This window comes from Bradyrhizobium sp. MI1.10 (assembly GCF_055811035.1).
In genome coordinates, this window is the sequence record NZ_JBVVPN010000005.1 from 177,789 (window position 1) to 226,898 (window position 49,110).

At 63.5% G+C, this 49,110-nt stretch carries 46 protein-coding genes and 2 pseudogenes; 24 read left to right on the forward strand and 24 right to left on the reverse strand.

Going from position 1 to position 49,110, the window contains the following annotated elements; genetic code table 11:
• Positions 1–136: 136 nt before the first annotated feature.
• A complete protein-coding gene (ytfQ, locus tag AC0L3K_RS07830; RefSeq protein WP_007593249.1) occupies positions 137–1,102 on the reverse strand; it encodes a galactofuranose ABC transporter, galactofuranose-binding protein YtfQ in 966 nt (321 codons plus the stop codon).
• Positions 1,103–1,263: 161 nt separating this feature from the next.
• On the opposite strand from ytfQ, the gene AC0L3K_RS07835 reads away from it, so the two are divergent.
• Positions 1,264–1,431 carry a hypothetical protein gene (locus AC0L3K_RS07835; RefSeq protein ID WP_157158567.1) on the forward strand — a complete coding sequence of 56 codons (168 nt, stop codon included), beginning with the start codon at positions 1,264–1,266 and terminating at the stop codon, positions 1,429–1,431.
• 59 nt (positions 1,432–1,490) lie between these two features.
• Here AC0L3K_RS07835 and AC0L3K_RS07840 read toward each other — a convergent pair whose 3' ends face one another.
• The 5 genes from AC0L3K_RS07840 to AC0L3K_RS07860 form a co-directional block, all read right to left on the reverse strand.
• Positions 1,491–2,663 carry a fumarylacetoacetate hydrolase family protein gene (locus AC0L3K_RS07840; RefSeq protein ID WP_473365735.1) on the reverse strand — a complete coding sequence of 391 codons (1,173 nt, stop codon included), beginning with the start codon at positions 2,661–2,663 and terminating at the stop codon, positions 1,491–1,493.
• A gap of 111 nt (positions 2,664–2,774) precedes the next feature.
• Positions 2,775–3,752, reverse strand: a complete 978-nt coding sequence (locus AC0L3K_RS07845) for a HEAT repeat domain-containing protein (RefSeq protein WP_007593251.1) — start codon at positions 3,750–3,752, stop codon at positions 2,775–2,777.
• A 2-nt stretch (positions 3,753–3,754) separates the two neighbouring features.
• A complete protein-coding gene (locus AC0L3K_RS07850) occupies positions 3,755–3,988 on the reverse strand; it encodes a 4Fe-4S dicluster domain-containing protein (protein ID WP_007593252.1) in 234 nt (77 codons plus the stop codon).
• Positions 3,989–4,014: 26 nt separating this feature from the next.
• On the reverse strand, positions 4,015–5,757 hold the full coding sequence (locus AC0L3K_RS07855) for a fumarate reductase/succinate dehydrogenase flavoprotein subunit (protein ID WP_007593253.1): 1,743 nt from the start codon (positions 5,755–5,757) through the stop codon (positions 4,015–4,017).
• A gap of 104 nt (positions 5,758–5,861) precedes the next feature.
• Positions 5,862–6,635: a ferredoxin--NADP reductase gene (locus AC0L3K_RS07860; protein WP_007593254.1), complete on the reverse strand. Its 774-nt coding sequence runs from the start codon at positions 6,633–6,635 to the stop codon at positions 5,862–5,864.
• Between the two features lie 208 nt (positions 6,636–6,843).
• On the opposite strand from AC0L3K_RS07860, the gene AC0L3K_RS07865 reads away from it, so the two are divergent.
• The 5 genes from AC0L3K_RS07865 to AC0L3K_RS07885 all read left to right on the forward strand — a co-directional run bounded on the left by AC0L3K_RS07865 (position 6,844) and on the right by AC0L3K_RS07885 (position 11,474).
• Positions 6,844–7,140 carry a gamma-butyrobetaine hydroxylase-like domain-containing protein gene (locus AC0L3K_RS07865; RefSeq protein ID WP_007593255.1) on the forward strand — a complete coding sequence of 99 codons (297 nt, stop codon included), beginning with the start codon at positions 6,844–6,846 and terminating at the stop codon, positions 7,138–7,140.
• A gap of 196 nt (positions 7,141–7,336) precedes the next feature.
• Positions 7,337–8,113 (forward strand): Crp/Fnr family transcriptional regulator, encoded by a 777-nt coding sequence (locus AC0L3K_RS07870; protein ID WP_007593261.1) that lies wholly within the window; start codon positions 7,337–7,339, stop codon positions 8,111–8,113.
• A gap of 165 nt (positions 8,114–8,278) precedes the next feature.
• Entirely contained in the window at positions 8,279–9,700 is a 1,422-nt protein-coding gene (locus AC0L3K_RS07875; protein WP_219680943.1) for an ABC transporter substrate-binding protein, read from the forward strand.
• The gene (locus AC0L3K_RS07880; RefSeq protein ID WP_088940900.1) at positions 9,697–10,605 is read left to right on the forward strand and encodes an ABC transporter permease; all 909 of its coding nucleotides are present in this window, start codon (positions 9,697–9,699) and stop codon (positions 10,603–10,605) included. Before AC0L3K_RS07875 ends, AC0L3K_RS07880 begins: the two co-directional genes overlap by 4 nt.
• Positions 10,602–11,474 (forward strand): ABC transporter ATP-binding protein, encoded by an 873-nt coding sequence (locus AC0L3K_RS07885; protein WP_007593264.1) that lies wholly within the window; start codon positions 10,602–10,604, stop codon positions 11,472–11,474. Before AC0L3K_RS07880 ends, AC0L3K_RS07885 begins: the two co-directional genes overlap by 4 nt.
• A 138-nt stretch (positions 11,475–11,612) precedes the next feature.
• Here the strand turns inward: AC0L3K_RS07885 and AC0L3K_RS07890 are convergent, their stop codons facing one another.
• The 3 genes from AC0L3K_RS07890 to ald form a co-directional block, all read right to left on the reverse strand.
• Complete coding sequence (locus AC0L3K_RS07890; RefSeq protein WP_473365736.1) at positions 11,613–12,671, reverse strand: YeiH family protein; 1,059 nt, start codon at positions 12,669–12,671, stop codon at positions 11,613–11,615.
• 148 nt (positions 12,672–12,819) lie between these two features.
• The gene (locus AC0L3K_RS07895) at positions 12,820–13,038 is read right to left on the reverse strand and encodes a hypothetical protein (protein ID WP_007593267.1); all 219 of its coding nucleotides are present in this window, start codon (positions 13,036–13,038) and stop codon (positions 12,820–12,822) included.
• Between the two features lie 175 nt (positions 13,039–13,213).
• Positions 13,214–14,329, reverse strand: a complete 1,116-nt coding sequence (gene ald / locus AC0L3K_RS07900) for an alanine dehydrogenase (protein WP_473365737.1) — start codon at positions 14,327–14,329, stop codon at positions 13,214–13,216.
• A gap of 134 nt (positions 14,330–14,463) precedes the next feature.
• Between ald and AC0L3K_RS07905 the strand changes: the two genes are divergently transcribed.
• The 6 genes from AC0L3K_RS07905 to AC0L3K_RS07930 all read left to right on the forward strand — a co-directional run bounded on the left by AC0L3K_RS07905 (position 14,464) and on the right by AC0L3K_RS07930 (position 21,856).
• A complete protein-coding gene (locus AC0L3K_RS07905) occupies positions 14,464–14,943 on the forward strand; it encodes an Lrp/AsnC family transcriptional regulator (protein WP_473365738.1) in 480 nt (159 codons plus the stop codon).
• A gap of 150 nt (positions 14,944–15,093) precedes the next feature.
• Entirely contained in the window at positions 15,094–15,585 is a 492-nt protein-coding gene (locus AC0L3K_RS07910; RefSeq protein ID WP_007593272.1) for a (2Fe-2S)-binding protein, read from the forward strand.
• On the forward strand, positions 15,582–16,598 hold the full coding sequence (locus tag AC0L3K_RS07915) for an FAD binding domain-containing protein (RefSeq protein ID WP_007593279.1): 1,017 nt from the start codon (positions 15,582–15,584) through the stop codon (positions 16,596–16,598). Before AC0L3K_RS07910 ends, AC0L3K_RS07915 begins: the two co-directional genes overlap by 4 nt.
• 7 nt (positions 16,599–16,605) lie before the next feature.
• Positions 16,606–18,810 (forward strand): xanthine dehydrogenase family protein molybdopterin-binding subunit, encoded by a 2,205-nt coding sequence (locus AC0L3K_RS07920; RefSeq protein ID WP_473365739.1) that lies wholly within the window; start codon positions 16,606–16,608, stop codon positions 18,808–18,810.
• 103 nt (positions 18,811–18,913) lie between these two features.
• Positions 18,914–21,271, forward strand: a complete 2,358-nt coding sequence (locus tag AC0L3K_RS07925) for an Orn/Lys/Arg family decarboxylase (RefSeq protein WP_354164461.1) — start codon at positions 18,914–18,916, stop codon at positions 21,269–21,271.
• A gap of 6 nt (positions 21,272–21,277) precedes the next feature.
• Complete coding sequence (locus AC0L3K_RS07930; RefSeq protein ID WP_007593282.1) at positions 21,278–21,856, forward strand: GNAT family N-acetyltransferase; 579 nt, start codon at positions 21,278–21,280, stop codon at positions 21,854–21,856.
• A 4-nt stretch (positions 21,857–21,860) separates the two neighbouring features.
• On the opposite strand, the gene AC0L3K_RS07935 is transcribed toward AC0L3K_RS07930, so the two are convergent.
• The 3 genes from AC0L3K_RS07935 to AC0L3K_RS07945 all read right to left on the reverse strand — a co-directional run bounded on the left by AC0L3K_RS07935 (position 21,861) and on the right by AC0L3K_RS07945 (position 23,882).
• Positions 21,861–22,073, reverse strand: a complete 213-nt coding sequence (locus AC0L3K_RS07935) for a hypothetical protein (protein WP_007593289.1) — start codon at positions 22,071–22,073, stop codon at positions 21,861–21,863.
• A gap of 193 nt (positions 22,074–22,266) precedes the next feature.
• Positions 22,267–22,716, reverse strand: coding sequence for a flagellar basal body rod protein FlgC (locus AC0L3K_RS07940; RefSeq protein WP_473365749.1), 450 nt, complete (start codon positions 22,714–22,716; stop codon positions 22,267–22,269).
• A 116-nt stretch (positions 22,717–22,832) separates the two neighbouring features.
• Complete coding sequence (locus tag AC0L3K_RS07945) at positions 22,833–23,882, reverse strand: hydroxyacid dehydrogenase (protein ID WP_007593292.1); 1,050 nt, start codon at positions 23,880–23,882, stop codon at positions 22,833–22,835.
• 267 nt (positions 23,883–24,149) lie between these two features.
• Here AC0L3K_RS07945 and AC0L3K_RS07950 point away from each other — a divergent pair.
• From AC0L3K_RS07950 to AC0L3K_RS07960, 3 genes and pseudogenes are all read left to right on the forward strand, one after another.
• Positions 24,150–24,715 (forward strand): annotated as a pseudogene (locus AC0L3K_RS07950) (thiamine pyrophosphate-binding protein).
• A gap of 10 nt (positions 24,716–24,725) precedes the next feature.
• Positions 24,726–25,328: a thiamine pyrophosphate-dependent enzyme gene (locus AC0L3K_RS07955; RefSeq protein ID WP_473365740.1), complete on the forward strand. Its 603-nt coding sequence runs from the start codon at positions 24,726–24,728 to the stop codon at positions 25,326–25,328.
• Between the two features lie 76 nt (positions 25,329–25,404).
• Positions 25,405–25,782 (forward strand): VanZ family protein, encoded by a 378-nt coding sequence (locus AC0L3K_RS07960; protein WP_219680921.1) that lies wholly within the window; start codon positions 25,405–25,407, stop codon positions 25,780–25,782.
• Positions 25,783–25,825: 43 nt separating this feature from the next.
• Here the strand turns inward: AC0L3K_RS07960 and AC0L3K_RS07965 are convergent, their stop codons facing one another.
• The 8 genes and pseudogenes from AC0L3K_RS07965 to AC0L3K_RS08000 all read right to left on the reverse strand — a co-directional run bounded on the left by AC0L3K_RS07965 (position 25,826) and on the right by AC0L3K_RS08000 (position 35,937).
• Complete coding sequence (locus tag AC0L3K_RS07965; RefSeq protein WP_007593296.1) at positions 25,826–26,209, reverse strand: DUF1236 domain-containing protein; 384 nt, start codon at positions 26,207–26,209, stop codon at positions 25,826–25,828.
• 115 nt (positions 26,210–26,324) lie between these two features.
• Positions 26,325–27,211, reverse strand: a pseudogene (locus AC0L3K_RS07970) (2-hydroxy-3-oxopropionate reductase).
• A 13-nt stretch (positions 27,212–27,224) separates the two neighbouring features.
• A complete protein-coding gene (gene hyi, locus AC0L3K_RS07975; protein ID WP_473365741.1) occupies positions 27,225–28,010 on the reverse strand; it encodes a hydroxypyruvate isomerase in 786 nt (261 codons plus the stop codon).
• 11 nt (positions 28,011–28,021) lie between these two features.
• Complete coding sequence (gcl, locus tag AC0L3K_RS07980; protein WP_007593300.1) at positions 28,022–29,812, reverse strand: glyoxylate carboligase; 1,791 nt, start codon at positions 29,810–29,812, stop codon at positions 28,022–28,024.
• 153 nt (positions 29,813–29,965) lie between these two features.
• Complete coding sequence (locus tag AC0L3K_RS07985) at positions 29,966–31,768, reverse strand: adenine deaminase (RefSeq protein WP_473254630.1); 1,803 nt, start codon at positions 31,766–31,768, stop codon at positions 29,966–29,968.
• An 85-nt stretch (positions 31,769–31,853) separates the two neighbouring features.
• Positions 31,854–32,654, reverse strand: a complete 801-nt coding sequence (locus AC0L3K_RS07990) for an NYN domain-containing protein (protein ID WP_007593304.1) — start codon at positions 32,652–32,654, stop codon at positions 31,854–31,856.
• A gap of 108 nt (positions 32,655–32,762) precedes the next feature.
• Entirely contained in the window at positions 32,763–33,611 is an 849-nt protein-coding gene (locus tag AC0L3K_RS07995) for an IclR family transcriptional regulator (RefSeq protein WP_473365742.1), read from the reverse strand.
• A 196-nt stretch (positions 33,612–33,807) separates the two neighbouring features.
• Positions 33,808–35,937 (reverse strand): acetate--CoA ligase family protein, encoded by a 2,130-nt coding sequence (locus tag AC0L3K_RS08000; protein ID WP_473365743.1) that lies wholly within the window; start codon positions 35,935–35,937, stop codon positions 33,808–33,810.
• Between the two features lie 348 nt (positions 35,938–36,285).
• Here AC0L3K_RS08000 and AC0L3K_RS08005 point away from each other — a divergent pair, with 348 nt between their 5' ends.
• From AC0L3K_RS08005 to AC0L3K_RS08020, 4 genes are all read left to right on the forward strand, one after another.
• Positions 36,286–36,978, forward strand: a complete 693-nt coding sequence (locus tag AC0L3K_RS08005) for a GntR family transcriptional regulator (protein WP_197031202.1) — start codon at positions 36,286–36,288, stop codon at positions 36,976–36,978.
• Positions 36,979–37,056: 78 nt separating this feature from the next.
• Positions 37,057–38,790: an oxalyl-CoA decarboxylase gene (gene oxc / locus AC0L3K_RS08010; RefSeq protein WP_219680904.1), complete on the forward strand. Its 1,734-nt coding sequence runs from the start codon at positions 37,057–37,059 to the stop codon at positions 38,788–38,790.
• Positions 38,791–38,944: 154 nt separating this feature from the next.
• Positions 38,945–40,222 (forward strand): formyl-CoA transferase, encoded by a 1,278-nt coding sequence (gene frc / locus AC0L3K_RS08015; protein WP_007593311.1) that lies wholly within the window; start codon positions 38,945–38,947, stop codon positions 40,220–40,222.
• 375 nt (positions 40,223–40,597) lie between these two features.
• Positions 40,598–40,780 (forward strand): hypothetical protein, encoded by a 183-nt coding sequence (locus AC0L3K_RS08020; protein ID WP_007593314.1) that lies wholly within the window; start codon positions 40,598–40,600, stop codon positions 40,778–40,780.
• Between the two features lie 65 nt (positions 40,781–40,845).
• Here AC0L3K_RS08020 and AC0L3K_RS08025 read toward each other — a convergent pair whose 3' ends face one another.
• From AC0L3K_RS08025 to AC0L3K_RS08035, 3 genes are all read right to left on the reverse strand, one after another.
• Positions 40,846–41,070, reverse strand: a complete 225-nt coding sequence (locus AC0L3K_RS08025; protein ID WP_007593316.1) for a hypothetical protein — start codon at positions 41,068–41,070, stop codon at positions 40,846–40,848.
• 54 nt (positions 41,071–41,124) lie between these two features.
• Positions 41,125–41,367 (reverse strand): hypothetical protein, encoded by a 243-nt coding sequence (locus AC0L3K_RS08030; protein ID WP_007593322.1) that lies wholly within the window; start codon positions 41,365–41,367, stop codon positions 41,125–41,127.
• A 98-nt stretch (positions 41,368–41,465) separates the two neighbouring features.
• On the reverse strand, positions 41,466–41,675 hold the full coding sequence (locus AC0L3K_RS08035; RefSeq protein WP_007593324.1) for a cold-shock protein: 210 nt from the start codon (positions 41,673–41,675) through the stop codon (positions 41,466–41,468).
• Between the two features lie 674 nt (positions 41,676–42,349).
• Between AC0L3K_RS08035 and pcaB the strand changes: the two genes are divergently transcribed.
• The 3 genes from pcaB to AC0L3K_RS08050 all read left to right on the forward strand — a co-directional run bounded on the left by pcaB (position 42,350) and on the right by AC0L3K_RS08050 (position 45,455).
• Positions 42,350–43,753 (forward strand): 3-carboxy-cis,cis-muconate cycloisomerase, encoded by a 1,404-nt coding sequence (gene pcaB, locus AC0L3K_RS08040; RefSeq protein ID WP_473365744.1) that lies wholly within the window; start codon positions 42,350–42,352, stop codon positions 43,751–43,753.
• Between the two features lie 6 nt (positions 43,754–43,759).
• Positions 43,760–44,749, forward strand: a complete 990-nt coding sequence (locus tag AC0L3K_RS08045; protein WP_007593328.1) for a Bug family tripartite tricarboxylate transporter substrate binding protein — start codon at positions 43,760–43,762, stop codon at positions 44,747–44,749.
• 262 nt (positions 44,750–45,011) lie between these two features.
• Entirely contained in the window at positions 45,012–45,455 is a 444-nt protein-coding gene (locus AC0L3K_RS08050; protein ID WP_007593330.1) for an SRPBCC family protein, read from the forward strand.
• A gap of 227 nt (positions 45,456–45,682) precedes the next feature.
• Here AC0L3K_RS08050 and AC0L3K_RS08055 read toward each other — a convergent pair whose 3' ends face one another.
• A complete protein-coding gene (locus AC0L3K_RS08055) occupies positions 45,683–47,014 on the reverse strand; it encodes an Hsp70 family protein (protein WP_473365745.1) in 1,332 nt (443 codons plus the stop codon).
• Positions 47,015–47,294: 280 nt separating this feature from the next.
• Between AC0L3K_RS08055 and AC0L3K_RS08060 the strand changes: the two genes are divergently transcribed.
• Both AC0L3K_RS08060 and oxlT read left to right on the forward strand, forming a co-directional pair.
• On the forward strand, positions 47,295–47,432 hold the full coding sequence (locus AC0L3K_RS08060) for a hypothetical protein (RefSeq protein ID WP_007593333.1): 138 nt from the start codon (positions 47,295–47,297) through the stop codon (positions 47,430–47,432).
• Positions 47,433–47,679: 247 nt separating this feature from the next.
• A complete protein-coding gene (gene oxlT / locus AC0L3K_RS08065; protein WP_007593335.1) occupies positions 47,680–48,966 on the forward strand; it encodes an oxalate/formate MFS antiporter in 1,287 nt (428 codons plus the stop codon).
• Positions 48,967–49,110 lie beyond the last annotated feature (144 nt).

Genomic DNA, 49,110 nt, shown 5'->3' on the forward strand with positions numbered 1-49,110 from the left:
CCCCCCCCCCCCCCCCCCCACCCCCCCCCCCGCGCCCCCCCCCGCCCGGCCGCCCCCCCCGCCGGCGGGAGCCCGCCGGGGGGCCGCGGGGCCCCCCGCCCCCCCCCCCCCCCGGCGGCCCGCCCACGTCCTCGCCTCAGTAACCGAGGCCCTTCTTGCTGTCGTAGATCTTCTGCGGATCATCGGCGGCCGTATAAAGCTTCGACTCCGTCTGGATCCATTTCGGCGGCACCGTGCCCTTGCCCTTGAAGGCCGCGATGGCATCGAGCGCGGGGCCCGCCATGTTCGGCGTCAGCTCGACCGTGGCATTGGCTTCGCCGGCGGCCATGGCCTTGAAGATGTCGGGGACCGCATCGATCGAGACAGTGAGGATCTCCTTGCCCGGCTTGAGGCCAGCTTCCTTCATCGCCTGGATCGCGCCGACCATCATGTCGTCATTATGCGCGTAGACCGCGCAGATCGACTTGCCGCCGCCTTCGGCCTTGATGAAGCTTTCCATCACTTCCTTGCCCTTGGCGCGGGTGAAGTCGCCGGTCTGGCTGCGCACCACCTTCAGGTTCGCGTGTTTGGCGATGGCGGTGTCAAAACCCTTCTTGCGGTTGGCGGCGACGCTCGCGCCGACCGTTCCCTGCAATTCGACGATGTTGCAGGCTTTGGCCCCGACGGTCTTGGCCAGCCAGTCGCCGGCGACCTCGCCTTCATGCACGCTGTCTGAGGTCACGGCGGTGAGATAGAGCTCCTTGCCGGAGGGATCGATGTCGCGGTCGAGCAGCACGACCGGGATCTTGGCCTCCTTGGCTTCCTTCAGCACCGAGTCCCAGCCGGTCGAGACGACGGGCGCGAGGAAGATCGCATCGACATTCTGCGCGATGAAGGAGCGGATCGCCTTGATCTGGTTCTCCTGCTTCTGCTGCGCGTCGGCGATCTTGAGATTGACCTTGCGCTTGGTGGCTTCCTGCTTGGAGACCGAGGTCTCGGCCGCGCGCCAGCCGGATTCCGATCCGATCTGCGAGAAGCCGATGGTGAGCTCGGCGGCATTCGCCGGCAGCGCGAGCAGCAACGCGGCAGTGGCGCTGGCCGCAAAGAGGGCTTTGAGGATCATCAGGCGTATCTCCCAAAATGTTATCCGGGGCGCCGATTGGTAGCATCGCACCCACAGGCCGACCTTTGAGGCGGCGGGAGGGACTATTTCACGGAAGCTTGGTTCCGACTAGTCATATTATCTGACTATTTGGTCGGGGGTGACATTCGGCAGGAGAGTCATTGTACGACACGCCCAGCGCGATTTTGTTCCGCAGATGCAACGGGAAGATGAAAGAAATGATGCAGCTTGGCCAGCGCCACATCGTCATGGGCGGGCTTGTCGCGGCTATCCACGTTCTTGCCATGCGGGACAAAGAACGTGGATGCCCGGAACAAGCCCGGGCATGACGACCTTCTCTGATTTCGATGTGCAATCGCCCGCTGTCGGCCGGGCAACATGCCGACCGCTAGATCAGCTTCCGCTGCGCCAGATTCTTCATCAGCGCGCCGATGCCGAAGGTCCAGGGCTCGCACTCGTCGCTGGTCCGCATGCGGTTGACGAGTTTGCCGAGCTGGGGCGCCGAGATCGTGACGATGTCGTCGCGCTTGTGGGTGAACCCCTGCCCCGGCGCGTCGCGATCCTTAACCGGTGCGAACATGGTCCCGAGGAATAGCACGAAGCCATCAGGATATTGATGCACCTTGCCGATGGTCTGCTCGACCAGATCGGTCGGATCGCGGCTGATCATGTTGATCGAGGAATGGCCGTCGAGGACGAAACCGTCCTGCCCCTTCACGTTCAGGCTGATGTCGAGCTTGCGGGCGTCATCGAGGGTAAAGCTGTCGTCGAACAGGCGCAGCAGCGGACCGATCGAACACGACGCGTTGTTGTCTTTGGCTTTCGACAACAACAGCGCCGAACGGCCCTCAAAGTCGCGCAGATTGACGTCGTTGCCGAGCGCGCCGCCGACGATCTTGCCGCGGCTCGAGACGAACAGCACCAGCTCCGGCTCGGGGTTGTTCCAGGTCGATTTCGGATGCAGCCCCGCATCCATGCCGGTGCCGACCGACGACAAGGTCGGCGCCTTGGTGAAGACCTCGGCATCGGGGCCAATGCCGACCTCGAGATACTGGCTCCAGGCGTTCTGGTCGATCAGCACCTGCTTCAGGTGCATCGCCTGGTCCGAACCCGGCTTGAGCTTCGACAGATCGTCGCCGATCAGCCGCGTCACCTCTTGCCGGATCGCTTCGGCCGAGGCCGGATTGCCTTTCGCCCGCTCCTCGATCACGCGCTCCAGCATCGAGATGGCGAAGGTCACACCGGCCGCCTTCAGCGTCTGGAGATCGACCGGCGCGAGCAGCCACGGCTTTTTCGGATCGCGCTGATCGGGCGGCGTGTTGCGGACGATGGCCTCGATATCGCCGATGCGCTCACCCTTGGTCGTGGCAAGCGCCTTCGCCGGATCGTCCTCCTCGCAGAGCGTGCTGACGGTCGGGAACGTTGCGGTGACGTCGAACACACCATCGCCGCGCACGGCGACCACGGCCGGGCCATTCGCCTGCGGCAGCCAGACGCGGCCGACAAGCGTTCCCCGCGTGCCGTCCTCGGGAAGAAGGTCCTTTACCGTCAATGTCGTCATGGGCGTATCCTCGCTCTTTTCGGATCGGCCGCGCTCGCGGAGGCCGATCACATTGGCGAAGACCAATAAACGTCTGGGACGGGAAGTCCAGCGCGGCAGCCCGCCGCGCTCCTATGCCCCCGCGCGCGCTTTTCGGGCCGCGATCTGCTGAAGCGCCCAGCGCGCGTTCTTGCGCACCTCGGGATCTGGATCGTTGGCGATGACGGCAAGGAACGCCTCGCCGTCGTGGTGGGCGATTTCGCCGAGCGCAGCAGCGGCTTCCTTCCGCAAATTCGCCTGCTCATGGTTGACGCAATTGCCGATCGGGCGAACCGCGTGCTCGATCTTCATCCGGCCAAGGCTGCGGATTGCCTTCAGCCGCACCTGCCAGAACTCGTCACTGAGCGAAGCGATGAGCTGGTCGGCGGCGATCGAGCCGTTGACGTTGAGGCCCAGCGTTTCTGCGGCCATCTCCCGCACCATCCAGTCCGAATCCTTCAACGCGCGCGTGATCATCTCAGCCGCGGGCTTCATCTGCGAGAAGGCGAGCGCGCTGACGGCGGCACGGCGCACATGCGCGTCGGGATCGTTGATCAGCGCGGTCAGCGCCGGGATTGATTCCTCCAGCTTGAGGAACCCGATCACGCCGATCGCTTGCACCCGCACGGCGGCGTCGGAATCCTGGAGCGCTTCCAGCGCCGGCTTCAGCGTATCCTTGCAGCGCAGCTCCTTCAGCGCGCGCAACGCGCCCATGCGGACGAAGGCGTGGGCGTGCTTGACCAGCGGCAGGATGATTTCGGCGCAGGCAGGATCCTTGAACTCGGCCATGCTGTCGGCCGCGGCGGACGCAACGATTCTCTCAGGATCGACCAGCAGCTTCACCAGCGCGCTGGCAGCCTCCGGCCCGTCGAACTCGCCAAGCGCCATCGCGACCTGCTGGCGGACGCCGGCATCGGGATCGGCGACCATTTTGGCGAGATGGCCGACTGCTGCGGGATCGCCGGAATGGCCGAGCGCGATGATGGCGACGCGGCGCTCCCCTGGATCGGCGGCCTGGAGCCGCTCGTCGGCATCTTCGAGATCGTCGTAGGATTCGAACGGGCTCGACATGACTACCTCAGCAGATAGGGAATGTTGACGGTGACAGCGCCGGTCGGGCAATCCGCCTCGCAGGGCATGCAGTACCAGCATTCGTCATAGGCCATATAGGCCTTGTTGGTCATATCGCTGATACGCAGCACGTCCAGCGGACAGACGTCGACGCACACCGTGCAGCCCTTGTCCGCGATGCATTTGGCGTCGTCGACGACCACCGGAACCGATGTCTGATAGGAAGCGAGAGGCATCGTATGTCTCCTGTTACTTTGGCGGGTCAGGCTGTCGCGCGGATGCGCTGTTTGTCGTAGAGATCCTTCTCATCGTCGGCGATCGGCACGATATAGGGCTCCACGGCACGCTTCTCGCTGGTCATCTTGCCGTCCTGCTTGCTCAGCAGCGTGTGGCAGAACCAGTTCTCGTTGTCCTTCTCCGGGAAATCCGTCCGCCAGTGATAGAGACCCCAGCGGCTTTCCTCGCGGTAGAGCGAGGCATGCACAGCCATGTCCGCGCAGTCCATGATCGACTGTACTTCGAGCGCGCGGAGCAGTTCGTGCGCATTGCGCGCGATCATGCGCTCCTGCATGTCTTCCCTCGCTTCGGCGAGCCGGCGCATGCCGAGTTCGTATTTGCGCGTAACTTTCGGCGGCTGGAGATAGTCATTGACGAGACGCCGGGTCTTGTACTCGATCTGGTTCGGCGGAATGCCGTCCTCGCGTTTGGTCGGCGCCATGACGCGGTCACGTTCGCTGGCGACATCGGCCGCGTCGAATTCCGCGAAGTCGTGATTGTCAGCGAATTCCATCGCGTCGAGGCCGGCGACCGAACCGTTGGTGAAGGCGCCGAGCATGTAATTGTGCGGCACGCTGGCCATGTCGCCGGCGGCATAGAGGCCCGGGACGGTGGTGCGCGCGTTGTCGTCGACGAACACGCCCGACGCACTGTGACCGGAGCAGAAGCCGATCTCGGAGATATGCATCTCGATCGACTCGCTGCGGTAGTCGACCCCGCGCCCCTGCTGGAACAGGCCGCGTGTGGGACGCTCGACCTTGTGCAGCGTCGATTCGATCTCCGAGATGGTGTCGGGGTGAAGATGCTTGAGCTGGAGAAACACCGGGCCTTTGCCGGACAGCAGCTCGTTGTAGAATTCCAGCATCATCTGACCCGACCAGTAATCGCATTCGATGAAGCGCGATCCCTCGTTGTTGGCGGTGAAGGCGCCGAAGGGACCGGCGACGTAGGCGCAGGCCGGGCCGTTATAGTCCTTGATCAGCGGATTGATCTGATAGCATTCGAGGTTCGCCAGAGCCGCACCGGCATGATAGGCCATGGAATAGCCGTCGCCGGAATTGGCTGCGTTCTCGTAGGTACCAAACATGTAGCCGGAGGTCGGCAGACCGAGCCGGCCGGCGGCGCCCATGCACAGGATGACGGCCTTGGCCTTGATCACCAGCATCTCGGCGGTACGAGTATTAACGCTGATCGCGCCGGCAATGCGCCCGTCGGCGGATTTGAGCAGCCGCGTCGCCATGTAGCGGTTGGAGATCAGGATGCGGGCGCGACGGAGCTGGCGATACAGCGCCTTCTTCACGGTCTCGCCGTTCGGCATCGGCAGCACGTAGGTGCCGATGTGGTGCACCTTCTTGACGGCGTAGTCGCCGTTCTCGTTCTTCAGAAAGCGGATGCCGAAACTGTCGAGTTCCTCGATGATCGAGTAGCAGTTCTGCGCGTATTTGTAGACCGCCTTCTGATCGACGATGCCGTCATTGGCGATGGTGATTTCCTTGGTGTACTGCTCCGGCGTTGCGTATCCGGGAATGACGGCGTTGTTCAAGCCGTCCATGCCCATCGAGATCGCTCCGGAGCGCTTGACGTTGGCCTTTTCGAGCAGGACGACATTGGCCTTCGGATTCTTCAGCTTCGCCTTCAGTGCCGCCATCGGGCCGGCCGTGCCGCCGCCGATCACCAGCACGTCGCAGGAAACCTCCGAAAGTCCATCGACGATCTGATCTAGTGACATCGCTTGCTCCTGGTTCGCCGGCAGGTCCGGCGCCTTTGCATCAGATTTGTTCAGCAGGCGTCCCGGCGATAGCAATTAGTTGTCGCCGGGCTGCGATTTGCGCCTCAGCGCTCGACAAAGGCCTTTTCGATCACGAAATGACCGGGCCGGCTGTGATTGCCCTCGACAAAGTCGCGTGCGGACAACATCGCGGGAAGTTCCTCCAGCATCGCCGGGCTGCCGCACAGCATGATGCGGTCGGTCTCGATATCGAGGCCTGATAGACCGATGTCGTCGAAGAGCTGGTTCGACGCGATCAGGTCGGAGATGCGGCCGCGATTCCTGAACGGCTCGCGGGTAACGGTCGGGTAGTAGACGAGCTTGTCCCGGATCAGCGGCCCGAAGAACTCGTGATCGCGCAGGCCTTCTACCAGGTGCTCGCCATAGGAGAGCTCGGAGACCTGGCGGCAGCCATGGGCGAGCACGATGGTCTCGTAATTCTCGTAGACGTCGGGGTCCTTGATCAGGCTGGCGAACGGCGCGAGCCCCGTGCCGGTCGAGAGCAGCAACAGGCGCTTGCCGGGAAGGAGGTTGCCGGTGATCAGCGTGCCCGTGGCCTTGCGGCCGACCAGGATGACGTCTCCCTCCCTGATCTTCTGAAGGCGCGAGGTCAGCGGACCGTCCTGCACCTTGATCGAGAAGAACTCGAGCGCCTCCTCGTGATTGGCGCTCGCCATGCTGTAGGCCCGCAGCAACGGCTTGCCCTCGACTTCCAGCCCGATCATCGCGAACTGGCCGTTCTGGAAGCGGAAGCCCGGATCGCGCGTCGCGGTGAAGCTGAACAGGCTATCGGTCCAGTGCCTGACCGACAGGACCGTTTCCTTCTGAAATGCGCTCATTGTCTCTCCTGACCTCGATTGCGCACAAGGTTTCGGAGAGACGGGAATCCGGCAACGCTGAACTGAAATTCCCGGTCGATTAGTTTCACATTTCGTGGGCGATGATCGAACAGCAGGCAGCGAAGATCAGCGCCTCGCACCTGAGCCTGGCAATTAGTTGCTATCGCAGCAGCGCTGCGGCAACGTAGAGAAGGGTCGGAGACACGTCATGACCTTGGTGGCACCGATCGTGGCAGATTACGAAGCAAGCGCCGACCTCGCGACGCTCCGCGTTCGCACCGCTCAGGACGACACGCTGGACTTGCCGGCGGAAACGCTCCGCCTCTCCTGCAAATGCGCCCACTGCACCCGCGCCCGCTTCGACGGCCGCTTCCCCGAGCGTTTTCCGGGCATCGCGATCACCGAAATCGGCGATCTCGGTTACGGGCTGAACATCTCGTTTTCGGATGGGCATAATCGGGGGATTTACCCGAAGCCGTATTTGCTGAGCCTGGCGGGACGGTAGACGCAACAGGTCGTCCTCCAAACTCCGCTGTCATTCCCCGCGAAGGCGGGGAATCCAGTACGCCGCGGCTTCTCGATAACCCATTGACGTCTCTGGAATACTGGATCGCCCGGTCAAGCCGGGCGATGACAGCGGAGTGAATCTGGCACGGACATTGCTCCTCTTTAGAACGGTTTGAACGTTCCGGAGGCAGATAATGTTGCAGGCGGCGGCGAATGCGGTTCGGGGGGCCGGTCCCCCGGCAGTCCGGCCTGCCGGCGGTTCCTCGCTGCTGCTCACCGAGAACCAGCAATGGATCGGCGGACCGCCGCCGTTGATGGACAAGCTCAGCCAGCGCGAGCGGGAGCTGGTGCTGAAGCAGGGCCGCCGAAAAGTGCTCAACCGTGGCCAGACGCTGTTCAGCCAGGGTGGCAAGCATGACGGTATCTGGCTGATCGAAAGCGGCCGTATCCGGGTCTTCTACACCTCGCCGCTCGGCCGCGAGATCACGCTGGCCTATTGGCATGTCGGCAATTTCGTCGGCGGGCCGGAAGTGTTCGAAGGCACCGTGCATCAATGGTCCGGCGTTGCATCCAGCAATTGCAGCGTGGTGCATCTGCCCGGAAAGGAGTTGCGATCGCTTGCGGTCGAGATTCCGAACCTCGCGATCGGCCTGATCGAAGGCCTGACCTTCAAGGGCAAGTGCTATTCGGCGCTGGCCCAGATGCTGGGAACGCGCTCGATCACACAGCGCCTTGCGCATCTGTTGCTGCATCTCGTCGACCTCTATGGCGTCGATGACGCCGACGGCCGGGTGATCGCGGCCGCCTTCACCCATGCCGATATCGCCCACATGGTCGGCGCCACCAGGCAATGGGTCACGATCAGCCTGAAGCGCATGCAGGAGAAGGGAATCGTGCTGACCAAGCGCTCCCAGATCGTGGTCTGCCGGCCCGACGTGCTGGAAGAGATGCGAGGGCAAGCGTCGGACTAGGGCCGGTGCCCACCCAAGCGGCTTTATAGTGCAGGACTGCCCAAGGACTATGCAATCAACTTTTCCCGGCAACTAATCGACTGTGGCGCTCATTCCGGATTTGCCCTGCCCACGCCCTCACCCAATCATGGCAACCACAGCACATCCAACCGAATGAGGATGAGAATGGTCCGCCATCTTCCCACGCTCTCGATCGCGATGTCGGTGACGTCGCTGGCGCTTCTCCTCGCGCAGCCGGCCGCGGCGGAAACCGTTACGCTCGGCATCGGAACGCAGGACACCACGACCAACACGGTGACCGCCGGCGTCGTCATCCGCCAGCTCCATCTCCTCGAAAAATATCTGCCGAAGGACGGCAAATACGCCAACATCAAGTTCGAGCTGGAGTGGCAGAACTTCACGTCCGGTCCGCCCGTCACCAATGCGATGATGGCGAACAAGCTGCAGATCGGCATGATGGGCGACTATCCGCTGATCGTGAACGGCTTCACTTTCGACAGCAATCCGGAGAGCAAGAGCCGACTGATCGGCATCGCCGCCTACAGCCTGTCGGGCTCCGGCAACGGCATCGTCGTTCACAAGGATTCGCCCTACTACGATCTCGCAGACCTCAAGGGGAAGCTCGTGAGCGTGCCGTTCGGCTCCGCCGCGCACGGCATGGTGCTGAAGGCGATGCAGGACCGCGGCTACGCGTCGGATTTCTTCCAGCTGGTCAGCCAAAGCCCGGAGGTCGGCTCGACCAATCTCCAGGAGAAGAAGATCGACGCGCATGCCGACTTCGTTCCGTTCGCCGAGTTGCTGCCGTTCCGCGGTTTCGCGCGAAAGATCTTTGACGGCGTCGAGACTAATCTGCCGACCTTCCACGGCATCGTGGTCCGCACCGATTTCGCCGAGAAATATCCCGAGGTCGTCGTCGCATATTTCAAGGCGCTGATCGCCGCCAATCAGTGGCTGCGCGACGATCCCAAGCTCGCCGCCGAGAAAATCCAGGAATGGACCGGCATCAACAAGGAGGTCGTCTACATCTTCCTCGGCCCCAGCGGCAACATGACCACTGATCCCTCGATCAAGCCGGCGCTGATCGACGCCGCGACGGCCGACGTCAAGGTGCTGCAGAACCTCGGCCGGATGAAGGAGTTCGACCCGAAGAAATGGGTCGACGACAGCTACATCCGCAAAGCCTATTCCGAGATGAAGCTCGACTACGACGCGCGGCTCGCCAGCACCAGCAATTACGAGATCTCCGGCGAAGATTCCTTCTGCAAGAAACCGATCTCCGATCCGCGCAAAGCCGGCGAGGTCTGGGTCGACGAAGCCGGCATCATGCCTTTCTCGTCAACCGGCTGCACGCTCGCCGCCTATGCCGACTACAAGGCAAAGGGCAAGAAGATCAACGTCGCTTACGTCTTCGATACCACCCGCGGCATCAAGCTGTTCGCCGACCAGGCTTTCTTCGCGGTCGGCAATGGCGAGGTTGTGCCGTTCCTGTTGAAGAAGGACGCCGAAGCCTATGCCGCCAAGATCAGCGGCAAGGTGCTCGGCTTCGACGAGGCCGTGAAGGCGGCGGTCGGCGGGGGCAAGACGTGAGCAGTCCCGCCCTCCTCAGACATCCCGAGGACAGCATGCCGGCAAGTGCCATCGCGGAGGCAAGCGCCATGCCCGCCTCCACTCCACCCGCATCACCGCCTTCCTTCGGCACGCTCGCGTTGCGCTGGTACCGGCTCAACCGGGGCGGGCTGCGCGCGACCGCGATCGGCATCATCTCGCTGCTCGCCTTCCTGCTGGTCTGGCACCTGCTGACGACCTACCGCGTCGTGTTCTTCGTGCGCTTCACCAACGTGCCCTCGCCACTCGCGGTCTATGCGAGCTTCACCAAGGCGATCCACGATCCGAAATTCCTGCTGCACGTTCTCTTGAGCTGCCGGCGCATCTTCTTCGGCTTCTCGCTCGCGGCCATCGTCGCGGTGCCGCTCGGCCTGATCATGGGCCGCTTCAAGCTGGTCCACGAGATTATCTTCCCCGTGGCGGAGGTGCTGCGGCCGATCCCGGCGATCGCCTGGGTGCCGATGGCGATCATGCTGTGGCCTACCAACGAGCAGAGCATCGTCTACATCACCTTCCTCGGCTCGTTCTTCCCGATCCTGGTCAACACGCTGCACGGCATGTCGCTGGTCGACCCCGTGCTGGTGCGCGCCGCGCAATGTCTCGGCGCGCGGGAACGCTCGATCTTCCGCGACGTGTATTTCCCGGCCTCGCTCCCGCACATCTTCACCGGCCTCACCGTCGGCATGGGGGTGGCCTGGGTGTCGCTGATCGCCGCCGAGATGATCTCGGGGCAGTACGGCATCGGCTATTTCACCTGGGAGGCCTATTCGCTGGTCCAGTATGCCGACATCGCGCTCGGCATGATCGCGATCGGCGTGCTCGGCCTCGGATCGAGCATGCTGATCCGGGGGGCCGGACAATTGGTGATGCCGTGGAGGTCAAGATGAGTGAGATCGTCGTCAAGGCACCGCAGGGGCATATCGAGGTCAGGAATTTCTCCCTCAGCTACGACAGCATCGAAGGACCGGTACAGGCCGTCACCGATACGCAGATTCATGTGAAGCCTGGCGAGTTCGTCTCGATCGTCGGGCCCTCCGGCTGCGGAAAGTCGACGCTGCTTAACGCGGTCGCCGGCTTCCTCAAGCCGACCACGGGCATCGTCACCGTCGACGGCGAGAGGGTGAACGGTCCGAGCGCCGAGCGTGGCATGGTGTTCCAGCAATATTCGCTGTTTCCCTGGAAGACGGTGCGAGAGAATGTCGAGTTCGGCCTGAAGATGCGCGGCATGCCGCGCTCGCAGCGCGAGCGCGCCGCGCGCACGCTGCTGGGCCTCGCGGGCCTCGAAGCCTTCGAAAAGCATTACCCCGAGAAACTCTCAGGTGGCATGAAACAGCGCGTCGGCATCGTCCGCGCGCTCGCGACAGGACCCAAAGTGCTGCTGCTGGACGAGCCCTTCGGCGCGCTCGATGCGCAGACCCGCGTCATCATGCAGCAGATCCTCACCAACATGTGGCAGCGGCTGAAGATCTCGGTGCTGTTCGTCACCCACGACATCGACGAGGCGATCTTCCTGTCCGACCGCGTCTACTGCATGACCGCGCGCCCCGGCTCGATCAAGGCGGAGATTCCGATCCCGCTGGAGCGGCCGCGGCAGCAGTCGATGATGATGTCGTCGGAATTCCTGGCATTGCGCCGCGGACTGATGTCGCTGATCCGCGAGGAGAGCATCAAAGCGATGGGCGGCGAGCTCAACGACATGGGCATGCAGGGGCTGAACATCGAGCTGCACGGGCATTCGCTCGCGGACGTGATTTGATCTTACCTCGCCCCGCTTGCGGGAAGCCAGTTTCGTAGGGTGGGCAAAGCGAAGCGTGCCCACCATCGTTCTCCATGAGAGAAATGGTGGGCACGGCGCTTTCGCGCCTTTGCCCACCCTACGGCAGTGTCGCGCCGCTCACTTGAACCAGTGCACCAGCGCGATGCTGATGCCGAGCAGCAGCATCAGCGACAGCGTCACAGCGGCCGTCACCCTGCCCCCGACATTCGCAAGCACCTTCACGTCGACGCCCAGGCCAAGTGCAGCCATCGACACCACCGTGAGAAAACCCGTGATCCGCGTGATCGGGGCAACCACCGTGGACGGCACGATCTCCAGGGATCGCAGGGTCGCCAGCGCAAGGAAGCCGAGGATGAACCACGGGACCAGGCGGAAAAAGCCGACATTGCTCTTCTTGGCGTCGCTCTGCCAGCGCGAGGCGGTCAGCGAGAGGCCGACGACCACCGGCCCGAGCATCAGCACGCGCATCAGCTTGACGAGCGTGCCGATCTGCGTCGAGACGAGTCCCGCCGGCATCGTCGCGGCCAGCACCTGCGGCACGGCATAGACGGTGAGGCCTGCGAGGATACCGTATTGCGTGGCCGATAGCTGCAGCAGCGGAATCAGCAGCGGCAGGCCGAGCACCATCATCACGCCGAGAATCGCGGTGAAGGAGATCGAGGATGCGATCTCGTCATTGTTGGCGCCGATGATCGGCGCCACCGCGGCGATCGCCGAATTGCCGCAGATCGAGTTGCCGCAGGCGATCAGGATCGAGAGCCGCGTCGAGAGACCAAGCAGGCGGCTGATGCCGAAGGAGACGCAGAGCGCGATCACGACGACCGCTGCGATCGAGGCCAACAGCGCGACCCCGGACGCCGCGATAGCAGCAAAGCTGATCGAGGCCCCCAGCAGCATGACGGCGACTTCGAGCAGTTGCTTGGCGCTGAAGGCGATGCCGGACTGCCAGCGCGGCGCGGGCTTCCAGAAGCTGCGCACGGCCATGCCGAGCAAGATCGCCATCACCAGCGCCTCGACATAGGGATGTTCGAAGACGCCCAATTCCGCCCGTTCGAGCAGGGCCGAAACGCCGGCCACGGCGATGCAGAGGAGGATCCCGGGAATCAGCGCGACGATGCGGCCAGTGGCCGTGGTCGGCTTGGCGTCGGCCGGGCTGGATGCTTGATTCTGCGACACAAATCTCTCCCAAGGAGAAGGATTTATACGCAGCGCCATCCGATTGGGAAATAAGTTTTCGACATATCAGGGCTCAGGGAAGTTCTATCCTCAGCCCGGAATAATCTGGCTCTGAAGGTCAGGCGCCCTTTAGAAGATCAGGCGCGCCTTAGAAGATCAGGCTCTTGGCCAGCGAGGCGACGCGGCTGAAGCCATCGTAGACGCCGGGCTCGAAGAAGGCCGCACGCGCCAGCACGATGCCGGCAACCAGCGACCAGAACAGGCCGGTGCCAACCCGCAGCAGCAGCTTCGACCCGCGCGAGCGCGGTTGGGTGTCCGTTGCGGACACCAATTGCTCGCCGAAAGGCTCAAACCTGGTGCGTTCCATAGCAGTCAATCCATCAATTTCTGATGGAAATGTCGTCGTTTCGGCCCCAAACAGCAATGGAAGCGATTGGCTTTTTTGCCTCCCGGCGGGGAAACTCCTTCCGCAGGACGGGCACGGGACAATAGTTTTCTTCTTCCGGCCTGGAAAACCGCTGCGCACTTTTCCGGATCATGCTCTATGCCGCCAGCCCGCTCCCCACCGGAGCAAATTCCAGCCCGAGGCTCTCCGCCACCGCCTTGTTGGTGATGCGGCCGCGATGCACATTCAGCCCGCTGCGCAGATGTGGATTTTCCAGCACCGCGGCAAAACCCTTGTTCGCGAGCATCAAGCCGAACGGTAGCGTCGCGTTGTTCAGCGCCTGGCTCGACGTCACCGGCACTGCGCCGGGCATGTTGGCGACGCAATAATGCACGATGCCGTCGACCACATAAGTTGGTTCTGCATGCGTGGTCGGGTGCGAGGTCTCGAAGCAGCCGCCCTGATCGATCGCGACGTCGACCAGCACGGCGCCCGGTCGCATCGATGCCAGCATCGCACGCGTGACGAGCTTGGGCGCACTCGCGCCCGGCACCAGCACCGCGCCGATCACGACGTCGGCAGCGAACACCTCCTCCTCGACTGACTCGATGGTGGAGAAGCGGGTGCGCACGCGCCCTGCAAAGAGGTCATCAAGCTCCCGCAACCTTGGAATGGAGCGGTCGATCACGGTGACCTCGGCGCCAAGGCCCGCGGCCATGCGCGCTGCTTGCGTTCCCACCACGCCGCCGCCGAGCACGACGACCCGCGCCGGCTGCACGCCGGGAACGCCGCCCAGCAGCAGCCCGCGGCCGCCGGCCGAACGCTTGAGCGCGGCGCCGGCGGCCTCGATGGCGAGGCGGCCGGCGACTTCGCTCATCGGCGCAAGCAGGGGGAGGTGACCGGCCGCGTCGGTGACGGTTTCATAGGCTATCGCAGTACAGCCGGAGGCGAGCAAACCCCTGGCCTGTTCGGGATCCGGCGCAAGATGAAGGTAAGTAAACAGGATCTGGCCTTCGCGGAGCTGGGCCCACTCGCTTTTCTGGGGCTCCTTCACCTTCACGATCATGTCGGACTTCGCGAAGATGTCGCGCGCGCTGTCGGCAATGGTGGCCCCTGCCCGCCTATAGACTTCGTCGGATGCGCCGATGCCGCCACCCGCGCCGCTCTCGACGGTCACCTCGTGCCCGGCCGCGACATATTCGCGGACTGCGCCCGGGGTGAGCCCGACGCGATATTCCTGCACTTTGATTTCCTTGGGCACACCGACGCGCATCCCTGGCCTCCTTTTGATTCACCTCATGATCGTAGCGACCTGCCCGGTTTGGTTTCGTGCAAATATCCGCTAGCTTTGACATCCCTGCGCCGGTTTCCGGCGCGCAAACGCCCTTTCACGCTGGAAACGAAACTTTGGCCCTCGACCGGAAAGATCTCGCAATCCTCGCGGAACTCACGACCAATGCGCGGGCCAGCCACACCGTGCTCGCCAACAAGGTTGGGCTATCAAGCACCGCGCTCGCGCGGCGCCAGAAGGCGCTGGAAGACGACGGCTATATCCAGGACTATCAGGCCACGCTCGACCTCGCGCAGTTCGGCCTTACCACCACGGTGCTGGTCCGCATCGCGTTGGAAAGCCAAAGCGACGAGGCGTTGAAGGCGTTCGAGGCGGAAGTGGTGAAATGCCCGTCCGTCGTGCGCTGCTTCCTGATGTCGGGGACCGACGACTACATCCTGATCGTGCTCGCCCGCGACATCCAGGATTTTGAGCGCATCCACCGCATGGAGCTGTCGCGCCTGCCGCGCGTCGCGCGGGTACAATCGAGCTTCGCGCTGCGCGAGGTCGTCAACCGCGCCGTGCCGAATGTGGTGTTCGGCGAAGCGAAGCGCTGATCGCAACCTCTCGGAAGGGCGAACTGCCGGCAAGAGAATCAAAAGGAACCAACCGGTCGGTGGTCCGTTGGGCGCTATTGGCCGGCGGAGGCGTGCCCCCGCGTCAACACGGCTGACGTCCGGCACGGTCGCCGTCGCAGGGAGCAGGACATGGGCGATGTCACGCATCAAATTTCCGAACGCATTCCGATCCATCTTGTCGTCAACGGCGTCAGTCACACGCTCGATCTCGTGCCATGGACCACGCTGCTCGATGCCTTGCGCGACCATCTTGCGCTGAGCGGCACCAAGAAGGGCTGCGACCATGGTCAGTGCGGCGCCTGCACGGTGCTGGTGGACGGCCGGCGAATCAATTCCTGCCTCACGCTCGCCGTCATGAACGACGGCGCGAAGATCACGACCATCGAAGGCCTTGCCAACGACGGCGCGCTGCATCCACTGCAACAGGCGTTTATCGACCATGACGCCTTCCAGTGCGGCTATTGCACGCCGGGACAGATATGTTCGGCGGCCGGACTGCTCGTCGAAGGCCGTGCCAAAGATACCGACGAGATCCGGGAGTCGATGAGCGGAAACCTCTGCCGCTGCGGCGCCTATCCGAACATCGTCGCCGCCATCCAGCAGGCAATGGGCCAGCCATGAACAACTTCCTATACGCCCGAGCCAATGATGTCGCCGACGCGATTCGCCTGCTCGCCGCCGATCCCGGCGCAAAACTCATTGCCGGCGGCACAAATCTGATCGACCTGATGAAAGAGAATGTCGAGCGCCCCACCCGGCTGATCGACATTTCCCGCCTGCCGCTCCGCAAGGTCGAGGGGACGGCCGACGGGTCCTTGCGCATCGGCGCCCTGGTGCCGAACTCGGACCTCGCCTACCATCCATTGATCGAGCAGCGCTATCCCCTGCTCGCCAGCGCCATTCTGGCCGGCGCCTCGGCGCAATTGCGCAACATGGCCTCCGTTGGCGGCAATCTGATGCAGCGAACGCGCTGCGCCTATTTCTATGACACGGCCACGCCCTGCAACAAGCGACATCCCGGCAGCGGCTGCTCGGCGATGGACGGGCTGAACCGCAACCATGCGATCCTGGGTACGAGCGCCGCCTGCATCGCGACCAATCCGTCCGATATGAGCGTGGCGCTGGCCGCGCTCGATGCGCTCGTGCACATCGCGGGCCCCTCCGGCGAACGCACCATCGCGCTAACTGATTTCCACCGGGTGCCCGGCGACAAGCCTCACGTCGATACCAACCTCGGCACCGGCGAGATCATCACGGCGATCGAACTGCCGCCGCTCGGCTTTGCTCAAAACTACAGCTACCTCAAAATTCGCGACCGCATGTCCTATGCCTTTGCTCTGGTCTCGGTTGCCGCCGCGCTCGAATTGGAGGGCAACGCAATCAGCGGGGCACGCGTGGCGCTCGGCGGCGTGGCTCACAAGCCCTGGCGCAGCCTCGAAGCCGAAGCTGCGTTGCGCGGTCAGGCCGCGACGCCCGATCACTTCTCGCACGCCGCGGATCTCTTGCTCCAGGGAGCAACGGCCCGCTCACATAACGGCTTCAAGGTCGAGCTCGCACGCCGCGCCATCGTGCGGACGCTGACACAGGCGGCGAACGCCACACCGCAATCCCAGGCTCACAAGAAGATCGCGTGAGGACCCTATGAACGCTTATGTCGGAACGCCAACGTCGCGTGTCGACGGCCGAGCCAAGGTCACCGGGGCCGCCAAATACGCCGGCGAATTTCCGGCGGACGGGCTCCTCCATGGCTTCGTGGTCGAGGCCACCATTCCATGCGGGCGCATTGCCCGCCTCGACACCAGTACGGCACTCCAGGTCGAAGGCGTACTCGACGTGCTCACGCATGCGAACCGTCCGCCACTGGCCGACAAGGACGATTCGTGGAAGGACGAAGTAGCGCCCGAGGAAGGCTCGCCTTTCCGTCCGCTTTATGATGACACGATCAAGTTCAATGGCCAGCCGATTGCGTTGGTCGTGGCGGAGGACTGGGAAACCGCGAAATTTGCCGCGACTCTCGTGCGGGTCGAATATGAGCAGCATGGTTTTGCGACCGACCTCGAAGGCGAGCGCAGCAACGCTGCCGAGAAGGACAAGCCGCACAAGCCGCGGGGCGACGCCGTAGCGGCTCTTGCGGGAGCTTATGTGCGCCACGAGGCGGACTACGTGATACCGACCGAGCATCACAATCCGATGGAGCTCTATGCGACTACGGCGGTCTGGGACAGCAATGGCAAGCTCACGATCTACGACAAGACTCAAGGCGTCCAGAACGTCCACAAATTTCTCTGCGGGGTGTTCGACAAGAAACCGGATGACATTCGCGTGGTCTCGCCATACGTCGGCGGCGCCTTCGGTTCCGGCTTGCGGCCGCAATATCAGGTGGTGTTGGCAACACTCGGCGCGCTCGCGCTGAAGCGGTCCATTCGCGTCGTGCTGACGCGGCAGCAGATGTACGGGCTCGGATACCGGCCGATGACCATCGAGCGCGTCGCGCTCGGCGCAAAATCGGATGGTACGCTCGACGCCGTTACGCACGAGGCCATTGCCGTCACCTCGCGCTACGAGGATTTTGCGCGCAACGATACCGGCTGGGCCGAACAGCTCTACAAGACCCCGAACAGCCGCTTCGCGCACAAGCTGGTTCACCTTGACGTCTCCACGCCTTGCGACATGCGCGCACCGGGCGCGGCGTCGGGCGTCTGCGCGCTCGAATGCGCAATGGACGAGCTCGCCGTCGCGCTCAAGCTCGACCCGGTCGAACTGCGGCTGAAGTGCTACTCGGATCGCGACCAGAGCGAAAACCTCCCCTACACCAGCAAGCAGTTGCGCGAATGCTACGCGCGCGGCGCGGACGCCTTCGGCTGGAGCAGACGCAATCCTGTGCCGCGCTCGATGCGCGACGGCAAGGAGCTGGTCGGCTGGGGCATGGCGACGGGTGTGTGGGAAGCACTGCAGATGCCGGTCGCCGTCCGTATCGCGCTGACGTCGAACGGACATGCCGAGGTGTCATGTGCCGCATCGGACATCGGCACCGGCACCTACACCATTGTCGCTCAGGTCGCAGCCGACGCACTCGGCCTCCCAATCGAGAACATCAGCGTCAGGCTCGCAGATTCCAGTCTGCCGCAGGCGCCTGTCGAGGGCGGCTCCTGGATGGCCGCCTCGAGCGCACATGCGGTGCTCGCAGCCGCCGAGGAAGTGCGCAAGGAGCTGTTAGCTCTGGCCGGGAAGATGCCAGGCTCGCCGGTCGCCGGCGCCGAGCTTGTCGATACGGTGCTGACCGACGGCAGCATTGCCAGCGCCAGCGACAACAGCCGCGCAGTCTCGATCGCCGACGCGATGCGCCATGGCGGCGTCGAGCGCATCGAGAAGGAGAAGCTCAACCAGTTCGGTGAGGACAAGAAACACGCGCGCAACACCCATTCGGCCGTCTTCGCCGAGGTCAAGGTGGACGAAGAGCTAAACGTCATTCGCGTGACGCGGGTCGTGAGCGCCGTTGCGGCCGGGCGGATTCTGAACACCAAGACCGGCCGCAGCCAGATCATGGGCGGCGTGGTCTGGGGGATCGGGATGGCGCTCCATGAGGAGACGGTGATGGATCATCGCTTCGGTCGGATCATGAACGCGAACATCGCCGAGTACCACATTCCCGTGAATGCGGATGTTCACGACATCGACGTGATCTTCGTCGACGAGCCGGACGCGCACATCAACGGGCTCGGCATCAAGGGCATTGGCGAGATCGGCATCGTCGGCGTCCCGGCGGCGATCGCAAACGCCGTCTATCACGCCACCGGCAAACGCATCCGCCGCTTCCCGATCACATTGGACAAGCTGCTGGACTGAGCCGATGGTCATCCGACCCGGCCCGCTCGGGATCGCGCTCCCTGTCATCCAGCTGTCATCAAATGTGTCGAGACCTGTCGGTCTCGCACATTCGGGACATGACATGGACTATTTCAAGCGCTTCAACTTCCTGTTCGCCGCACCTGTGTTCGACGCCGACGACCTCGAAGGTGTCCGCTTCAACCAGATCATCGAGGAGATCCAGCGTTCCGGCTTCGAGGTCGTTCGCGCCCGCAAGCTGGAGGACGCGGAGATGGCGGTGCAGACCGATGCCGCGATCGGCTGCATGGTGGTGGACTGGGGCAAGAAGGGCCTGGAGGGCAAGACCTCGGCGCTGATCAATTTGATGCGGCGGCGCGGCCTCGATTTCCCGATCATCCTCCTGATCCGGCGCAAGCGGTTCGAGGATCTGCCGGTCGAGGTGCTCGACTTCATCGACGGTTATGTCTTCCTGTCCGAGGAGACACCGACCTTCATCGCCAAGAACCTGATCAGCCGTCTGAAGCAATATGCGGAGACGCTGAAGACGCCCTTCTTCGGCGCGCTGGTCGATTATGCCGAAGAGGGCAACCAGCTCTGGACCTGTCCAGGCCACAATGGCGGCGTGTTCTACAACCGCAGCCCGATCGGGCGGGTGTTCGTCGAACATCTCGGCGAGTCCGTGTTCCGCGACGACCTCGACAATTCCGTGCTCGACCTCGGCGACCTCCTCACCCACGAAGGTCCCGCGCTAAGGGCGCAGAAGGAAGCCGCCCAGATTTTTGGCGCGGAAAAGACCTATTTCGTGCTCAACGGAACCTCGACATCGAACAAGATCGCGCTCGGCGCTCTCGTCACCGACGGCGATCTCGTGCTGTTCGACCGCAACAATCACAAAGCCGCTCATCATGGCGCGCTGATGATCAATGGCGGCGTTCCGGTCTACGTGCCGACCATCCGCAACGCCTGGGGCCTGATTGGCCCGATGCGCTGGGACATGCTCGACGAGAAAACCTTGCGCGAGACGATCCGCAATCATCCCTTGGTGACGGACAAGGACGCCTGGCGCAAGGAGCGGCCGTTCCGCGTCGCCGTGGTCGAGCAGTGCACCTATGACGGCACCATTCACAGCGCCGAGATGATCTTGAAGCGCATCGGCCATCTCTGCGAGTACATCCTGTTCGACGAGGCTTGGGCCGGCTTCATGAAATTCCACCCGCTCTATGCCGGCCGCTTCGCCATGGGGCTGACCAACCTTCCCCCCGAGGCTCCCGGCATCATCGCGACGCAGTCGACCCACAAGCAGCTCGCGAGCTTCTCGCAGGCATCCCAGATCCACATCAAGGATCGTCACATCCGCGGCCAGAAACGGCGCGTCGAGCACCGCCGCTTCAACGAAAGTTTCATGCAGCACGCTTCCACGTCGCCATTCTACCCGCTGTTCGCCTCGCTCGACGTCGGCGCACAGATGATGAAGGGCCGCTCCGGCGAAGTGCTGTGGGACGACACGATCCGGCTCGGCATCGAGTTGCGCAAGAAAATCCGCGCGATGCGCCGGGAGTTCGAGGAGAAGGAGCAGACTCCGGACCGCCGCTGGTTCTTCGAACCCTTCGTCCCCGACCGCGTCGCAATTCCCGACGTCAGCCGCGCCGGCGCCGCCCACAACGTCGCCTGGGAAACACTCTCCACCGACGAACTCGCCACCAACCCTGCGCTGTGGCAGCTCTCCCCCGACAGCGCCTGGCATGGCTTCCCTGGCCTCAGCGAGGGGTTTGCCATGACCGATCCGAACAAGCTGACGCTGCTCACGCCCGGCTTCGATCGCATCACCGGCGCCTATGTCGAGCACGGCATCCCCGCGCCGGTCGTCGCGCAATATCTGCGCGAGAACCGCATCGTCCCCGAGAAGAACGACCTCAACTCCCTGCTCTTCCTGCTCACTCCGGGCGTCGAAGCAAGCAAGGCGGGCACGCTGATCTCCGGTCTCGTCGCATTCAAGCGGCTGCACGACGACAATGCGCTGCTGGCCGACGCCATCCCGGAGTTCTGCCAGCGACGGCAGGCGCGCTATGCCGGCGTGCGGCTGCGCGATCTCTGCGGCGATATGCACCGTTTCTTCCGTGCCGCCGACGTCAGCGCACTCCAGGCCCGGCAGTTCATGCCCGAGCACATGCCTGACATCGCGATGTCGCCCCGCGATGCCGCGCGCTACCTGTTCCGCAACGATGTCGACTATCTGCCGATCGAAGCGATCACGGGCCGCATCGCCACCACGCCCTTCGTGGTCTATCCGCCCGGCATCGCAACCATCGTGCCCGGCGAGCGGCTGACGGAACGGGCCAAGCCCATGCTGGATTATCTCAAGATGTTCGAGACCTGCTTCAACACGTTCCCGGGCTTCGATGTGGAAATCCAGGGCGTCTACAAGGAGATCGATGCGCAGGGGCGCATCGGGCTCTATACTTACGTCGTTGCCGGGTAGGTGCCGATGAACGAAACTGCGATTGCGCGCCCGGATGACGGGCCAGTCGTGGTCCGGCCCTCACGCGAGAGCGATGTCGATGCGATGCTGGCGATCTACCGCCATCACGTCCGCAACGGCGTGCCACGCGACGTCGAGGGAACCGGTGCGCCCGAGCCGGACGATCTGCGCGACCGCCGCAAGAACCTGAAGCAGACCCGCCTGCCGCATCTGGTCGCGACCTTTCGTGGTGAAGTCGTGGGATATGCCTATGCGGTACTGTTCCGCAAGCGTCCAGCCTATCGCTACGCCGCCAAGCATTCGATCTATGTGCACCACGACCATCTCGGCCGCGGAGTCGGACGGCTATTGCTGCAGGAGTTGATCGACGCGTGTGCGGCGGCCGGCTTCCGCCAGATGATCGGCTATATCGATGCCGACAATGCCCCCTCGCTGGCGCTGCACGAGAAGTTCGGTTTCGCGCGCGCCGGCCTGCTCTGCGGTGTCGCCTATCGCAACGGTCACTGGTCCGACACCGTCATGGTACAGCGCTCGCTCGGTGCCGGCGTCACCGCGCCGCCGCCCGTCACGGCGCCCGGCCGCTAGGCCCTCACGACGGAAAGTCAGCCGGTCTGACCTGGATGCGGTCGGCATGCAAGGACCAGTGGTGCAGTGCCTGGTCCTCGCAAAACCTCGCCTTCGCCCGCTCTCTGGCTTCGTTCTCGTCGGAAGCGTCGATCTCGAGCGTGCCCTGGCACACCTCGATCTGCCGGCCGTACTGGCCGAGCACGTCCTTCATGAACCTGACCACATAAGTTGACATGGGACCTCCTGCCTGCCCCGGCGGCGCTCACTCTAATCCCATTTAGCCGGATTGCGGGAGGGAGATTTTGATGCGGATCAAGGTCGGGGCGCGGTTCCCGCCCGCCGACAGTCGTCGGCTCAATCCGTCAACCACCCTCGCCCCGCCTAGGGGCCTGCGGAAGGCGCGCGCGACACGAGCGCCCGCGCCGACATCACGTCGTGATGTCGAGTATCGACTCTGTCGTTTCTGAATAGGCCTGAATGACCTTCGCATTGGCAATGAAGCTGTACTTCGCGGTCGCCAGTTGAACGAATTCGCTGGCGAGATCGACATTCGGCGCGGCGACCAGGCCGTCCTGGTTTGCGAAGGGGGCGCTTGGGTCGGATTGTGCGGTAAAGCTCGGCGAAACCGCCGACACGGTCGTGAACGTACCGCCCGGCGTCGAGCCGCTCGATTGGTCGACCTGATCGACTCGCAACGGCACATACGCCGCGGGAAACGTCGGACTAATGCTCGAACTGACCGCACTGGCCGATGTGCTCGATCCGCCTGACGCAGGTAGCGGGCCTGTCGTGCGAATGTTGGCGATATTGCTCGCGGCCACGTTCACACGCAAACTCGCCGCGGAAAGTCCGGATGTCGCAATCGAAAATATGCTCATGAACCCTGATCTACAGGACAAGTCATACGTGTTCACTCACGCCATCAGTAAAATCCGCCGCTTTCTGTTTTCATCCTCGTAACCAGCGATCGGAGCACGATCAGACTTCGCGCGCCCTACGCCGGCATCACACCAAACGCCTGCTTGAACCGCTCGGCATAGCGCGGCCAGACCTCGGGATTGATGATGCGCGGCGGGCGCTTACCGTCGAGCGTCTGCAGCACCTGCTCGGCGGCGATGCGGCCCATGTTCTGGCGCGCCTCGATCGTGACGCCGGCCGTATGCGGGCTCGCCAGCACGTTGTCGAGCTGGAGCAGCGGATGCTCCGGCGGCGGCGGCTCCTTCGACCAGACGTCGAGACCGGCGCCCGCAATGCGCTTGTCACGCAACGCCTGGAGCAGCGCATCCTCATCGTGGATGAAGCCACGCGCCGTGGTGATAAAGTACGCATGCGGCTGCATCAACCCAAACTCGCGCACGCTGATCATATTGCGGCTGCCCTTGTCGAGCGGACAGGAGATCGAGACGAAGTCGGCGCGGCGCAAGAGCTCGTCGAGCTCGACCTTCTCGCCGCCCCGCTCGGCCATCATTTCGGCCGTCAGGTACGGATCGTAGGCCAGCACCTTCATGCCGAACAGGCCCTTGCACAGCGCGGCGATGCGGCGACCGACATTGCCGAGGCCGATGATGCCGACGGTCTTGTGCTCGATCTCGTTGCCGACGAGTTCGTTGCGGTTGACGTTGGACTCCCTGCGGAGCTTGCGGTCGGACTGGATGATGCGCTTGGACAGCGTCAGCATCATCGCCAGCGCATGCTCGGCGACGGAATGGGCGTTGCCGCCGGACTGGTTGACGACCAGCACGCCGGCATCGGTGCAGGCCTCGACGTCAACAGGATCGAATCCAGCGCCGTTGCTGGAGACGAGCAGCAGGTTCGGCGCGCGCTTCAGGAAGGCAGCATCGACATGGAAATGCGGGGCCAGTTCGTCACGGGCGGCGCCGATCTGGTAGACATGAGCCGCTTCGATGATCGGCGCGAAATATTCCTCGGGGCTCTCGTTCTCGATGCGATCGAGCCGGACGTCGGGCCGCGCCTTCAGAATGTCGATATAGATCGGATTGGCTAGATATTTAACGTAGAAGACGCGCTTGCTGTTGACGGACATCAGGACCCTTCCGGCTTTCTCCAGGAGATCCGCAGGGCCAGCGCGGCGCGCGATCCTTTCATACGTTCCTCCGTTCTCTTGTTATTGCCGCTTATGACACGGCGGCACCGGCCGCGGCAGGCCGTCTGGCGCAGATCACGGTGCAGCCCGGACATGTTGACAATCCCGCTGCCTGCGTCAAGTTCGGCAGACCGCCACGACGGCCAAGACGATGGCCACGACAAAGGCAAAAGACCAAGAAGCATGCGCGGCCGAAGGGAGAACGCAATGCCGATTGCGGAGCAACAGACCTCGTCCGAGGCGGCGCAGACCTCCAGCGACAAGAGCTGGCACGGCATCGTCCTAAAACGCTGAAGCGGAACGAGATCAGCCTCGTCCCTTACGTGCCCGACCGCGTGCTGACGCCGCTGATCAAGAACCTGCACGCCGATCCGTTCTTCACCACCTTTGCCACCGCCCGCGAGGAGGAGGCCGTCGGCATCGTCTCGGGTGCCTGGATGGGCGGACGACGGGGCGCGGTGTTGATGCAGACCTCGGGGTTTGCGACGCTCGCCAACGTGCTGGCCTCGCTTGCGGTGCCCTACCAGATTCCGCTGATCATGTTCGTGTCTGAGCGCGGCACGCTCGGCGAATTCAATTACGGCCAGTCACTGGTCTGCCGCACCATGCGTCCGGTGCTGGATTCGCTGGCGCTGGAGCATCACACCATCACCCGGCTCGACGAGCTCGAATTCATTGCCGACCGTTCGATCAAGCAGGCCATCACGACGCAGGCGCCAGTCGCGCTGATCCTCAACCCGCTGCTCACGGGCGGCAAGGTGTTCGACAAGTGAGGACGGCCAAATGAAGACAGACGCGCGCAACACCAAAGTGATGAGCCGCTTCGACGTTACCTCGCGCCTGATCGCGAAACTCGAGCACGAGGAAGCCGTGATCGGCGGCATCGGCAACACCAATTTCGACCTCTGGGCCGCCGGCCACCGTCCGCAGAATTTCTACATGCTCGGCAGCATGGGCCTCGCCTTCCCGATCGCGCTGGGCGTGGCGCTGGCGCAACCGGACCGGCGCGTCTTTGCGCTCGAAGGCGATGGTTCGCTCCTGATGCAGCTCGGCGCGCTCTCGACGATCGCGGCGTTGAAGCCGAAGAATCTCGTCATGATCGTGATGGACAACGGCATCTACCAGACCACCGGCGCGCAGCCGACACCGGCCGCGAACGTAGCTGACATCGTCGCCATCGCGACCGGCTCCGGGCTTGCCAACAGCGCCTGGGCCGCGGACGAGGAGGATTTCGAGCGTCTGGTTGAGGAAGCCATGTCGGCTGGCGAGCCCAGCCTGATCGCCGTTCGTATCGATGACAAGCCCGGCGTCGGCGCCACCCGACGCGATCCCGTACAAATCCGGGAACGCTTCATGCACGGCCTGGGCGTGCGCGAGCCGCTTTAACGTTTCGTCATTAACTACACGGCGATCTGATCCCGGCGCCTCGGCAAGCTGCTGCAATCCGTGCTAAGCGGTGCGGATGTCCATTTTGGTTCGCTCCTCTGCCTGGCTGCTTGCCGCCGCCGTCGCCTTTGCAACCCTCGGTCCGCCCGGCCTGCGGCCCCATTCCGACCTTGGCCAGGACGGCGAGCATGCCCTTGCCTTCGTCCTGGTGGGACTAGCCTTCGGCTTCGCCTATCCGCGCCGCCGCCTGTCGGCGACAGCCATCGCCGTGGTGCTGATCGGCCTGCTCGAACTGATGCAATTCTGGGCACCGGGACGACATCCGCGGCTGGAGGACTTTCTGGTCGATGCCGGCACCACCTGCATCGGCTTCGCGCTGGCGGCCATCGCCGATTGGGCCATGACGCGGTTTCGCGCAAATTCGGTCCTCTCGAGTCAAGGCCCCGCGGAGTGACGCTCCGCAGGGCCCGTCTCTTCAAAGCTCACGCTCCGATCGATCAGTCGATGATCTTGACGACGCGGCGCGTGCGCGGCTCCACGATCACGCGGCGGTCGTTTACGACCGCATAGCGATATTCGGTGTAGTTCGGCACGGGCCGCAGCACCACGGTCGGCGGCAGCGGCTCGCCGACCACGACGCGCTCGTGGACCACGACCGAATCATCACGCGGAATTCCGCCGAGGATCGCATTCGGGATTTCCAGACCAGCGCCGACCGCCGCCCCGACGGTACCACCGACCATCGCTCCGACCGGGCCGCCGATGTCGCCGCCCGCGCGTGCGCCGTTCCTGGCGCCCTCTTCGGTCGTCGACTGAGCAAAGGCCGCACTCGACGCCAGCAGCGACGCGGCAGCCAACGAAATCGCAAGACGGGTTTTCATGTGCTTATGTCTCCAGTGATTGTTGTGCGCCTTCAACCGCGGGGCCGGATCATTGTTCCGGTTCCCCGCCCGATCTAGACGGCACCAAAACCGGAGACTGTTACCCGGTAACAGTTCAGGCCGCCGCGATCTCGTGGCCCGCCATCAGTTCCAGCGCGCGCACCATCGCCGAGTGATCCCAGCCCTTGCCGCCATGCGCGGCGCAGGACGAGAATAGTTGCTGCGCCACTGCCGTGCTCGGCAGCGACAGGCCGAGCGCGCGGGCGCCTTCAAGCGCGAGGTTGAGATCCTTCTGGTGCAGCTCGATGCGGAAGCCGGGATCGAAATTGCGCTTCACCATGCGCTCGCCATGCACTTCGAGAATCCGGGACGACGCAAAGCCGCCCATCAGGGCCTGCCGCACCAGCGCCGGATCCGCACCGGCTTTCGACGCGAACAGTAGCGCTTCGCTGACCGCCTCGATCGTCAACGCGACGATGATCTGGTTGGCGACCTTCGTCGTCTGGCCGTCGCCATTGGCGCCGACGCGGGTGACGTTCTTTCCCATCCGGTCGAAGATCGGCTTCATGGTGTTGAAGGCGCGCTCGGGGCCACCGACCATGATGGTGAGGCTTGCCGCCTTGGCACCGACCTCCCCGCCTGACACCGGTGCATCGAGATAATCCGCGCCGAGCGCCTCGATCTTCTTCGCAAATTCCTTGGTCGCCAGCGGCGAGATCGAGCTCATGTCGACCACGATCTTGCCCTTGGAAACGCCGCCCGCGACGCCGTCCTTGCCGAACAGCACGGCCTCCACATGCGGGGTATCCGGCACCATGATGATGACCGAATCCGCCTCCTCCGCGACCTCCTTGCTTGACTTGCAGTCAACGCCGCCGGCCGCGATCAGCTCGGGTGCGACCGGCCCGACATCGTGCAGGAGAACGCGATGGCCTGCGGCCAGAAGATGACCGGCCATCAGCCGTCCCATGGTGCCAAGTCCGATAAGCCGATGTCGATCATGTCTACGGTTTCCTCAGGTCTCGAAAGTCTGCGCGGCGTGCCAGGACAGGCCTTTCAGCGTCGTGGTGCGCGGCTTGTATTCGCAACCGATCCAGCCGCGATAGCCGATCGCGTCGAGATGGCGGAACAGGAAGGGAAAGTTGATCTCGCCGGTGCCGGGCTCGTGACGACCTGGATTGTCGGCGAGCTGGATGTGCGCGATCTGCGGCAGATATTCCTGCATGGTACGGGCGAGATCGCCCTCCATGATCTGCATGTGATAGATGTCGTATTGGACAAACAGATTGTTTGAGCGCACCTCGGAGACCAGCTGCACGGCCTGCTCGGTGCCGTTGAGGAAGAAGCCGGGAATGTCGAGCGTGTTGATCGGCTCGACCAGAAGCTTGATGTTCTCGCGGGCCAGGGTCGAAGCTGCAAACCGCAGATTCCCGACCAGCGTTTCGTTGAGCTCACGCGGGTCGGCATCGACAGGCGCGATGCCGACGAGACAGTTGAGCTGCTCGCAATCGAGTGCCTTGGCATAGTCGATGGCGCGAAACACGCCGTCCCGGAACTCGCTGACACGATCCGGCAGGATCGCGATGCCGCGCTCGCCTGCCGCCCAATTGCCGGCCGGCAGATTGTGCAGCACCTGCGTCAGCCCATGGCGGTCGAGCTGCTCGCGCAAAAGCGCCTTGTCGAAATCATAGGGGAAGAGGTACTCGACCCCGGAAAAGCCCGCCGCTTTGGCCGCGGCGAAGCGGTCCACGAACGGCATTTCGTTGAAGAGCATGGTGAGGTTGGCGGCGAATTTCGGCATGATGCTGTTCCCTATTCCGCCGGCTGCAGCACGCCGGGCCGCGCGGTCGCGACGTCGTCGAGCGGCAGATCCAGCACCTCCTCGAATTCGACGATGTTGTCGATCTCGGTGCCCATCGCGATGTTGGTGACACGTTCGAGGATGAACTCGACCATCACGGGCACGCGATGCTTGGCCATCAATTCGCGCGCGGTCGCGAACGCCGCCTGCGAGTCTTTCGGGTCGGTGACGCGGATCGCCTTGCAGCCGAGGCCTTCGGCGACCGCAACATGGTCGACGCCATAGCCGCCGAGCTCGGGCGCGTTGATGTTCTCAAAGGAGAGCTGGACGTGATAGTCCATGTCGAAGCCACGCTGGGCCTGGCGGATCAGGCCGAGATAGGAGTTGTTCACGACGACGTGGATGTAGGGCAGATTGAATTGCGCCCCGACCGCGAGCTCTTCGATCAGGAACTGGAAGTCGTAGTCGCCGGAGAGCGCGACGATGTCGCGATCCGGACACGCCGCGCGCACGCCGAGCGCCGCGGGCAGCGTCCAGCCGAGCGGCCCGGCCTGCCCGGCATTGATCCAGTTGCGCGGCTTGTATACCCCCAGAAACTGCGCCCCGGCAATCTGCGACAGGCCAATCACGGAGACGTAGCAGGTGTCACGGCCAAAGGCCTTGGTCATCTCCTCGTAGACGCGCTGCGGCTTGATCGGAACGTTGTCGAAATGGCTCTTGCGCAACATCGTTTTCTTGCGGTCGCGGCAGGAAGCGGGCCACGCCTGGCGCTCGCGCAACCTGCCTGACCGGCGCCACTCCCTGGCGACGGTGACGAAAAGCTCAAGGGCGGCCTTGGCATCCGAGACGATGCCGAGGTCGGGGTTGAACACGCGCCCGATCTGGGTCGGCTCGATGTCGACATGCACGAAGGTGCGGCCCTTGGTGTAGGTCTCGACCGAGCCGGTGTGGCGGTTGGCCCAGCGGTTGCCGATGCCCAGCACGAAATCGGATTCGAGCATGGTGGCATTGCCGTAACGGTGGCTGGTCTGAAGACCGACCATGCCGGCCATCAGCACGTGGTCATCGGGGATGGCCCCCCACCCCATCAGCGTCGGCACGACCGGCACGTTGGCGATCTCGGCGAATTCCACCAGCAAATCCGAGGCGTCGGCATTGATCACGCCGCCGCCCGCGACGATCAGCGGCCGTTCGGCCGCGTTGAGCATCTCCAGCGCCTTCTCCACCTGCTTGCGCGTCGCGGTGGGCTTGTAGACCGGCAGCGGCTCATAGGTCTCGTCGTCGAACTCGATCTCGGCGAGCTGCACGTCGAGCGGCATATCGATCAGGACCGGGCCAGGCCTTCCCGAGCGCATGATGTGAAAGGCCTGGCTGAACACGCGAGGCACCAGCCCGGGTTCGCGCACGGTCACCGCCCATTTGGTCACGGGCTTTGCGATCGATTCGATGTCGACGGCCTGGAAATCCTCCTTGTAGAGCCGCGCCCGCGGCGCCTGGCCGGTGATGCAGAGGATCGGGATGGAATCGGCGATCGCCGAATAGAGCCCGGTGATCATGTCGGTGCCCGCCGGCCCCGAGGTTCCGATGCAGACGCCGATATTGCCCGCCTTGGCCCGCGTATAACCCTCGGCCATGTGCGAGGCCCCCTCGACATGGCGCGCCAGGATATGGCGGATCGAGCCGCGCTTCTTCAGCGCCGAGTAAAGCGGATTGATCGCGGCCCCGGGAACGCCGAAGGCAGTCGAGATGCCTTCCTTCTCCAGAATTCGCACGGCAGCATCGATGGCTCGCATCTTCGCCATATCGGACCTCGCTTGAGTTGCATTGGCTCGAGCGAGATCATCGGGCCCGCGAGGGCTTCACTCAACGAGATCGATTTTATTTTCCACGATGCGGCAGCCGCGAAAAAATCGCGGCGGCTTCAGTCGGTTAGGTCGAGACTCGCGTGAAAGCGCTCACTCGAACAGCGGCGCCAGCTCCATCTGCGGCACCAGCACGAGGCCCTTGTCGGTGATGCGAATTTCCGGAATGACCGATAGAGGAATCAAATTGAAGCCCATGTAGGGGATGGTGCAGCCGGCTTCCGCCCATTCTTTCTTCAGCACCTTGACCTCTTCCGCCACTTCGGTAACGCGCTTGTCGGACAGCAGACCGGCGATCGGCAGCGGCACCAGCGCCCTCACCTTGCCCTCGGCGACGAGGCAGACGGCGCCCTGTTGCTCCTTGATGGCGGCCACCGCGACCTGCATGTCGGCCTCGTTGGTACCGGCAACGATGATGTTGTGGCTGTCGTGCCCGACGCTGGAGGCGACCGCGCCGCGCTTCAGGCCAAAGTCCTTCAAGAGGCCATAGGCGACATTGCCGGCCGATTTGCCGTGGCGCTCGACCACCGTGACGAAGCACAGGCTGTAGCGCGCGAACAATTCCGGCCAATCCTTGGCCGGCTCGATCTCGATCTTCTCATGGATCAGCGTGATGCCGGGCAACGCGGTCTTGATGGCGTTGACGGTGCAGGCCTTCGCCGGCAGCTCCGGCGTCAGCTTCAGCTTCTCCGGCAGCTTCACGGTCGCGTAGGCCGCCTTCGGGTATTGATATCGCTGCGACAATGCCTGATCGAGCCGCGGCGTGATCTTGCGGTTCTCGACCACCAGCTCGCCGCCATACCAGGTGCATTGCGGCTTCAGATTGTCGTCCATCAGCACCAGATCGGCGCGGCGCCCCCCGCCGAGCCCGCCGATATCGCTGTCCATGTTGAAGCGCGTCGCGCCATGCAGCGAGCCCATCGACCAGGCCTGCTCGGGCGACATTCCCGCCTTCACCGCCTCCCGCACCACCCAGTCGAGACCGAACAGCAGGAGATCATCGGCGTCGCGATCGTCGGTGCACGCGGCCGTGCGCTTGTGCGAAGCGCCGAGCTCGGTGATAGTGCGGATCGCCTGCGGCAGCGAGTGCCACGGTGTGGTCGGCGGTCCCCCGCGCAGGAAGACCCAGACCCCGGCATCGAGCAAATCGTCGGCGATGTCGCGGTCGATCGCCTCATGGGTATCCGTGACGCCGGATGCCGCATAAGCCGCAACGAATTCGCGGCCATAGACATGGCCGGACACCGGCCGCCCACGCTTCAGGGCGGCGGCGAGGATGGCGTGGCTGCGCTCATCGCCCATGGTCACGGGCACGAAATCCATCTTCTCGCCGAGCCCGACAGCCTCCGGCCAGCGGTCGAACAGGCCGGCGATCTTGTCCGGCGTGAGGTCGCCGCCCGCAGTCTCCAGTGCGGCCGAAGTCGCGGGCACCGTGCTCGGCACTGTCAAGAAGATCGACAGCGGCGCCTCGCGCGCGTCCTCCAGCATCGCCTCGACGCCGGCGACGTCCATGACGTTGCCGATCTCGTGGCTGTCGCAGAAGATCGTGGTGGTGCCGTTGAGCAGGGCGGCCTCGGCATAGGCGCAGGCCGTCACCATCGAGGATTCAATGTGGATGTGCGGATCAACCAGGCCCGGCGCGATAATGCCGCCCGCGGCATCGTAGGTCGTGACGCCGCTCCAGGCCTTCTTGGCTATTCCAGCCGGCTTCACCGCCGCGATGCGGCCGCCGGTGATCCAGACCTCACGTCCCTGATGGATGCGCTCCGAATAGGTCGAAAGCACCCGCGCGCCGGTGACGACGAGATCCGGCGCGACCCGCGCCGAGGCCACATCGGCGAGACGCCGGGTCATCGAATGCAACGGTGCGACGGCGAAGCGGGTAAGTCTGGTCATCGGGACCCTCGCGTGGCGTTACGGTCCCGCGATGGTTACGCCCTGCGCCAGACCGGGCAAGCGCAAATATAACGGCACGCCCTGCTTACGCTTTAGGCGGCGAAGCGCCTGCCGCCCCTGACCTCGCGGGCCTGCGCGAGTTCCGTCGTCTCGGGGCCGCTGCGGCAGTGGGCTTGACCCGAATCCGCATTGACCTCCCGTTCTGCTCGTCGATCTCGAAGGAATTGGTCTTGCGCACGAGGTCGCTCAGCTTGCGGAAGCCGAACGTTCTCGGATCGAAATCGGACGCGAGATTGGCAAGTTGGCGGCCGACTTCCCCGAGCGTGACCCAGCCGTCCTCGCTCTCCATCTGGGTGATGACCTTCTTGATGATGGGGGTCGCGGCATCGAGCGGCTGAAGCGATTTCGATCTCGAAGCGGCGTCCTGGGTGTGCGCCGGCGCGGCAAGCAGGTTCTCCGTGTAGACGAACCTTCGGCAGGCCTGCCGGAAGCTCTCCGGCGTCTTCTGTTCGCCGAACCCAAAGACATCGATGCCCTGCTCCCGGATCCGGGCGGCCAGACGGGTAAAATCGCTATCCGACGACACCAGGCAAAAGCCGTCGAACCGGCCGCTGTGAAGCAGGTCCATCGCGTCGATGACCAGGGTGATGTCGGAGGCATTCTTTCCGGTCGTATAGGCAAACTGTTGCTGCGGGATGATGGCGTGTTTGGAAAGGATGTCGGCCCAGCCCCTGGACCTGGCATTGGAGAAGTCGCCGTAGATGCGGCGAACGCTGGCCTCGCCGATCTTGGCAATCTCCTCGAACAGTCCATCGGCAATCTTTGCCGAAGCGTTGTCGGCATCGATCAGGACAGCGAGACGGGGCGAACGGAGCTCTGACGGCATGACTTTTCCTAAAAAGGAGGCGACAACGGTGCGTGGATATACCGATGTCGGGGCAGCTGCCGCCAGAGCTGATTTCTTCAACGGGCCACGACGGACCGCGAACCGGGGTCAGGCTGGCTTCGCGACCGGGGTCACACCCCCGAGCGCGGCCGTCAGTTCCGCCGCAACCTCGCGCACCACACGGCCGATCTCCGGCAGCCGCGCATCGGTGACCCTGCTCGTCAAACCGGAAACGGAGATCGCCGCCAACGGCTCGGCAAGCGCGTTGTAGACCACGGCGGCAACGCAGCGCAGGCCGATCTCGGCTTCCTCGTCGTCGATCGCAAAACCCTGCTTGCGGATGGTCGCGAGCTCCTTGAACAGGTCGCTTGGTCGCACGATCGATTTCTCGGTCAGGCGTGGCATGCCGTGATGGCGGATGACGGCACCGACGTCCTCGTCGGAATAGGTCGCGAGCACCGCCTTGCCGACGCCCGACGTTACCATCGGAACGCGGCCGCCGACTTTGGTCAGCGAACGCATGATTTCACGGCTCTCCATGCGGGTCAGCACGATGATGAACTCGTCGTCGACCACGGCGAGATTGGCGGTCTCGCGGGTGAGATCACGCAGCTTGCGCAAATAGGGAATAGCCTGGGCGCTGAAATTGCGCCGCCGGGCAAAGCTCGCGCCCACCGTGAAGCTGCGCACGCCGACATGCCATTTGGATTCGGCGCGGTCGAACTGCACGAAGCGGCGGCTTTCCAGCGTCGCCAGCAGGCGGTGTACGGTCGAGGTCGAGAGCCCGGTGCGAACGGCGAGATCGCTGAGGCGATAGCCTTCGTCGTCTTCGGACAATGTTTCGAGAATCGACAGCGCGCGATCAACGGATTGCACGCCGCCGTCGCGCGCGTCGTGGTCAGGCTCCGATGACGATCGGGGCTCGATCGATTTGCGTCGGATCACGTTCTTGCTCATCGCGACCTGCATTGCCAATCAGACAAGACGCGAGCCGCCTGCCCTCCCTCGCCCCGTTCTTACGGGGAGAGGGTCGGGGTGAGGGGCTATCTCCGCGAATACGGTGAGAGACGGACTTGTGGAGAGTGCCCCTCACCCGGAATTTGCTGTGCAAATTCCGGCCTCTCCCCGCAGGCGGGGAGAGGCGAAGGCAGCCTCAGAGCAGCCCTGCTCCGCGCGCCCATTTGTACTTGGCGCCGAGGACTTCGACCGGCAGCTCGGTCGAATACGCATAGGCCGGGATGCCGTTCTGGTAGAGATATTCGGCGGCCTCCTCGACCTCGACGTCGCCGGCGAGCGAGGCGACGATCGGCTTCACGAAGCCCTTGGCCTCCATCTCCTTCTTCACCTCGACCATGTTGCGGGCGAACACCATCGGCGGCGTGACGATGGTGTGCCAGTAGCCGAGGATCAGCGAATGAATGCGCTCGTCCGTCAGGCCGAGCTTCACCGTGTTGACGTAGGTGATCGGCGGCTCGCCGCCGGTGATGTCCACGGGATTTCCGGCCGCGCCAAACGGCGGGATGAACTTGCGGAAGGCAGCATCGAGATCTGCCGGCATCGACATCAGCGACAGGCCGTTGTCGACGCAGGAGTCCGACAGCAGCACGCCCGACCCGCCGGCACCGGTGATGATCAGCACGTTCTCGCCCTTCGGCGTCGGCAGCACCGGCACGCCGCGGGCGAATTCGAGCAGTTGCCGCAAGCTACGGGCGCGGATCACGCCGGACTGCGCGAGGACGTCCTCGTAGATCTTGTCGTTGCCGGCGAGCGCGCCGGTGTGCGACGAGGCCGCCTTCGCGCCGGCCGAGGTGCGGCCGGCCTTGAGCACGATGACCGGTTTTTTCTTGGAGACGCGCTTTGCCGCTTCCGCAAAGGCGCGGCCGTCCTTGAGGTCTTCGCAGTGCTGCGCGATCAGGTTGGTGTTCGGATCCTGCTCGAAGAAGGCGAGCAGATCGTCCTCGTCGATATCGGACTTGTTGCCGAGGCCGACGATCGCGGACACGCCCATCTTGGCCGAACGCGAGAAGCCGATGATGGCCATGCCGATGCCGCCCGACTGCGAGGACAGCGCCGCGTGGCCCTTGACGTCATAGGCGGTGCAGAAGGTCGCGCAGAGATTGGCAGGCGTATAATAGAAGCCGTAGATGTTCGGGCCCATCAGGCGGATGTCGTACTTCTTGCCGACTTCGACGATCTCGGCCTGCAGCTCCGGCGCGCCGGCTTCCGCGAAACCGGACGGGATCAGAACCGCGCCGGGAATTTTCTTCTCGCCGCATTCGGTGAGCGCCGCGGCGACGAACTTCGCGGGAATGGCGAACACCGCGGTATCGATCACGCCGGGCACGTCCTTGACGCTCTTATAGGCCTTGTAGCCGAGGATCTCGGCGGCCTTGGGATGAATCGGGTAGATGTCGCCCTTGTAGCCGCCGTTGATGAGGTTCTTCATCACGGAATTGCCGATCTTGCCGTCTTCGGCCGAAGCGCCGACCACGGCAACCGCCTTCGGCTGCATGATGCGGCTCATGGCCGCGACGATCTCTTCGGTCGGGCGCGGCTTCGGCTTGGGCACGTAAGCGAAGTCGACGACGATGCGGACGTCGGCCGCGATCGCGTCCTTGGCCGTCGCGAACACCGGGTTGAGATCGAGCTCGACGATCTCGGGGAAATCGCTGACGAGCTGCGAGACCTTGACGATGACATCCGCAAGCGCGGTGCGGTTCACCGGCTCGCCGCCGCGAACGCCCTTCAAAATCTCATGCGCCTGGATGCCGTCGAGCATCGACAGCGCGTCTTGTTTGGTCGCGGGCGCGAGGCGGAAGGTGATGTCCTTCAGGACTTCGACCAGCACGCCGCCGAGGCCGAAGGCAACCAGCTTGCCGAACGAGGCATCGGTGATCGACCCGACGATCACTTCGGTGCCGCCGGCCAGCATCTGCTGCACCTGGACGCCCTCGATCTTGGCGTCGGACTTGTACTTCCTGGCGTTGGACAGGATCGTCTCGTAGGCCTTCTCGGCGTCTTCGGCCGTCTTGAGGCCGACGATGACGCCGCCGGCTTCGGTCTTGTGGAGAATGTCCGGGGAGACGATCTTCATCACCACCGGAAAGCCCATCGAGGCGGCCATTTTGCCGGCCTCGCCGGCCGATTTCGCCACACCCTCCTTCGGCACTGGAATGCCGTAGGCGTCGCAGACCAGCTTGCCTTCCGGCGCGGTCAGGCTGGTGCGCTTGTCCGCCTTGACCTGGTCAAGCACCTTGCGGACGGCATCTTTGGAATTGGACATGTGGCTCTCCCTTGACCTTGGTTCTTGCGTTCTCGAAGCGCGCGCGTGTTGCGGCTGCCCGTGATGCTTTCCATTCGCCGCGCTCTGTTCCATGTCGCGGAACGGAGTGGCATAACGCCGAGATTACTCCGCCGGCTTGGATCAAAAATGGCTGGCGATGGCATTTGGTATGCCAGAAGCCAACTTGTCAAGCTGCAGCGCACCTTAGAACGCTGCAAAAAATAGGCAGCTTGACATTCTGGTATTTGGTATGCCAAAAACTTTCCCGTTAATAATCCTGTAAAAGACGACTCCCACTGGAGGAGATTCGTCGTGTCACTGCGGAAACCAACCAAGGCGTTGCCGAACATGGCCGAGGCAGATATCGCAATCGTTCGTATTGCCCCGGAGTCGAGCTTCAAGAACAAGGCGTATGACGCCTTGAAGGAAGCCATCCTCAAGATGGACATCTACTCGACACCCGAGCCGGTGATGCTCGACGAGCGGGCGTTGTCCGAGCGCCTGGGTGTGAGCCGCACGCCGATCCGCGAAGCCATCGCGATGCTCGAGCAGGACGGCTTCGTGAAGACGGTCCCGCGCCGCGGCATCATGGTGGTGCGGAGGACCAAGAGCGAGATCGTCGACATGATCCGCGCCTGGGCGGCGCTGGAGAGCATGGCGGCCCGCCTCATCACCGCCACAGCGCGAAAGAAAGACATCACGGCGCTGCGCGACTACTTCAAGGATTTTGGTAAAGACCGCCTGCCCGAGGATCACGTCGAGGAATATTCGCGCGCCAACATCGCCTTCCACCAGGCGCTGATCTCGCTGTCGGAATCACCGGTGCTGGTCGATCTCACCAACGACTTGCTGCTGCACGTGCGTGGCTATCGGCAATTGACCATCGGACGCAAGGACCGTACCGCGACGTCGCTCCCCGAGCATCTCGGCATGATCGAAGCCTTGGAGGCGCGCGATACCGAGCTCGCCGAGAAGCGCGCCCGCGATCACACCCTTGGCCTTGCCGCTTACGTCGAAGCGCATGGTCAGGAACTCTTCTAGCCAGCAACGTTCACCAGAAGGGCGAGGCATCGCCCCTAAAGCCTGAAACGGCATCTTGAGACCAGGGAGACAAGGCCCATGCTGAATACCGCGACCAAGTCCGAAGCACCGGGCACCGAGCAGGAATTGACGGATGGCTTTCATCTCGTCATCGACGCGCTCAAGCTGAACGGCATCAACACCATCTACAATGTGCCGGGCATCCCGATCACGGATTTGGGCCGCATGGCCCAGGCGGCCGGTATTCGCATGATCTCGTTCCGCCACGAGCAGAACGCCGGCTATGCGGCGGGCATCGCCGGCTACCTCACCAAGAAGCCCGGCATCTGCCTCACCGTCTCCGCTCCCGGCTTCCTCAACGGTCTCACCGCGCTCGCGCACGCCACCACCAACTGCTACCCGATGATCCTGATCTCAGGCTCCTCCGAGCGCGAGATCGTCGACCTCCAGCAGGGCGACTACGAAGAAATGGACCAGCTGGCGATCGCCAAGCCGCTGTGCAAGGCAGCCTATCGCGTGCTGCACGCCCAGGACATCGGCATCGGTCTTGCCCGTGCCATCCGTGCCGCCGTCTCCGGCCGTCCGGGCGGCGTCTATCTCGACCTGCCGGCAAAGCTGTTCGGCCAGGTGATGAACGCCGATGCCGGCCGGAAGTCGCTGGTCAAGGTGATCGACGCGGCTCCCGCGCAGATCCCCTCGCCCGCTTCGATCAAGCGCGCGCTTGATGTTTTGAAGGGCGCAAAACGTCCGCTCATCATCCTCGGCAAGGGCGCGGCCTACGCGCAGGCCGACGAGGAGATCAAGACCTTCGTCGAGAAGAGCGGCATTCCCTTCCTGCCGATGAGCATGGCCAAGGGCCTCCTCTCCGACACGCATCCGCAGTGCGCAGGCGCCGCCCGTTCGACGGTGCTGAAGGAATCCGACGTCGTGCTGCTGATCGGCGCCCGACTGAACTGGCTGCTCTCGCACGGTAAGGGCAAGAACTGGGGCGAAGCGCCCAAGAAGTTCATCCAGGTCGACATCGAACCGCGCGAGATGGACTCCAACGTCGAGATCGTCGCGCCCGTCGTCGGCGACATCGGCTCGGTCGTTTCCGCCTTCAACCAGGCGATGGCGTCGGGCTGGACCGCGCCGCCGGTCGAATGGACCAAGGCGATTTCGACCAAGCGCGAAGAGAACGTCGCCAAGATGGCGCCGAAGCTCATGAACAACAAATCGCCGATGGACTATCACGGCGCGCTCGGCGTGCTGAAGAACGTCATCAAGGATCATCCCGAGGCGATCCTCGTCAACGAGGGCGCCAACACGCTCGACCTCGCCCGCGGCGTCATCGACATGTATCGCCCACGCAAGCGTCTCGACGTCGGCACTTGGGGCGTGATGGGCATCGGCATGGGCCAGGCGATCGCGGCTACGCTCGAGACCGGCCATCCCGTGCTCGCGGTGGAAGGCGACTCGGCCTTCGGCTTCTCCGGCATGGAAGTGGAGACCATCTGCCGCTACAATTTGCCGATCTGCGTCGTCATCTTCAACAATGACGGCATCTATCGCGGCACCGACGTCAACGGCGCCAATGCCGATCCGGCGACGACGGTGTTCGTCAAGGGCGCCCGCTACGACAAGATGATGGAAGCCTTCGGCGGTGTCGGCGTCAACGCCACCTCGCCGGACGAGCTCAAGCGCGCCGTCAACGAAGCCATGGCCTCGGGCAAGCCGACGCTCATCAACGCCGTGATCGATCCGGCCGCCGGTTCCGAGAGCGGCCGCATCGGCAACCTCAATCCGCAGAGCGTTCTGCAGAAGAAGAAGTAACCAGCCGCCGGGTCATTCCCCGCGCAGGCGGGGAATCCAGTAATCGCCAGATCATCCTTGAGGCGAGCACTGAGGCCCAACTGAACCTTCAGCGAATAATGGATGCCCGCCTTCGCGGGCATGACGGAAACAGAAGAGTAACAGGAGCAACACGATGACAAAAGCGCTCGAGGGCGTTCGCATTCTCGACTTCACCCACGTCCAGTCCGGGCCGACCTGCACGCAGTTGCTCGCTTGGTTCGGCGCCGACGTGATCAAGGTAGAGCGCCCGGGCGTGGGTGACATCACCCGCGGCCAGCTGCAGGACATCCCGAACGTGGACAGCCTGTATTTCACCATGCTCAACCACAACAAGCGCTCGATCACGCTCGACACCAAGAACCCCAAGGGCAAGGAAGTCCTCACCGAGCTCATCAAGAAGTGCGACGTGCTGGTCGAGAACTTCGGCCCCGGCGTGCTCGACCGCATGGGCTTCCCCTGGGAGAAGATCCAGGCGATCAACCCGAAGATGATCGTCGCCTCGATCAAGGGCTTTGGCCCCGGACCGTACGAAGACTGCAAGGTTTATGAGAACGTCGCACAGTGCACCGGCGGCGCCGCCTCCACCACCGGCTTCCGCGACGGCCTGCCGCTGGTCACCGGCGCGCAGATCGGCGACAGCGGCACCGGTCTGCATCTGGCGCTCGGCATCGTCACCGCACTCTATCACCGCACCCATTCCGGCAAGGGCCAGAAGGTGACGGCTGCGATGCAAGACGGCGTGCTCAACCTCGCGCGCGTCAAGCTGCGCGACCAGCAGCGCCTCGCCCACGGCCCGCTCAAGGAATACAGCCAGTTCGGCGAAGGCATTCCGTTCGGCGATGCCGTGCCGCGTGCCGGCAACGATTCCGGCGGCGGCCAGCCCGGCCGCATCCTGAAGTGCAAGGGCTGGGAGACCGATCCCAACGCCTACATCTACTTCATCACCCAGGCCCCGGTCTGGGAGAAGATCTGCGACGTGATCGGTGAGCCCTCCTGGAAGACCGATCCGAACTACGCCAAGCCGGCCGTCCGCCTGCCGCGCCTGAACGAGATCTTCGGCCGCATCGAACAGTGGACGATGACGAAGACGAAGTTCGAGGCGATGGAAATCCTCAACAAGGACGACATCCCCTGCGGCCCGATCCTGTCGATGAAGGAGATCGCCGAGGACCAGTCGCTGCGCGCGACCGGCACCGTGGTTGAGGTCGACCACCCCACCCGCGGCAAGTACATCTCGGTCGGCAACCCGATCAAGCTGTCGGACTCCCCCAGCGATGTGGAGCGCTCCCCGCTGCTCGGCGAGCACACCGACGAGATCCTGCGCACCGTGCTTGGCTTCTCGGACCATCAGGTCGCCGATATCCACAAGTCCGGCGCGCTCGATCCGCCGCAAAAGCAGGCCGCCGAGTAAGCGGGCTCATCTCACGACGCGAAAGGCCGCCGGCTTCGGCGGCCTTTTTGTTGACGCCGAAGGGGCTGCATCGCACGATCGGCACGCTTGCCGCGCCGCGAAGGCTGGATTAAAGATTGGTTCGCGAGGAACAGACGCGGCGGCCGGCCGTTGCTCCCTCGACCGGCGTGCTCCCGGGAATGAGAGCATGCCCGGAAATGCCAGCATGCCATCTCCACAGCGAGTGCAGCACGCCTCGCAAAGACCCTGCCCCACGCTGAAGAACTGGTCGCCTTCGCTTCCGAGGATGGCAAGTCGGCCTTTCAGTTCGGGCACGGGTGGCGTCGCGTCCGGCACTCGCCAGGACCACGCTCTTTGATCAAATTGAGGGCTTAAATGTCGAAAGATCAATCCTCTGATCGCGCCAAGCGTGAAGCCAACAAGGCGTTCAAGCCTGCGACAACGCAGAAGCCGATCAATGACTATGCGAAGGACCAGAACTCCTTCAACGAGAATCGCGAACGGCTGAAAGCGGAGCGATTGGCCCGCGAAGCGAAGCCGGGAAGCCGTTCCGAATAAGCGCGGACGGTACCAGGCTCCGACGGCGAATTCCGCTGAAGCGGGGGCGCCGAAATCCGCCTGATCTACAGCATCGAGAGCACGACGATTCCGTCTTCAACTGCCCCGGAAGCGAGCTGCGCCCGCGCCATGCGCTCTAACTCGGTCCGGTTCTTGCGAAGATAACTGAAAGCCTGCTTCTGCGTCAGGAACGTCGTCGCAAGACGGCACATCTGTCGTCCTGCGCCAAGCGCGAGAAAGAAGGTGATGGTGCCACCGCCATCCGACTTGATTCTAGGCACGATCCGCACTCTTTGGCATGTGATCGGTCCTCTCCGAATTGTCGTCGCCGCAATGGAAGGCAGCTATGGCGTCACCTTCTTCTTGCGCTTCGTCGGGGTGGCCGCGGGCAGCGATGCCTGAAGGGCGGCGTCTGCCGCTTCCTTGGCTTCGCGCAGCTCTCGAAGCCGCGCCATGTTCTTGCGAACATCGACGGCTTGCTTTCCAACATCCACCATCGCCCGAGCGCCTTCCTCAGCGGCCAAACGCTGACGGTTAGTACGCGCGATGCTTTCGGGTGACGGTTCGGCCGGTCTCTTGGCGCTCATTATTCACCCTGCTCTGCAACGGACAAAAACCCGCTCAATCCTGGGATCGAGCGGGTGGCATGGCCGTTTCAGTACATCCGTGAAACGGCACCAAGGCTTTAGGCCAGCGAGAGATTCTCAGCGCTGACCTTGCCCCGCATCTTGTCGGTCTTGAGCTCGAAGTTGACCTTTTGGCCTTCAGCGAGACCTGCAAGACCAGCCCGCTCGACCGCGCTGATGTGAACGAACACATCGTTGCCGCCGTCGTTCGGCTGAATGAATCCAAAGCCCTTCTGGCCGTTAAACCACTTCACAGTACCTGTCGTCATTTTCTTCTCCAAAGCGCATACGCGCAGGTTCCGCGTGATCGTCACGCAGAACAAATTCTATTCGTCGATGTCTATGGAAAAGGAGCCCGCGGGCGCATTCAACAAGGCACAGCGGCTGAACGAACAGCCTCAACGTATACCTCATCCTCACCATTTGCAAGGCTTGACCGAATTTAACGCCTCGGGAGCCCGGCTAGGGACATGACGCCACGCTGCCGAGCACTCATCGTCCGGCGCCAACTGCTCTGGGAGGGCTGCCGAGCGCCACATGCGTCGGCTCCGCCGCACGGAGTCCAGATCGCGTCCCATGAAGCTTTCGTAGCGGCTCTGATTTTCTCGGCGACGATCTGCAACCCAAACCCGATCACGGTTTGCAATATCCGAATTCAGAGTATTTTGAGGGCGCTCGACGCGTTCTCCAATTCAGAACGCATGTATCGCAATAATGCATTTTTACAAAACGAGGGGGTAACCTAGGCTTGATCGATGCCAAGCCGTACGGCGCGCAATGGAGCGCGACGACGGAGGGACCGATACCGACCGATGCGGCTATTTTTTACTCAGACGTCGCCATACGCCCGCAAGGTAAGAGTCGCCATTCATGAGCTCGGGTTGAGGCTTGCCGACTGGTTTGAACGCGCGCGCGTTCGCTCATCCATGATCGCGATACGGCCATGCTGAGTTTCGAACCCGGAACGGTCTTCAGCAGCCGTCACCTCGCCGACATTTTCAGCACCGCCCCGATGCGCACAATTTTCGGTGAGCGCAATTCGCTTGAGTCCATGCTTCTGGTCGAGGTCGCGCTGGCGAAGGTTCAAGCGCAGCTCGGTGTGATTCCTGCCGAGGCTGCTGCTGCGATCGCCTCCGCTGCACGTGCTGAACTACTCGACCTCGACGAATTGGCGGCGGGAACTTTGCGCGCTGGTTTGCCGGTCGTGAATCTGGTCGAGCAGTTGATCCGACTCACCGGCAACCCCCATGGCGAATTCGTCCATTGGGGCGCCACGAGTCAGGACATCATGGACACCGCGCTCGTGGTGCAGATCCGCGACGCGCTCGAGCTCATCCACCGCGATCTGGAGCGCCTGATATCGACGCTTGCGGATCTGGCGCGTACCCACCGCGATACGCCCATGGTCGGCAGGACGAAACTTCAACACGCGATTCCGATCACCTTCGGATTCAAGGTTTCCGTCTGGCTGTCGGGCCTGCTGCGCCACAGGCAACGTCTCGCCGAACTCAAACCAAGAGTCCTCCAGGTCCAGTTCGGCGGTGCGGTCGGCACTTTCGCATCACTCGGCGACAATGGCGACAGCGTCCGCGCTGCGTTGGCCAGCGAACTCGAACTCGGCGAACCTCTGGTGGCATGGCACGCCGCGCGCGATAGTTTGGCCGAGACGGTTTGCCTGCTTGGGCTGATCTCCGCGACCTTGAGCAAGATCGCGACCGATGTCGTGTTGATGGCGCAGACTGAGGTCGGCGAAGTGCTGGAGCCAGGCGGCCAGGGCCACGGCGCCTCCAGCACCATGCCGCACAAGCGCAACCCGATCATCTGTGAGCAGATTCTCAGCACCGGACTGTCGTTGCGCCGGCTCGCGAGCGCCATGCTCGACGCTTCGGTCCACGACCATGAACGGGCGACGGGACCGTGGCAGGCCGAATGGTCGCTGCTGCCGGAAGCATTCGTACTGGTCTCCCGGGCCTTGGACAACGCTGTTCGCCTCTGCGGCGGACTGGTCGTCAGACCCGATGCGATGCAGGCCAATCTCGGGCGGACACAGGGTCTCATCGCCGCCGAGGCCGTCATGATGGCGCTGGCTCCACACGTCGGGCGCCATCATGCGCACGAGATGGTGAGCGCGGCATGCACGCACGCGATCGCTTCGGGCCTGACATTGGCCCAGAGCCTTTCGCGCGATCCGGCCGTGACGGCCCACATCGCCCTGCATGAGATCGAGGCGGCTGCGGACCCGGCTCGATACATCGGCCTGTCCGCCCGTGAGGTCGATCGTGTCCTCGCGGCCTGTGCCGATCGACCGGCCAGTGCTGCGCAAGACGACGCCCCTGATGCGGAGTGAGGCCATATGATTCTGAAACGCAAGCATACGGCCCTCCTCGCAGCTGCGATGCTGTCAATGTTGAATGCGGCACATGCCGAGTCGCCCTTCCCATCACGGCCGATCACGTTGATCGTCCCGTTCGCGGCTGGCGGCCCGAATGACGTGATGAGCCGGATCGTGTCCGAACACATGTCGCGAAAACTCGGGCAGCCGATCATTGTCGAGAACATCGCCGGGGCGGGCGGCACGACCGGCTCAGCGCGCGTCGCAAAAAGCGCGCCCGACGGTTATACGCTCGTCAGCGGTCACGTCGGGACGCATGCGGCATCGGTCGCGCTGTATCCGAATCTGCGTTACGACCCGCTGGTTGATTTCACGCCGATTGGCCTGGTCGCGGAAACGCCGATCCTCGTCGTCGCTCGCCGCGACCTTGGCGCGGACAGCATGGCGTCGTTCATCGCGATCGCCAAGGCGCGCGGCCCGGACCTCACCTTGGCCCATGCGGGTGTCGGTTCGATCAGCCACATCAGCTGTCTGCTGTTCACCTCCGTGATCGGATTCAAGCCGGTCGAGGTGCCATATCGGGGATCAGCACTGGCGATGACCGACCTGATCGCCGGCCGCAGCGACTTCAGTTGTGGATTGTTGGGCGACGTTCTTCCCTTCCTGGGTGACAACAATCTGCGTTTCCTGACCGTTTCGGCCGCAGCGCGGGTTCCGCAATTGCCGGAGACACCGACGGCCAGGGAAGCAGGGCTTCCACAGTTTGTCGCATCGAGCTGGTTCGCGTTCTACCTGCCGAAAGGCGCGCCTGACGCCATTCGCGACCGGTTCTCGGATGCGCTTTGCGCAGCGCTCGACGATGACGGCGTGCGGAGACGGCTCGAACTGGTAGGCTTGATCCTGCCACCGCCGGACCAGCGAGGCCCCGAACCGCTCAAGCGACGGATGACCGAAGAGATCGCGCGCTGGCAGGACATCGTCAAAACCGCGCAGATTCGACTCGATCAATAAGTGCGACCGATGCAGTCGAGCGCGTGATCGCCGGCCAGCTTTCGCCGTCGGCGCATCAGCCGCAGGCGGGCGGAACAATCCGACGATCCCCGGCTACAATCTCGCATTCACCATGACGCCGCACGACGTGGCGGCAGTCTGCCAATCATCCATCAAAAAAATCGAGACGCCCTGTCGGATCGGCGGTATCTGATCCGTCATCTAGACATGAATGGGCAATAGACGCTGACGTCGAGCCCGGCGATTCATGAGGAAGATGATCATGCCCAGCACTGTCCGCCTGCACCGCGTTTTGACGACCAGCCCGGAGAAAGTCTATCGCGCCTTCCTGGAGGCGGATGCGCTGGCGAAATGGCTTCCGCCGAACGGCTTCACCTGCACGGTCCATCATTTCGAGCCGAAGGTCGGGGGTACGTTCAAGATGTCGTTCCGTAACTTCACGACGGGCAACAGCCACGCCTTCGGCGGCGAATATCTCGAGCTCGTTCCCGGCGAACGTCTCCGCTACACCGACAGGTTCGACGACCCCAATCTGCCCGGCGAAATCCAGGTCACCGTGATCCTGAAGAAGGTATCCGTCGGCACTGAGCTGGATATCACGCAGGCCGGCATCCCCGACGTCATTCCGCCGGAGGCTTGTTATCTCGGCTGGCAGGAATCGCTGCGCAATCTGGCGAAGCTCGTCGAGCCTGAGATCAAGCAATAGCGTCTGAGGTAGAGCGAGCGCCTCGTCCTTCGAGACGACCGCTCCGCGGTCTCCTCAAGATGAGGCTAGCGGCAACAGCGCTCGTCGAGACTGCGGCCACATACTCCGACCTCATCCTGAGGGCCCGCCAAAGGCGGGCGTCTCGAAGGATGGGCCGCCGAAACGGTCGCCAAGTGCGATGGCCAGCTCACGACGGGAACCAGCGATCGAGTGTCATCTCAGCGAGCCTACGCCCCTGCCTTCGGCGCAATCCCGCCGCTTGCGGTCCAGCGGTCGGGGTCCGGGCTGTGTCCGATCAAAGCAAGGCCGTAGGCGATCGACTCGAACTGATCGCCCGACATCAGCCGTTCGTTGCCGAACCGCTCGGCGAACAGTTTTCGAACGGCCGGCACGAAGGACGTGCCGCCGGTCAGAAACACCTTTTCGATCTCGCGCGCGGTGATGCCGGCTTCGCCAAGCACCTTGTCGACGGTGGCCCCGAGCCTCGCGATATCGTCGGCAATCCAGGCTTCGAAATTCTTCCGCGTGATGGTCGAGCCAATGTCGACCCCGCCGCCTTTGAAGCGGAACTCCACCTGATCCTGCGCCGACAGCGCGACCTTGGCGTCGGATACCGCGCGGTACAACGAAAAGCCGAGGTCGAGATCGACGATGGTGATGAAATCCTCGAGCAGAGCCGGCTTCACCGCGGTGCGCGCAAGCTCCCGGAGTTCGCGCAGGTCGCCGTTGCTCTTCATCATCGCAAGCTGATGCCAGCGCGCGAGATTGGTGTAGTGGCCGGTAGGGATCGGCAGCACCTTGTCGAACGAGCGGAAGCTCGAGCCCTTGCCCAGCCGCGGCGAGACGACGTGATCGACGATGCGGTAATCGAACGTGTCGCCCGCAATCCCGATGCCGGCATGGCCGAGCGGCTCGGCGCGCAAGGCGCCGCCGGCACGCGAGAACCGCATCACGGAGAAATCGCTGGTACCGCCCCCGAAATCCGCAACCAGCACGGTCGCATCCCGCTCCAGGCGGCGAGCGAAGGAGAACGCTGCGCCCACGGGTTCGTAGACATAGCGCGCGTGGCCGGCGCCAAGGCGCTCGAACGCGGCCCGGTAGCGCTGCATCGCGAGCGCCTCGTCAGGATTGCCGCCGGCGAAGCGGACGGGGCGACCGACCGTGATGGTGGACGTCTCGAAGCCGAATTTATCGCCGCCATGGCGCGCCAGCGTCCGCAGGAACGCCGCCAAAATGTCCTCGAACTTGTAGCGCTGCCGGAACACCTGGGTGGTGTTGAAGCTGGAGCTCGCGGCGAAGGTCTTGAACGACTGGAGGAAGCGGTAGACATGCCGTCCTTCCAGGAACTGCTCGATCGCCCACGGGCCGCCTTCGGCCTGGGCGCCGGCTCCCGGCCGATCCTCCCAGAAGCACAGCGCCGATACGAAGACACTGTGGCGCTGTCCGCCATGGTCGAAGCGGATGGCCTCGACCCGGCGGTCGTCCGCCGCAAGGGCCACGACCGTGTTGCTGGTCCCAAAATCGATGCCGATCGAGACGGCGTGCGAGGCGCTCGACATGAACCACTCTGACAGATGATTGGAAGGGGGCAGACCACTAGCGGCTTCGTGTGCCGCTGCCAAGGCTCCGTTTTTGGACATCGACGGTCAAATGGTTCAGTTTCGGCGGGGTTTGGGCATATCCCCGCTCAAATCGGCCCATTTAACGGATTATTATGCTGCAATGCGAAGAGCTAAATGCTGCTATGCAATGGCATGCATAGACATTGGCATCTGGTATACATAGGTTGCCCTTCGAAATGAGACAGCAGCACTGACCGTCTCAAGAAAGGGATTTTCGATGTCCAAGACCGCTTCCGTCGCTCTCGCGCCCTCATCCTCGCTGTTCGCCCGCTTGATGGCCACGATCGACCGCCTCCTGATGGCGAGCGCCGAGATCTCGAATCACAATGGCGACCTGCCGCGCTTCGGCCTGTAAGCCGGGCAGCCTCCCGCGCCGCCGCGCAGCGGCACGGTTTTAAATCGGTTCGCATACGACTTTTGATGAATGGCCCCGGATGACGGGGCCATTTCTACTTGTGCTGTCCTGAGTCACAGCCGCCACCGGGCAAGGTGCTGCGGCATTTGCGCACGGTGACCGGACCAGCGCTTGAAGCTTGGCATAATGCATACAAGAATGCCGTTCCAGCGCTCGCAGAAAAATGAGAGGCGCCACGGGAGGCTTTATGACGGACATGGTGCAAGCAACCGCCCCGACAGCCGCGCGCGTTAGCGACACGTATCGCTGGACGCAGTTGGCGGTTGGCGTCGCGGCGATGGTGATGATCGCCAACTATCAATATGGCTGGACGTTCTTCGTCCCCGACATCCAGAAGAAATTCGGCTGGGATCGCGCGTCGATCCAATGGGCCTTTACGTTGTTCGTGCTGTTCGAGACCTGGCTCGTGCCGATCGAAGGATGGTTCGTCGACAAATACGGTCCGCGCATCGTGGTGCTGGTCGGCGGCGTGCTCTGTGCCGCCGGCTGGGCGATCAACGCGGAGGCGACCACGCTCAACGGCTACTATCTCGGCATGATCATCGCAGGCATCGGCGCCGGCGGCGTCTACGGCACCTGCGTCGGCAACGCCTTGAAGTGGTTTCCGGACAAGCGCGGTCTTGCCGCGGGCATCACCGCCGCGGGCTTCGGTGCAGGCTCCGCGCTCACCGTCGCGCCGATCCAGGCCATGATCAAGGACAGCGGCTTCCAGACCACATTCCTCTATTTCGGCCTCGGACAAGGCATCATCATCTGCATCCTCGCCTTCTTCCTGCTGGCGCCGAAGGCAGGCCAGGTGCCGAGCGTGGTGGCGAACGCCAATCTGCAACAGAGCCGCCGCAACTATCAGCCGACCGAGGTGCTGCGTCAGCCGATCTTCTGGCTGATGTACTTCATGTTCGTGATCGTCGGCGCCGGCGGCCTGATGGTGACGGCCAATTTGAAGCCGATCGCGGCCGACTGGAAGATCGACAACGTGCCGGTCACGTTGATGGCGGTGACGATGACCGCGGTGACCTTCGCGGCCACGATCGACCGCGTGCTCAACGGCCTGACGCGTCCGTTCTTCGGATGGATCTCCGACATGATCGGCCGCGAGAACACGATGTTCATCGCCTTCGGGATGGAAGGTATCGGCATCTGGATGCTCTACCTCTGGGGCCACGATCCGCTCTGGTTCGTGCTGCTCTCGGGCTTCGTGTTCTTCGCCTGGGGTGAGATCTATTCGCTGTTCCCCTCGACCTGCACCGACACGTTCGGCGCCAAGTTCGCGACCACCAATGCCGGCCTGCTCTACACCGCGAAGGGGACGGCCGCGCTGCTGGTCCCGATCGGCAATTACATGCAGCAGTCGTCGGGCAGTTGGGACAACGTGTTCATCATCGCGGCCGGCGCCAACATCCTGGCCTCGGCGCTGGCGATCGCGGTGCTCAAGCCCTGGCGCAAGGTCGTGGTCGCGCAATCGACCGTCTGACGCACTCCAAAAGCGCTTCTCGCGCAAGACGCCCCGCCCCCCGGGCCGGGGGGGGGGGGGGTTGGGGGGGGGGTGGCGGGGCCCCCCCGGGGGCCGCCCGCCCCGCCCATTTATGGGGGCCCCCCCCCCGGGCGCGGGGGGTGG

Bases quoted from the DNA above. Each gene is read 5' to 3' on its own strand.
- AC0L3K_RS08060 (WP_007593333.1), top strand. From the start codon at position 47,295: ATGTCCAAGACCGCTTCCGTCGCTCTCGCGCCCTCATCCTCGCTGTTC.
- AC0L3K_RS07875 (WP_219680943.1), top strand. From the start codon at position 8,279: ATGGTCCGCCATCTTCCCACGCTCTCGATCGCGATGTCGGTGACGTCG.
- AC0L3K_RS07965 (WP_007593296.1), bottom strand. From the start codon at position 26,209: ATGAAAACCCGTCTTGCGATTTCGTTGGCTGCCGCGTCGCTGCTGGCG.
- AC0L3K_RS07840 (WP_473365735.1), bottom strand. From the start codon at position 2,663: ATGACGACATTGACGGTAAAGGACCTTCTTCCCGAGGACGGCACGCGG.
- AC0L3K_RS07925 (WP_354164461.1), top strand. From the start codon at position 18,914: ATGGACTATTTCAAGCGCTTCAACTTCCTGTTCGCCGCACCTGTGTTC.
- AC0L3K_RS07985 (WP_473254630.1), bottom strand. From the start codon at position 31,768: ATGACCAGACTTACCCGCTTCGCCGTCGCACCGTTGCATTCGATGACC.
- AC0L3K_RS07960 (WP_219680921.1), top strand. From the start codon at position 25,405: ATGTCCATTTTGGTTCGCTCCTCTGCCTGGCTGCTTGCCGCCGCCGTC.
- AC0L3K_RS07870 (WP_007593261.1), top strand. From the start codon at position 7,337: ATGTTGCAGGCGGCGGCGAATGCGGTTCGGGGGGCCGGTCCCCCGGCA.
- AC0L3K_RS08005 (WP_197031202.1), top strand. From the start codon at position 36,286: ATGGCCGAGGCAGATATCGCAATCGTTCGTATTGCCCCGGAGTCGAGC.
- AC0L3K_RS07930 (WP_007593282.1), top strand. From the start codon at position 21,278: ATGAACGAAACTGCGATTGCGCGCCCGGATGACGGGCCAGTCGTGGTC.
- AC0L3K_RS08020 (WP_007593314.1), top strand. From the start codon at position 40,598: ATGTCGAAAGATCAATCCTCTGATCGCGCCAAGCGTGAAGCCAACAAG.
- oxc (WP_219680904.1), top strand. From the start codon at position 37,057: ATGCTGAATACCGCGACCAAGTCCGAAGCACCGGGCACCGAGCAGGAA.
- oxlT (WP_007593335.1), top strand. From the start codon at position 47,680: ATGACGGACATGGTGCAAGCAACCGCCCCGACAGCCGCGCGCGTTAGC.
- AC0L3K_RS07915 (WP_007593279.1), top strand. From the start codon at position 15,582: ATGAACAACTTCCTATACGCCCGAGCCAATGATGTCGCCGACGCGATT.
- AC0L3K_RS07865 (WP_007593255.1), top strand. From the start codon at position 6,844: ATGACCTTGGTGGCACCGATCGTGGCAGATTACGAAGCAAGCGCCGAC.
- gcl (WP_007593300.1), bottom strand. From the start codon at position 29,812: ATGGCGAAGATGCGAGCCATCGATGCTGCCGTGCGAATTCTGGAGAAG.
- hyi (WP_473365741.1), bottom strand. From the start codon at position 28,010: ATGCCGAAATTCGCCGCCAACCTCACCATGCTCTTCAACGAAATGCCG.
- AC0L3K_RS07850 (WP_007593252.1), bottom strand. From the start codon at position 3,988: ATGCCTCTCGCTTCCTATCAGACATCGGTTCCGGTGGTCGTCGACGAC.
- AC0L3K_RS08050 (WP_007593330.1), top strand. From the start codon at position 45,012: ATGCCCAGCACTGTCCGCCTGCACCGCGTTTTGACGACCAGCCCGGAG.
- AC0L3K_RS07920 (WP_473365739.1), top strand. From the start codon at position 16,606: ATGAACGCTTATGTCGGAACGCCAACGTCGCGTGTCGACGGCCGAGCC.
- AC0L3K_RS07860 (WP_007593254.1), bottom strand. From the start codon at position 6,635: ATGAGCGCATTTCAGAAGGAAACGGTCCTGTCGGTCAGGCACTGGACC.
- AC0L3K_RS07910 (WP_007593272.1), top strand. From the start codon at position 15,094: ATGGGCGATGTCACGCATCAAATTTCCGAACGCATTCCGATCCATCTT.
- AC0L3K_RS07845 (WP_007593251.1), bottom strand. From the start codon at position 3,752: ATGTCGAGCCCGTTCGAATCCTACGACGATCTCGAAGATGCCGACGAG.
- pcaB (WP_473365744.1), top strand. From the start codon at position 42,350: ATGCTGAGTTTCGAACCCGGAACGGTCTTCAGCAGCCGTCACCTCGCC.
- AC0L3K_RS08000 (WP_473365743.1), bottom strand. From the start codon at position 35,937: ATGTCCAATTCCAAAGATGCCGTCCGCAAGGTGCTTGACCAGGTCAAG.
- AC0L3K_RS07945 (WP_007593292.1), bottom strand. From the start codon at position 23,882: ATGTCCGTCAACAGCAAGCGCGTCTTCTACGTTAAATATCTAGCCAAT.
- AC0L3K_RS07940 (WP_473365749.1), bottom strand. From the start codon at position 22,716: ATGAGCATATTTTCGATTGCGACATCCGGACTTTCCGCGGCGAGTTTG.
- AC0L3K_RS08035 (WP_007593324.1), bottom strand. From the start codon at position 41,675: ATGACGACAGGTACTGTGAAGTGGTTTAACGGCCAGAAGGGCTTTGGA.
- AC0L3K_RS07990 (WP_007593304.1), bottom strand. From the start codon at position 32,654: ATGCCGTCAGAGCTCCGTTCGCCCCGTCTCGCTGTCCTGATCGATGCC.
- AC0L3K_RS07885 (WP_007593264.1), top strand. From the start codon at position 10,602: ATGAGTGAGATCGTCGTCAAGGCACCGCAGGGGCATATCGAGGTCAGG.
- AC0L3K_RS07995 (WP_473365742.1), bottom strand. From the start codon at position 33,611: ATGAGCAAGAACGTGATCCGACGCAAATCGATCGAGCCCCGATCGTCA.
- AC0L3K_RS08030 (WP_007593322.1), bottom strand. From the start codon at position 41,367: ATGAGCGCCAAGAGACCGGCCGAACCGTCACCCGAAAGCATCGCGCGT.
- AC0L3K_RS07935 (WP_007593289.1), bottom strand. From the start codon at position 22,073: ATGTCAACTTATGTGGTCAGGTTCATGAAGGACGTGCTCGGCCAGTAC.
- AC0L3K_RS07955 (WP_473365740.1), top strand. From the start codon at position 24,726: ATGAAGACAGACGCGCGCAACACCAAAGTGATGAGCCGCTTCGACGTT.
- ytfQ (WP_007593249.1), bottom strand. From the start codon at position 1,102: ATGATCCTCAAAGCCCTCTTTGCGGCCAGCGCCACTGCCGCGTTGCTG.
- AC0L3K_RS07855 (WP_007593253.1), bottom strand. From the start codon at position 5,757: ATGTCACTAGATCAGATCGTCGATGGACTTTCGGAGGTTTCCTGCGAC.
- AC0L3K_RS08045 (WP_007593328.1), top strand. From the start codon at position 43,760: ATGATTCTGAAACGCAAGCATACGGCCCTCCTCGCAGCTGCGATGCTG.
- frc (WP_007593311.1), top strand. From the start codon at position 38,945: ATGACAAAAGCGCTCGAGGGCGTTCGCATTCTCGACTTCACCCACGTC.
- ald (WP_473365737.1), bottom strand. From the start codon at position 14,329: ATGCGCGTCGGTGTGCCCAAGGAAATCAAAGTGCAGGAATATCGCGTC.
- AC0L3K_RS07895 (WP_007593267.1), bottom strand. From the start codon at position 13,038: ATGGAACGCACCAGGTTTGAGCCTTTCGGCGAGCAATTGGTGTCCGCA.
- AC0L3K_RS08055 (WP_473365745.1), bottom strand. From the start codon at position 47,014: ATGTCGAGCGCCTCGCACGCCGTCTCGATCGGCATCGATTTTGGGACC.